We start from the raw sequence: 57,671 nt of genomic DNA, 5'->3' as shown, positions 1-57,671 counted from the left end.
GAAGCCGGCGGAAGCCTTCATGATCTACGTGAAGATCGCCCTTTGGAGCGGGGCCATCCTGGCTTCTCCTCTTTTGGCCTGGGAATTCTGGGCCTTCCTGGTGCCTGCTTTTACGGAACGGGAAAAACGGGCTCTCTTGCTGTTCATCCCTTCTTCCGTTCTTCTGTTCCTGGCCGGGTTGGCTTTTTCCTATGGACTGATCCTACCCCAGGGGCTGTTTTTCCTCCGCAGTTTCAGCTCCGGCGCGGTGCAGTCCCTGTGGTCCCTGGAGGCCTATCTGGATTTTGTGGTGCTGATGGTGCTGCCGGTGGGGCTTTTCTTCAATCTGCCCCTGGTGCTGCTGCTTTTGGCCAAAATGGGCCTGGTGACTTCGGAACGGCTGAAAAAGGCCCGGCGGTATGTAATCGTGCTGGCCTTTGTGGTAGCGGCCATCATCACCCCCACCACGGACATGGTATCTCAGACCCTTTTGGCCATTCCCCTGATTCTATTATATGAAATCAGCCTGGTGCTGATCAGGGTGCTGCTGAAACGGTAGGAAGCCTGTCCCATTCCAGCCATCCATGGTATAATACAGGTTAAGGATGGAGCACAGGCTCCTAAGAAAATTTAATAAGATGTCTAAGAAATAGAGTCTTCCTTTCAAGACTCTATTTCTGTAAGATGAAAGAAATGATATAAGAAAGGAAACCATTCCATGGAAGAATCTGCAAATAGAAACAAACTGGAAAAACTCCAGAGCGTGCTCCGGGACCTGGGCAGTGTGGCGGTGGCTTTTTCCGGAGGGGTGGATTCCACCTTTCTCCTGAAGGTGGCGCATGATACACTGGGAGACAAGGTACTGGCCGTAACGGCCCGTTCCTGTTCTTTCCCGGAACGGGAACTGAAGGAAGCCAAAGCTTTTTGTGAGAAAGAAGGGATCCGCCATCTGGTAGTGGATTCGGAAGAACTGTCCATTCCGGGCTTTTCCCACAATCCCACCAACCGGTGCTATCTGTGCAAACATGAACTGTTCGAAAAGATCCTGGAAGTGGCCAAAGAGAACCACCTGGCGGCTGTGGTGGAAGGTTCCAACCTGGATGACGAGGGCGATTACCGTCCCGGGCTCCAGGCCATTGCGGAACTGAAGATCGCCAGCCCCCTGCGCCGGGCGGGCCTGTACAAAAAGGAAATCCGGGCGCTTTCCAAAAAGCTGGGGCTCCCCACCTGGAACAAGCAGTCCTTTGCCTGCCTGTCCTCCCGGTTCGTCTATGGGGAAGAAATCACGCCCCGGCGGCTGGGTATGGTGGACAAGGCAGAACAGCTGCTGCTGGATATGGGCTTCCATCAGCTGCGGGTGCGGATCCACGGGGGGAACCTGGCCCGGATCGAAGTGATGCCGGAAGAACTCCGGAAAGTGCTGGATCACCGGCTGGAGATCACGGAAAAACTGAAGGGATACGGTTTTGCCTATGTGACACTGGACCTTCTGGGCTACCGGACCGGCAGCATGAATGAAACCCTGTCCCCGGAAAAGAAGGCCTGACCATGGAAGCGAAAGAGATCCTGGAAAAAGTCCGGAACGGAGAGATTTCCGTGGAAGCCGCGGAAAAATTCTTCCGGCAGAAGCCTTTTGACGACCTGGGCTTTGCCAAACTGGATACCCACCGGAAGATCCGTACGGGCTTCGGGGAAGTGGTGTTCTGCAGCGGAAAAAAGGATGAGCACCTGCAGCAGATTTTCCGGAAACTGGCGGAAGAGGAAGGCAATGTGCTGGGGACCCGGGCCAGCCGGGAACAATATGAACTGATCCGCGCCCTGTGTCCGGATGCGGTATATGACTCCCTGTCCCGCCTGGTGAAAATCATCCGGAAACCGGTGGAACTCCGGGGCTCCGTAGCAGTGTGCACGGCCGGTACGGCGGATATCCCGGTGGCGGAAGAGGCGGCCCAGACGGCGGAATTCTTCGGTAGTAAAGTGAACCGGGTCTATGATGTGGGAGTCAGCGGACTCCACCGGCTCCTGGCCAGCCTGGACCCCATTCAGGAAGCCAACTGCGTCATTGCGGTGGCGGGCATGGAAGGGGCCCTGCCCAGTGTGCTGGGAGGCCTGGTGAGCAATCCGGTGATCGCCGTCCCCACCTCCATCGGCTACGGGGCCAGCCTCCAGGGGATTTCGGCTCTTCTCACCATGCTCAACAGCTGTGCCAACGGCATTGCGGTGGTGAACATCGACAACGGCTACGGAGCCGGATACATGGCCACCCAGATCAACCGGCTGGCCTGCGGAAAGGAACGGTGACGGTATGGAAAAAATGCTCTATCTGGAATGCAAAAGCGGCATCAGCGGGGATATGACCGTAGGGGCCCTGCTGGATCTGGGTGCGGATGAACAGGTGCTCCGGAAGGCCCTGGCCTCCCTGCCCCTGACCGGATATACGGTGGAAATCAGCCGGGTAAAGAAGGCCGGCCTGGACTGCTGTGACTTCCTGGTGCGGCTGGATGCAGAACACGAGAACCACGACCACGACATGGACTATCTCTACGGTTTTGCCCAAAACCGGGAAGAAGCCCCGGAAAGGGAGGAGCATCATGGCCACCATCATCATCACCATGACCATGAGCACCAGATGGCAGGGACGGAACCCCATCATGCCCATCATCATGAACACCGGGGCCTCCGGGACGTCCTGGATATCCTGTCTCAGGGAGACCTGACGGAAGGGGCCCACAACCTGGCAGTGAAGATCTTCACCATCCTGGGGGAAGCGGAAGCAAAAGCCCATGGCACCACCCTGGACCAGGTCCATTTCCACGAAGTGGGGGCTGTGGATTCCATTGTGGACATTGCCGCTGCGGCGGTGTGCCTGGACAATCTGGGAATCCATGAAGCGGTGATCCCGGTGCTCAATGAGGGGACCGGCAGCGTCCGCTGTGCCCACGGCATCCTGCCCATTCCGGTGCCGGCGGTGGCCAGCATCGCCGCAGCCCATCATCTGCCCCTCCACATCATGCCTTTTGCCGGGGAATACGTAACACCCACCGGGGCGGCCATTGCAGCGGCCATCCGCACCCGGGACCATCTGCCGGAAACCTTTACCCTTGCCAAAGTGGGCCTGGGCGCGGGAAAACGGGAACAGGCCATGCCCAGCATCCTCCGGGCCATGGTGCTGGAGGTGCAGCCAGAAGAGGAACAATCTCCCTGGGAGGAGGATTCCATCTGGAAGCTGGAAACCAACCTGGACGACTGTACCGGGGAAGCCCTGGGCCGGGTAATGGACCGGCTTTTTGCCGCCGGAGCCCGGGATGTGCAATATGCTCCTGTGCAGATGAAGAAAAACCGTCCGGGCTGGCTGATCACCGTCCTGTGCAAAGAGGAACAGAGGAAGACCATGGAGGCCCTGCTGTTCCGGGAAACCACCACCATCGGGATCCGCCGGAGCCGGATGGAACGGAGCATTCTCCGACGCCGGGAAAAGACCGTGGAGACGGCTCTGGGACCGGTGGCCGCAAAGGAAGTGCAGGTGCCGGTGCTTTCTCCGGAAGGGGCCCTCACCGGAGAAACGGAAACCCGGCTGTATCCGGAAGCGGAATCCATGAGGGAATTGTGTACCCGTACCGGCCGCAGCTGGCAGGCAGTGTGGCAGCAGGTGCTGGGAGACCTGGCCCGGGCTGCCCAAAAGGAGGGCTGACCCATGCATATGGCGGATGCACTCCTTTCTCCCGGAATAGCCGGGGTGATGTACGTACTTTCAGGGACCGCGGCCTGTCTGGCGGCCCGGAAAGTAAAAAACAGTGAGGACCCGGCTCTGGTGCCGGAAATGGGGGTACTGGGGGCCTTTGTATTTGCCGCCCAGATGCTGAATTTTGCCATCCCGGGCACCGGCTCTTCCGGCCATCTGTGCGGGGGCATGCTCCTTGCAGCTGTAGTAGGCCCCTGGGGGGGCTTTCTGACCCTGATCGGGGTGCTGGTGCTCCAGTGCCTGGCTTTTGGGGACGGGGGCCTGCTGGCGCTGGGAGCCAATGTGTGGAACATGGCTTTTTACGGCTGCTTTGTGGGAGGCGGACTGGTATGGCCGTTTCTGGTCCGCCGGGGAATGACCCGAAAACGCATCATCCTGGCCAGTATCCTGGGCAGTGTGGTGACCCTCCAGATGGGGGCTTTTTCCGTGGCGGCGGAAACCACCCTGTCCGGGATCACCCAGCTGCCTTTTGCCGCCTTTCTCCTGCTGATGCAGCCCATCCATCTGGCCATCGGCTTGGTGGAAGGGCTGATCACCACAGCGGTGCTGGTATTCCTCTATGAAAACCGTCCGGAGCTGCTCCGGCAGCCTTTTGGAGAAGGGAGGGCAGGGAAGAGTGCCTGGAGCCGGAAGAAGACCCTGGGGGTACTTACCGGCCTGGCCCTGGTGCTGGGGGGTGCCGTCTCTCATTTTGCGTCGGAAGATCCTGACGGACTGGAATGGTCCCTGGCCCGGCTCACCGGTTCCCCTGAACTGGATGGACCGGCAGGGGGAATCTACGGACTGGCGGCCAGGATCCAGGAAGTCACAGCGCTCTTCCCGGATTACCAGATTCCCGGACTGGAGGCCGGTTGGGGGACAGCTTTTTCCGGGATCATCGGGACGGTCCTGGTGCTGGGGCTGATCCATCTGGCCGGCCGGAAACTGACCGGACGGCAGTCATGAAGTCCCTGGACGGGGCCATCGGGACCCTCCATCTGCTGGATGACCTGGCTGCCCGGGACACCCTGCTGACCCGGCTGTTCCCTCTGGCCAAGCTGGCCGCCCTGTTCCTGTATCTGGGATTTTTGACCAGCCTGGAGAGAGGGGCGCTGCTTTCCGGGCTGCTGATGCTTTTGCCCCTGCCTGTGCTGTACCGGGCGGGGAAGATTCCCTTCCGGAGCGCTTTCCGGCAGGCATTGCCGGCGGTGCTGCTCCTTGCCGGGCTGGGACTGGTGAACCTGCTCTATGTCCAGGCTCCGCCGGTTCCGGTGGGACCGTTCCGGATCGGCGCCGGAACCGCCGCCTTCCTGGTCCTGGTACTGAAGGGACTGGGCTGCGTGCTGGCCGGGTATCTGCTCTTGGCCACCACCGGCATGGAACGGCTGGCCTGCGCCCTCCAGAAACTGCCCCTGCCCCAGGTACTGATCATTTCCACCCTGCTTACCTGGCGGTACCTGGTGCTGCTGCTCCAGGAAGGCCGCCGGATGCAGCAGGCCTATGCTCTCCGGGCACCCCGGACCAGAGGGATCCCCTGGAAGATCAGCGGCAGTTTACTGGGACTGCTGTTTCTCCGGAGCCTGGACCGGGCCCGGACTGTCTACGAAAGTATGGAACTCCGGGGATTCCAGGGCCGCTTTCCGGAAACCGGAGCCGAAAGTTCTGTTTGCGCCAGCCTGCTGCTGGTGATCCTGACCCTGGTCTGGTGCCTGGTGTGCCGGAACCTGGGATAACTTGTCTTGCCATTTCATCCATTCTGCTGCTGAAGGAGTCCTGCCCATGTCTGCCATCCTCAAACTGTCCCATATCCGCTTCCAGTATGCCCTGCCGGGCCCGAAAAAAGCCGCTGTCCCGGTATTCCACGACCTGTCCTTTACTCTGGAACCAGGGGAAAAGGTGGGGCTCATCGGCAGCAATGGGGTGGGAAAGTCCACCCTGCTGAAACTGCTGGTGGGTCTTCTGCCCTTGCAGGCAGGGAACCTGGAGGTCTGCGGCCTGCCCCTGGACCGGGACCATCTTCCGGCCATCCGGGAAAAGACCGGGTACGTGTTCCAGGATTCGGACAGCCAGCTGTTCCTGCCAACGGTGGAAAGCGACGTGTCCTTTGCTCTGCGGAACCGGGGCGTGCCCCGGGAGGAAGCGGAACGGCGGACAGCAGAAGTCCTGGCCCAGGTGGGGATGGCGGACATGGCCCGGCGGCAGATTTACCGGCTGTCCGGAGGCCAGAAGAAGCTCACGGCCATTGCGGGCCTTCTGACCCAGAAACCGGACCTGCTGCTGATGGATGAACCCTCCGCTGCCCTGGACCCCAGGAATCGGCGCCGGCTGGCGGAAATCCTTCGGCAGCTGCCCTGTGCCCAGCTGATTGCCTCCCATGATCTGGATTTCATCTGGGATACCTGCAGCCGGGTGGTGCTGCTGTACCAGGGAAAGGTGCAAAAAGAGGGCCCGGCCAGGGAAATCCTCGCCGATCAGTCCCTGCTGGAAGCCTGCGGTCTGGAACTGCCCCTGCGTCTGCAGAAGGAAATTTGAAAAAAGGATGGCTGCCCAATCTGTGCAGCGGTCCCTTGGGATGTGCAAACCGGACCCATAGGGACTGCACGCCGGGCCGCCGCCAAATTGAGTGATTTGATTGAACAGGCTGTTCTAAAACAGGAGGAATTAAATGAAACTTGCAGTAACCTATGATCCGAAAAACGGCGAGATTTTCCAGCATTTTGGCCGGACTGAATATTTCAAGGTCTATGACCTGGCTGACGGAAAAGTGCAGAAGGCGGAAGTCTGCAGCACTCAGGGACAGGGCCATGGAGCGCTGGTTGGGGTGCTCCGGCAGCTTGGAGCAGAAGCCGTGATCTGCGGTGGCATCGGCGGAGGAGCCCAGGAAGGGCTGAAAAAGGCCGGAATCGCCTTTTACGGTGGCTGCAGCGGCCAGGCGGATCAGGCGGTAGAAGATTTCCTGGCGGACAAACTCCAATACCAGGAAGACATCCAGTGCGACCATCATGGGGAACATCATCATGGAGAATGTCATCATTGATGGATGATCCTGCTTCTAAGGGACCTGTTGCGTGCAGCAGGTCCCTTATGGTATTATAAAGAAAAATTCCTGATTACAATTTATTCTACAGGAGGACCATTATGAAGACAAAGATGATCGTTTCTGCTCTTTTGACGGCGGCCGTCCTGCTGGCATCCGGGTGCGGAGGCTTTTCCGGCAGTTCCCAGAGCAATGCCCCGGCTTCTTCCCAGGCTTCCGCCCAAAAAGCCCAGGCACCGGGATTCACCCTGAAGGATACAGCCGGGACTTCCCATTCCGTCCAGCCGGGAGACGGGAAGGTGTATGTGATCAATTTCTGGGCCACCTGGTGCCCGCCCTGCCGGAGTGAAATGCCGGAAATGAACGCTTTTGCCCGGAAGCACAAGGAGAAAGTCCGGTTCTACGCTGTCAACCTCCAGGAAGAAGGCGCCCAGGTCCAGGATTTCCTGAAGAACAACGGATACACCATGCCGGTGCTCCTGGACCGGGACGGGAAAGCCGCCACCCTGTACAAGGTCCGGGTGATCCCCACCACGGTGATCCTGGATGAAAAGGGCAATATCCTCCAACGCCATGAAGGGGTGGCCACCGCCCAGCAGCTGGAAGACGTGCTGAAAGGGAAGCTGTAATGGGTTCCCTGACCCTGGGAGCGGCCTTCGGGGCCGGCTTCCTTTCCTTCGTCTCCCCCTGCGTCCTGCCCCTGCTGCCCACTTTCCTGCTGCTGCTCACCGGTTCCGGCATGGGAGAGGCCCAGTGGAGGGGACGGCTCCTGGCCAATACCCTGGCCTTCCTGGCCGGATTCACGGCGGTGTTCCTGGCCATGGGGGCCACCGCGACGGTTTTGGGCCAGCTGGTGCTGGACAATTGGAAAGTACTGGAAAAAGCCGCCGGGGTGATCCTGATCCTTCTGGGACTCTTTATGAGCGGTTTATGGACTCCGCTGTTCCTGCTGAAGGACCGGCGTCCTTTCCTTCAGCAGAAAAAACAGGGGGTATTGGGTTCCTTCCTGCTGGGAGGTTCCTTTACCCTGGGGTGGACCCCCTGTACCGGCCCCATCCTCACCGCCATCCTGATGGCCGCCGGCAGCCGGCAGACCGCCCGGGAAGGGCTGTTCCTGCTGCTGGCCTATGCCCTGGGGTTCTGTGTACCCTTTCTTCTGGCGGCCCTGTCCTGGGAGAAAATCGGACCCCACCTTCGCCGGCACTACGCTTGGCTGCCCCGGATTCAGAAAGCCCTGGGCCTGTTCCTGATTCTTTTCGGCATCCTGATGCTCAGCGGTATGACCCTGCGGATCATGGCCTTCCTGGCAGGGTAGGGAGGCCATGGATTTTCCTTCGTAATATTCTCTATTTTCAGATTTCTTCTCCATATAGAGTATGCTATAATGATTTTACAGTATACTGTAGAAGAATACGATACAATTTTTTACCAAAAGTTCTGTAAAGGAGGCTGGTTTGTATGGATGGAGAAGGAAAGAAGAAAAAAATCCCTCTGGCGGGGCAGATTTTCATTGCCCTGATCCTGGGTATCATTGCCGGGCTGGCCCTGCAGGGGAACGTGGCTTTTGCCGTCACCTACATTAAACCTTTTGGCACAATCTTTCTGAATCTTGTGAAATTCATCGTAGGTCCCATTGTGCTGTTTTCCATTATGGCAGGGGTGGTCTCTCTCAGTGATATCCGGAAACTGGGTTCCATCGGCGGCATTACCCTGGTCTATTACTTTATTACCACCGCCATTGCCACCACCATCGGCCTAATCATCGCCAACAGCTTCAAGCCCATGTTCCCGGTACTGTCCACAGCGGATCTGGCCTTTAAGGTGAAAAACACCAGCACCGGCCCCATGAAGATGCTGGTTGACCTGTTTCCCTCCAACTTCCTGGCGCCGCTGACCAGTGCCAACATGCTCCAGGTAATCGTTATGGCTCTATTAATCGGCATCGCCATTATCGCTCTGGGCCAGAAAGGGGAGAAGGCTGCTGATTTCATCAACACCTGGAACGATGTGTTCATGAAGGTCATGGAAATGATCCTGGCCCTGTCTCCCATCGGTGTATTCTGTCTGCTGTGCCCGGTGATTGCCCAGAACGGCACCGCTGTCATCGGTTCCCTGGCCAAAGTCATCCTCTGTGCCTACATCGCCTATGCCCTCCATGCCATCCTGGTGTATTCCATGGCAGTACGGGCCATCGGGGGCATGAGTCCCCTGAAATTTTTCAAGGGCATGATGCCTGCCATGCTGTTTGCCTTTTCCAGTGCCTCTTCTGTAGGGACCCTGCCCATCAACATGGAATGTGCCAACAAGCTGGGGGCCTCCAAAGAAGTCACCAGTTTCGCCCTGCCCCTGGGAGCCACCATCAACATGGATGGGACGGCCATTTACCAGGGCGTGTGCGCCGTGTTCATTGCGTCCTGCTACGGCATCGACCTGACCCTGCCCCAGATGCTCACCATTGTGGTAACCGCCACCCTGGCCTCTGTAGGGACGGCCGGAGTGCCCGGTGCCGGGATGATCATGCTGGCCATGGTGCTGGCGTCTGTGAACCTGCCGGTGGACGGCATTGCCCTGGTAGCCGGTGTGGACCGGATCTTCGACATGGGCCGGACCACCCTGAACATTACCGGAGACGCCTCCTGTGCCATTATCGTGACCCATTTGCTGAAAAAAAGAAATAGATAGAAAAAGAAGGGTGCTGCACGTTCCATGCAACACCCTTTTTCATGTAAAATGCCGTACCCGCAGCTTGATTCCACAGCTCTCTGCCACTTTCCGGCTGGCTTCGATCTGGTCCGGGGGCAGCACGTCCACCACGGTCATCCGGGTATCCGGGATCATTTTTTTGCATTCCCGGGCAAAATCCAGCATGGCCTGGTAGGCTCCCGGCAGGGTGGGGCGGGTCACCTTGTTATAGTCCGCCTCATCCGGGGCGTTCAGGCTGATGGAAACCGCATCCAGCACCTGGGCCAGTTCCGGTACGATATCCCGGCCGTTTTCCAGGTTCCCCAGCCCGTTGGTGTTCACCCGCAGCTTCAGTTCCGGATGGATCTGCCGCACATACCGGGCCGTTTTCAGCATCAGATCCAGGGCACAGGTGGGCTCCCCGTATCCGCAGAACACCAGCTCTTTGAACCCGGTGAAATCAAAAGCATCCACCGCTGCCTTTACCTGTTCCCAATTGGGGTTCACCTTGTGCCACAGGGTGGGCGCATCCCCGATGCCCTCATGCTGGAACCGGACGCAGAACGTACACCGGCAGTTGCACAGATTGGTCAAATTGGCATAGACGCCATCTTTATAAGTATAAAGAATCTGAGCCATGATCATTCATCATCCTTTCTCCATGAAACAGTCTGGCTTTTACATCCTGTCTGTCCAGGACTCCGGCCACCAGATAATAGAACAGCAGACTGCCTCCGGACTGGAGAGCACTGCCCATAATGGAAGTCACCAGAGCTGCATAGGTCCCAAAAATCAGTCCTTCTGCCAGGTAATACCCGATGGTGGAAATGATCCAGGACAGGAACGGGGCGATCCGGTTCCGGGTGCACAGCAGCTTCTGGGCTTTCCAGGTAAAAGGCAGCGTAATCAGCGCCTTGATCACAATGGTGGCCGGTGCCCACATGGGTGCCATCAGCAGATCCGCCAGTCCGCCTCCAATGGTTGCCGCCACCAAAGCATAGGGCTGAGGCAGCAGGGACGCAGCCACGTAAATCAGGGTATCACCGAAATGGAGATATCCTCCATTGGATCCCATAGGGATATGACAGATATAGGCGGTGAACAGGCAGATTAGCCCGGCGAACACACCAGTCAGTACCAACAAATGGAGTTTTTCCTGTTCTGTTCGTTGTTGTTTCATCAGGTATTCTTCCTTTCAGCTTGGGAACCATGGGGCAGGGGAGGGGCCAGGAGCCCCAGATAGGGTTCATAATTGATGCCGTCATTGCAAGGGGTGTTTTCCCGCCGGGCATCCCCAATGCCCCTGGCAATGAACCCCACAGCCAGCCGGACTGCTTCTTCCAAAGACCTTTTCTGGAGCAGGGCCCCCAGGACCACCGCGGCAAACAGGTCCCCGGTGCCGGAATAACTGCCTCCCAGATGAGGACTGGAAACCACGGAGGATTTTCCTCCAGCCATTTTTACAATGAAATTCGAAAGAATCGGCGTTTCCCGGTTCTTATCCAGTACAGGGATCCCGGTGATCACCAGGGAACGGCCCTGGAAGCAGCCTGCTTTTTCTTCCAATATAGGGAACAGCGCTTCCGGATCTGTTTGTCCCAGTTTCTGGATGGGCCTCATATCCGTACCGGTGAGGATACAGAATTCCGTGAGATTGGGAGTCAAAAGATCCGCCTGGAAAGCCAGCTGCCGGACGGCCTCAATGGAAGCCTCGGTAAAGCCCCGGTAGGCCCTGCCATTGTCTCCCAGCACCGGGTCGCACAGGTACAGCACCCCGGGTCTGTGGAACCGGTCCAAAAAGGCCCGGACCTTTTCCGCTGCATCAGGCGTGGCAAGATACCCGGAAAGGATCCCGGCAAAGGAAACCTGGAGTTCCTGCCAGTGCTCCGTATAGTCATCCATACGATCGGCAAAGGACAGGCACCGGTATCCCGGGTAGCCGGTCTGGGATGTAAGCACTGCCGTAGGCATAGGACAGGCTTCGATGCCCATGGCTGCCAGCACGGCTATATCGGCTGTAAGCGAACATCTTCCTAGGCCGGAAAGATCATTGATGGCTGCAACACGCAGATGCATAACAAAAGCTCCTTTTGGTTAATATTGTAACGTTTTGACAAACTCTGTTATAACATAGAAACAATTGAAAGAAAAGGAACGGTTTGGGAAATTCTTGAGCCAAACCGTGTCTGAACGGCCGGAAGCACCGGTTCTCCAAGGCGCTTTATCCACACTATTTTACATAATATATATTATTGGACGTAAATTTTCTGGAAAACCAGAGATCTCGATTTGTCCAGAAACTGAGATTTTTCCCGGTATTTCCTTTGGGATCCTTCTTTCAGGACCGGGTTCCCGATCCGGCCGGGTCATTTTTCTGCTGATGCACCGGCCCTGGATTTTATTTTCATACTTCGGGATTTGGCCATACTCTTTAGGATTTATCCATACGGATTCACGGCTTGCACCTGGCTGGATTCCTGATTTTCTTCCAGGTTCCTGTTTCCTTTCTAAACACTCGTTTGACACACAATTGTTTTCCTGTTATACTTATTCTAATTAGATTGGACTCTTGTACCACAAATCCATCCTGTTCAAAGGAGATTTATACCATGACTGATACAGAAATGACGACGGATACGGAACAAAAGAAACCCTCCCGCTCCCATGGGATCAATGCCCGGCAGAGCCAGATCCTCGATTTTATCCGGCAGTACATCTTCACCAACGGCTATCCCCCTTCTGTGCGGGAAATCGGCAGTGCTGTGGGTCTGTCTTCCAGTGCTTCCGTCCACAACAACCTGAAAAAGCTGGCGGAAGCCGGTTTTGTCAGCTGGGATCCGGAAAAGCCCCGTACCTACGGGCTCCGGGAAGAAATCAGCTGGCGGAAGAAAAGCATGGTTCCGGTGCCTCTGGTGGGCGCTGTCCACGCAGGTGATCCCATGCTGGCTGTGGAAAACATCGAAGACACCTACCCCATCCCCCTGGATCTCATCGGCTGCAAGGAAGATGTGTTCATGATGGTGGTGGAAGGAGACAGCATGAAGAATGCCGGGATCCTGGACCATGATTATGTATTTGTCCGGAAACAGAATTATGCCACCAACGGGGATATTGTAGTGGCCCTCCTCAACGGGGAAGAAACCACCATCAAACGGTATTTCCGGGAACTGAAACAGATCCGTCTCCAGCCGGAAAATGATGCCTACCCTCCCATTGTGGGCACCGACAACATCGAAATCAAGGGAAAAGTCATTGCGGTATTCCGTACTTTATAAAGGTTGATGCCTTCCATAGGGCAAATTCCTTTCAGACGCTCAAATCTTTGATTTGAGCGTTTTTCTTTGGCTTTGCCATCCCAGTATAGCACGCATATGAAAAACAGCCTCTGAAGCGAAATTCAGAGGCTGTTTTTTGCTTTCTTATTTTTGCTTTTCCATAATCTGCCGGGCAGCGGCCATCACGGCGATCCGGCCGTGTTCAAAGGTCAGGCCCCCCTGCATGAACACCTTGTAGGGTGCCCGCATGGGTCCGTCGGCGCTCAGTTCGATGGAAGCCCCCTGGACGAAGGTACCGGCGGCCATGATGATGTCATCCTGATAGCCGGGCAGCGGAGAGGGGACCGGCGTCACATGGGCATCGATGGGCGAATGGGCCTGGATGGCTTCACAGAAGGCACAGAGATTTTCCGGAGTCTTCAGGGTGATGGTCTGGATAATGTCACTGCGTACATCATCGGGCAGCGGGGACACTTCAAAGCCCAGGGACTGGAAAACGGAAGCGGCGAACATGGATGTCTTCACCGCCTGGAGAGCTACATGGGGAGCCATAAAGAGCCCCTGATAGAATTCCCGGGCCGTATCCCCCAGGGTGCAGCCCATTTCACCGCCCAGGCCGGGAGCAGTGAGCCTGTAGGAAGCCTGTTCCACCAGATCCTTTTTGCCTACAATGTAGCCGCCGGTGGGAGCAAAGCCGCCCCCCAGGTTCTTGATCAGGGACCCGGCCATCAGATCGGCCCCCACTTCCGTAGGTTCCTTGTCCTCAATGAATTCCCCGTAGCAGTTGTCCACGAAGCAGATGATGTCTGGACGGACCTTCTTCACCGCCTGGCAGATCTCTCCGATTTCCCCTACAGTCAGGGTCTTCCGTTTGCTGCTGTAGCCGCAGGACCGCTGGATGTGGACCAGACGGGTCTTGGGGGTGATGGCAGCCAGGAGGGCAGGGATGTCCGGATGGTCCCCTTCCATGGGGATTTCCTTGTAGGTGACTCCCAGGTCCACCAGAGAGCCGGGAGTCTTCACCGGATGGCCGATAATGGTCTGCATGGTGTCGTAGGGTTCCCCGGTGGCTCCGATCATTTCATCCCCGGGATGAAGATTCCCCAGAAGGGCCACAGCCAGAGCGTGGGTGCCGGATACGAACTGGGAACGGACCAGGGCGGATTCCGTCTTGAAGATATCCGCATAAATCAGGTCCAGCTGGTCCCGGCCCATGTCAGAATAGCCATAGCCGGTGGTGGGCTTCAGGTAAAAATCGGCCACCTGGAACTTGGCAAAGGCGTCCAGCACCTTTTTGGTGTTCACCAGGGCCGCGGCTTCATGGCTTTTGGTATGCTGGGCAACGGTGTCCAGTGCTTTCCGTTCGATTTCATCCCATTGTATATCCATTGGAATTGATTTCCTCCTTAATTGCTTGATTAATTGATGCTTTTATTTCCGGACATAGGGGGCCAATTTCTCTCCCAGGCCCTTGTCCATCCGGGCCCGGATCAGGATCCCGGTTTCCCCGTAGGTTTCCGAAAGGACCTGGGCCTCTTCATGGAGCCGGGCGGCCAGCCTGCTTTCCCCATAGGGAATGGACAGTTCCAGTTCCACCCGGTCCTGCCCTAAAAGCCGGGCCAGGTTTTCCAGCAGTTCCGGTACCCCTTCTCCCGTACGGGCGGACAGGCACAGGGCGTCCTCTTCCTGTTCCAGCCGGTGCCGGAGGCCTTCGTGCTGGGTCAGCCGGTCCACCTTGTTGTACACGGTGAGAATGGGCTTTTCAGTGACTTCCAGTTCCTGGAGCACCTGGTACACCGCCTCTGACTGTTCCCGGTACAGCTCGTGGGAGCAGTCGATTACATGGAGCAGCAGGTCCGCATCCTTCACCACTTCCAAGGTGGATTTGAAAGCGGCCACCAGCTGATGGGGCAGCCGTTGGATAAACCCTACGGTATCCGTCAGGGTGCAGTGGCTCCCATCCGGAAGTTCCAGTTGCCGGGTGGTAGGGTCCAGGGTGGCGAACAGCTGATCCTGGGCATAGATGTCCGAATGGGTCAGGGTGTTCAGCAGGGTGCTTTTACCGGCGTTGGTGTACCCCACCAGACACACCTGCTTCACTTCATTCTTGCTCCGGGCCCGCTGCTGCTGCCGGCGGTTGCCCTTCATCCGACGGATCTGATCTTCCAGGAAAGCGATCCGGTCCCGGATCCGCCGCCGGTCCACTTCCAGCTTGGTTTCCCCGGGCCCCCGGGTACCGATGCCGCCCCCCAGACGGGACAGGCTGGTGCCCTGGCCCATGATCCGGGGCAGCATGTACTGGAGTTGGGCCAGTTCCACCTGGAGCTTCCCTTCACTGGTCCGGGCCCGTTTGGCGAAAATGTCCAAAATCAGCCCGGTCCGGTCGATGATCCGGACCCCCAGGGCCCGTTCCAGGTTCCGCTGCTGGGCCGGAGACAGTTCGTCATCAAAGATGCACAGGTCGATGTCTTCCTGCTGGGCAAACAGGGACAGCTCCTGAACCTTCCCTTTCCCGATGAAGAACACCGGGTCCGGTTTGGGCCGGGACTGGACGAATTTGCCGATGACTTCCGCACCGGCGGTTTCCGCCAGCTGGGCCAGTTCCTCCACGGAATCCTGGGCGGTCCACCGGGAGGCCGTATCCCCCCAGGCCAGGGAGATCAGCATGGCCCGTTCCGGTCCTTCCGCCAGGTTGTGGCCCCGGGACCGTTTGGCCAGGATCTTTTCCACTGTGTGGAGCACATTCCCAAAGGGCATGGCCGCCACATCCTTCACCTTGAAGGGGCCGAATTCCTGGAGCACCGGCTGCTGATCCTCATCCAGATCCGTAATCATCCCGAAGCTGAGGAGAGGCTGGCTGGAGGGATTTTCCCAGGCCATGGCGGCCATGGCATCGAACCGCAGGTCCCGGAGGGCGGACAGATCCACCCGGCTGAGCCGGGGTGCCCCGGAGGGATGGGTGTGGATACAGGCCACCCCGCAGAGCCGGTTCTGGCTTCGGCGGGAATCGGTGCCCGGCAGCTCCACATGGCTGTCGCTGCCTACGGCCACCGCCGTCACCTGGCCCTTCCGGTCCACATAAATGGAGATTTCCCGGTTGATGGCTTCCGTCAAATCCCGCAAAACAAGGGCCAACTCCTCACTGATCAGTTGGCCCTCGTCCGCTCTCAGCTCATAGATCCCTTCCAACTGGGTGAGGACCTGTTTTTTCAGGCCCTCCGTCTTTCCGTAGATCGTTTGAGTCATAGGAGAACTCCTTTTGGTATTATACCCGTGCTTTGGCAGGCTCCATGTTCACCCGGCAGCCCCGGATGGTGTTCCGGTGCATCACTGCCAGGACTTTTTCCGCATGTTCCATGGGCACTTCCACAAAGCTGAATTTGTCATAGATGCTGATCCGGCCAATGCTCCGAGCAGGGATTTCCGCCTCGATGGCAATGCTCTGGACAATATCCCGGACCGTGACCCGGCTGGAACGGCCGATATTCACGAACAGCCGCACCATCCCCGGTTTGGCACCGGTGTTGGCCAGGGCATCCGGCAGGGAACCTTCCTCTTCCGGTTCTTCCAGGGCTTTGGCCCCTTCCTGCATGAACTTCAGGGCAGCAGCGGCGATATCCTGGACATCATAGTCCTTTTCCAGGGTTTCCACAATAGGCAGATAGTCCTGATACCGGTCCTGTTCCAGGATGGTCTGCATCTTGGATACAATCTGTTCCCGCTGCCGTTCCAGCACGCTGGCGTCGGTGGGCAGGGTGCCCCGGATGATTTTGGTCTTGATGCTCCGTTCAATCAGCTTCAGCTGACGGAATTCCCGGGGAGTGATGAAGGTAAGAGCCACACCGGTGTTCCCGGCACGGCCGGTACGGCCGATCCGGTGCACGTAGCTTTCGCTGTCACTGGGCACGTCGAAGTTCACCACATGGGTGATGTTGTCGATATCCAGCCCTCTGGCCGCCACGTCGGTGGCTACCAGGATGTCCACCTGGCCGCTGCGGAACTTTTTCATGACCCGGTCCCGCTGGTTCTGGCTCAGGTCCCCGTGGAGGCCCTCCGCTTCGTAGCCCCGGGTGGCCAGGGCGATGACCAGTTCATCCACGCCTTTTTTGGTCCGGCAGAAGATGATCATCTTGCAGTCGTCGGTGGTGTCCAGGATCCGGCACAGGCCGTCCACCTTGTCCCGGGTTTCATAGTAGTACTGGTCGATGGTGGGCGCAGTGACCACTTCTTTGTGGATGGCCACCATCTTGGGGGTACGCATGTATTTCTTGCTGATGCTCAGGATGGGCCGGGGCATGGTGGCGGAAAACAGCATGGTCTGCCGTTCCGGGGGAACGTTTTTGATGATGTTTTCCATATCGTCCACAAAGCCCATGTCCAGCATTTCGTCGGCTTCATCCAGCACCAGGAAGTTCACGTATTCCAGGTCGATGGTGCCCCGGCGGATATGGTCCAGGAGACGGCCAGGGGTCCCAATGACCACCTGGATGCCCCGTTTCAGGCTGCGGATCTGCCGTTCGATGGGCTGGCCCCCGTATACCGGCAGTACCCGGATCCGTTTGGTCCGGCCAATCTTGCTGATTTCGTCCGCCACCTGGATGCACAGTTCCCGGGTGGGGCTCATGACAAGGGCCTGGATGTGCCGGTCCTTTTCGTTGATCTTCTGGATGATGGGGATCCCGAAGGCGGCGGTCTTGCCGGTACCGGTCTGGGCCTGGCCGATCAGGTCGTCTCCTTCCAGAGCCAGGGGGATAGCCCCCTTTTGGATGGGAGAGGGTTCTTCAAAACCCATTTCCTTCAGGGCTGCCAGGATCTTCCGGTCCAGGTTCAGATCTTCGAAGGAAGTGATTTCCGGTTTGGCAGTTTCCGTTGTTTCCACCGGTTTCTTTTCCATTTCTGTGGTTTCAGTCATAATTTCTCCTTATCTTGTACAGGAGCGTTACAGCTCCTTCACCCGGTCCATGGCCAGAGACAGTGCATTCATGGCCGCCCGGAGTTTGATGGTGGTCCGGGCCGCCTTGAACCGGCATTCCAGGACTTTGGTTCCGTTTTTATCCGCTGCACCGATGTACACCAGGCCCACCGGCTGGGTGGGGGTCCCCCCTCCCGGTCCGGCGATCCCGGTAATGCTGATGCCCAGATCCGTTCCGATTCTTTCCCGGATCCCCTGGGCCATTTCCCGGGCAGTCTGTTCGCTGACGGCGGTGTATTTGTCCAGGGTTTCCTGTTTCACCCCCAGCAGCCGGTGCTTTACGTCATTGGTATAGGAGACCACCGACCCCATGAGATATTCCGAGCTTCCGGGAATATCCGTCACCAGACTGGAGGCCAGGCCTCCGGTGCAGGATTCGGCAAAGGCGATGGTCAGATGTTTTTCTTTCAGCCGTTTGCCCAGGGCTTCCGGCAGGGTTTCGTAATCCACTCCGTAGATGTACTCACCCAGCACTTCCCGGATCTTTTCCTCGATGGCCTGGTTCATGGCTTCCGCCTTTTCCAGGGTATCGCTTTTGGCGGTGATCCGGATGATGATTTCTCCCTTCCGGGCATAGAGGGCAATGGTGGGGTTGGTCTGGGCCATGATGATGGCATCCAGCTTTTCCGCCACCATGGATTCCGTCAGTCCCCGGAGATGCAGCACCCGGGAATGGATGATTCCCTGGGCCGCATAGCTTTTCCGGAGATAGGGCATCACCTGCTGACCGAACACGTGGGTGGTTTCCGCCGGAGGCCCCGGCAGCATGATGATCAGTTTGTGGTCCGGAGTCCAGACCCCGATTCCCGGTGCCGTGCCCACTTCGTTGTTGAATACCACGGCCCCTTCCGGGATCATGGCCTGCTTTTTGTTGTTGTCCGTCATGACCACATGCCGGGCAGCAAAATACCGGGTCAGCTTGTCCAGCCAGAAGGCACTGGGCACCAGAGGCAGATCCAGGTACCGGGCCACCATTTCCTTGGTGATGTCCCCCCGGGTGGGCCCCAGGCCCCCGGTGGTGATGATGATGTCCGCCCGCTTCAGGGCAATGGCCAGCACTTCCAGCAGCCGGTCCCCGTTATCCCCGATGGTGGTCTGGTACAGCACGTTGAACCCGGCATCATTGAGCATCCGGGACAGATACTGGAAGTTGGTATTCACAATATCGCCCAGGAGCAGCTCCGTGCCCGTATTGATGACTTCAACATTCACAGGAAATCACTCCTTTTCCAACTGCCCCACCGCTTCGTAGGTGAAGCCCTGGCTGATCCGGACTTTCACAAAATCCCCGGGGTTCAGGGAAGCCGCCTCTTCCACGTAAATCTTCCCGTCGATGTCCGGGGCTTCTGCATAGCTGCGGCCCACGGCCAGGTTGGGATCTTCCTCATCCTTGCCTTCGATGAGCACTTCCAGCACTTTCCCTTCCCGTTCCTGCTGGATCTCTTCGGAGATCTCCGCCTGGAGGCTCATCAGGGCATGGTACCGGTCCTGCTTTACTTCTTCCGGGATCTGGTTGGGCATAGCCCCGGCTTCCGTACCTTCTTCCTGGCTGTAGGTGAACACCCCGGCACACTGGAACCGTTCTTTTTTCACGAAATCCAGCAGTTCCTGGAACTGTTCATCGGTTTCTCCCGGGAAGCCCACAATGAAAGTGGTCCGCAGGCAGATGTCCGGCATCCGTTTCCGGAGTTTGGCCAGGAGCTCTTCCACCTGTTCCCGGGTATCTCTCCGGTGCATGGTGTGGAGCAGGCTGTTGCTGGCATGCTGCAGGGGCAGGTCCACATAATTGCACACCTTGTCACACTGAGCCATGGTTTCGATCAGTTCGTCGGTGAAGGAATCAGGATAGCAGTACAACACCCGGATCCATTTCAGGTCAGGGATGGTGTTCAGATCCCGGAGCAGTTCCGACAGACGCAGTTTGTGGTACAGGTCGATGCCGTACTGGGTGGTGTCCTGGGCCACCAGGATCAGTTCCCGGACGCCCTGGCTCACCAGATCCCGGGCTTCCTGGAGGACTTCCTCATAGGGACGGCTCCGGTAAGGGCCCCGGATCTTGGGGATGGCACAGTAGGAACACCGGTTGTTGCAGCCTTCGGCAATCTTCAGATAGGCCGTATACTGAGGGGTGGTCAGCACCCGTTTGGCCTTCTGGGTGTATTTTTGCGGAGGCTTCAGCAGGGTGAACCGTTCTCCCGCTTCCACCCGGTCGATGACGCTGCCGATCTGGTCGTAACATTCGGTTCCGATGATGGCATCCACCTCCGGCAGGTCTGCGAACAGTTCATCCGCATACCGCTGGCCCAGGCACCCGGTGACGATCAGCTTCCGATGGGGCTCATCCTTTTTGTATTCCGCCATCTGGAGGATGGTGTTGATGGATTCTGTTTTGGCACTTTCAATGAAGCCGCAGGTGTTGACGATGATCACATCCGCATGGGTGGGGTCATTGGTAATGGTCCACTGGCGCTCTTTGATGAGCCCCATCATCACTTCCGAATCCACCAGGTTCTTGGGACACCCCAGGCTGACTACTCCGATTTCCAATCTGTTCTCCTTCCTTATTTCGCCTTGAACGTACGGGTCACTACGCCCCATTCCTTGGAGCCGTAGGGTACTTCTTTTCCGTTGACAGTGATCACTACATCCCGGATGCTGCCCACATTGACGGAAATGCTCTTGCTCCCTTTGTAGGTACGGGTGGATCCTTTGGGCACCGTAGCCGCTTCCACCTGTTTCCCGTCAATGGTGGTCTGGGTCCAGACCGGTTTCTTGTAGGTGACCACCACCGTGACCCCGTTGCCCTTGCCCAGGGTCTTTTCATCCCCTTTGGACTCTTCTTCTTCCTTCTTGGGCTGGGCCTCGGCGGCTGCTTGTTTTTCTTTCTCGCTCTTTTCCGAAGAGTGGTCGGATTTCACTCCATCGGTGATGTTGGTGGTAGCCTTCAGGTCCGGAGTGGTTTTCCCGCCGAACACGAAATAGGCCATGACCACGGTGAATACGGCCAGGCAGGCCACAAACACCCCGGTGAACACCTTGAAGCTGAAGGCGGGAGTCTTGCTGTCTGCCCCGCCGGCGGCTCCGTATTCTTCCCCGGCTTCGTCTTCCGGAACGGTTTCATAGAGATTTTCGTCGATGAAATCCCGGATCCGGTCCAGGACACCTCCCACTTTGGCTTTGCTGGCGTCCAGGGCTTCTTCCATGTTTTCCCGGTTCAGCGCCGTTTCCACCTTTTTCAGGGCTTCCTTGGGGCTTTCATGGGATTTTTTGGGTTCCGTCCCCTTTCCTGCCGGTTTTTTCCCAACCGCAGCAGCCTGGGCCCCTTTGGCAGCCGGCTTCTCCGGCTGGGGAGCTTTCTTTTCTCCGGTTTTGTCCAACCGTTTGGCAGTCTCTTCCCCCTTGGGAGCTTCCGGCTTCCCGGTTCCAGCTACTGGCTGGGCAGCCTTGGGTCCGGGGGCCGTTTGGGGTTCCGGACCTGCCGCCTCCTTCGCTGCTTCCGGCTTTGTCGGTGCGGCCTGGGCCGACGGTTTCACCGGTTTCATCACCTGGGTGGCTTCCATGGCTTCCTTTTTCCGCTTCTGGGGAGCCTGGGCTTCCTGAGCGGTCCGACGGCTGTTTCCATAGCCCACCGGCTCCATATCCTTCAGGGCCTGGACCTTGTCAAAAGGTTCCGGAGCCTGAGAGGATTCCGTTTTGGGAGATGCCGGCTGAGGCACCGGGGGCTCCGTTTTTGCCTGCTTCTTTCCGGCAAAGGTTTCCGGACGCAGGATAATGGTATCGGAACTTTTCGGCAGCTCCGGCTGGGGTACCAACGGTTCCGGCGACTTCAGGATCTTTTCCGGTTCGCTGCCGGTCCGGTAGGCCTCCACAAGGCCGTTGCCGTCCAGGCCCAGATAGTTCCCGTAGTTCCGGAGAAAGCCCCGGATGAACACATCCCCCGGAATCTTGTGGAAATCTCCCTCTTCCAGGGCTGCCAGATAGGGTTCCCGGATGCCGGTATGTTCGGCAACCTGTTCCAGGGTCAGATGTTTGGCTTCCCGGTGCTGCTGTAAATAGGTTCCAATTTTGTTTTTCATGGTACAACCTCACTTTTAGACGGGGTAGAGCGGCGCAGGCAGGAGAATCACGGTTCTTCCTGCTTCAGCCCTTTGGTGAAGAACTTTTCTTTGATGGTGGCGGGGCTCATAATGAGCGGCCTTGGCTTGCTGCCGTCCGCCGGTCCTATGATGCCCTTTTCTTCCATGGCGTCCACCAGCCGTGCCGCCCGGGTGTACCCGATCCGGAACTTCCGCTGGAGCATGGACGAGGATGCCTGCTGGGTGGCCATGACCAGCTCCACCGCATCCTGGAAAAGTTCGTCTTCCTCGCTGTCTTCCCCTTTCTTTTCCTCTTCCGCCCCATTGAGCTTCTGAGTGGTCACTTCACTGGAATAGGAGGTGGGTATGGCTTCCGCCTTGATGAAATCCACCACCCGGTTCAGTTCGTCGTCGGCAATAAAGGCCCCCTGGACACGGATGGGTTTGTTGGCTCCCGTAGGGAAGAACAGCATGTCCCCCCGTCCCAGGAGTTTTTCCGCACCGCTGGCGTCCAGGATGGTCCGGCTGTCGATCTGGCTGGAAACCGCAAAGGCAATCCGGGAAGGGATATTGGCCTTGATGGTCCCTGTGAGCACGTCCACCGACGGCCGCTGGGTGGCCAGGATCAGATGGATCCCGGCAGCACGGGCCTTCTGGGCCAGCCGCAGGATAGCATCTTCCACGTCCACTGCAGCCACCATCATCAGGTCGGACAACTCGTCGATGATCACCACTATGAAGGGCAGCTTTTCTCCCGGCTGCACATGGGCATTGTAGTCGTCGATCTTCCGGACCTGGGTCTTGGCGAACAGACTGTACCGCCGTTCCATTTCCACCACCGCCCAGTGGAGGGCGGAAGCGGCCTGCTTGGGCCCGGTGACCACCGGTGTGAGCAGGTGGGGGATCCCGTTGTAGTTGGTCAGTTCCACCACTTTCGGGTCCACCAGGATCAGCTTCACCTCATCAGGAGCCGCCTTGTACAGCAGGCTGCAGATGATGGTGTTGATGCACACACTCTTCCCGGACCCGGTGGATCCGGCAATGAGCAGATGGGGCATCTTGGTCAGGTCCGCCACCACCACATGGCCGGAAATATCCTTCCCCAGGCCGATGCACAGCTTGCCTTTGGCATTCTTCACTTCCGGACAATCCACAATGGACCGGAAAGAAACCGGCTCCGAAGTCTTGGAAGGCACTTCGATGCCGATGGCCGCCTTTCCGGGAATGGGTTCGATCCGGACGCTGGACACCGCCAGTTTCAGGGCAATGTCTTCCGACAGGTTCTGGATCTTGTTCACCTTCACCCCGGGAGCCGGTTCCAGTTCATACCGGGTCACGGAAGGTCCCTTGGTCACGTTCACCAGGGTGGCGTTCACCCCGAAATCGTGGAGGGTCTGCTCGATGGTGCTCCCCTGGGTTTCGATTTCCGCCTGGAAGTTCTTCTTGTTCACCGGTTTGTCCCGGTTCAGCAGATCCAGAGGCGGGAATTCGTAGGGGATCACTTCCCCGGTTTCCGCGTTTTCCAGACGGGTGGTCTGGGCTTCCGGTGCCGGAGCTTCCCACTGGGGTTCCTCCTGGTCACGGGCATCGTCAGAGGTAGTAATGGTAAACTTCCGGGGCGGTTCTCCCGTCCCCATCTGTTCCTTCTGGAACTTCAGGATGGGAGCCGTACCGGCAGCATTTACCTTCTCTTTCAGCCGCTCCGCCAGAGAAGGTTTCTTTTCCGGTTCCGGCTTTTTCCGGGGATTCCCGTCATCCTTTTCCTGGTCGTAGAAGGAATCATGGTTCCGTTTCCGCCGTTCCTGGTAGTCCTCCCATTTCTGGGCCACCGTCTCGGCCCCTTCCTTTACCCCGTCCTGGGCGGTCTGGAGAGGACTCCGCAGGGAAAATTTCCCGGACAGCACCAGGGAAATCAGCGTGGTGGCGGTAAGGACAATGAGTGCCCCCACCCGGCCGGCCACCTTTGTTAAAACAAACACGATGGTGCCTCCCAGGAGGCCACCACCGGTCATCAGATACTCAGGAATCAGTTCATGGCCTTCCGGCACCTTGTGCATGTGCCACAGGCTCAGGACAGAAACAAGGAACAGCAGGAGTGTAAAGAACTTTTTGGAATACCGCAGATGTTCGTGATTCAGGATGTACCCCATCCCCAGCACCATTAAGTACAGAGGGAAGAGAAAAGCTCCCACCCCCAGGGCGTAGGTCAGGACCTTCTTGAGGAAAGCCCCGGCGCTGCCCATGGGGATTCCCCCCAGGGCACAAAGCACAATGAGGCCGAAGGCGCCCAACAGGATGCCCAGTACTTCCCGGTTGAAGGTGAATTCGATTTTCTTGTTGTTTCTGCGAGTCCGTTCTCTTTTTTCCACGCTGTTCCCTTCCTGAAGATTTTTGGTTTATTGGAATCAGATTTCCATGATCAGAGGGAGGATCATGGGACGCCGTCTGGTCTTTTCGAACAGATACCGGCCCAGGCTGTCCCGGACGGCACTCTTCAGTGCGGACCATTCGGTGATGTTGTTTTCATGGCATTTGTCCAGAGTGCTCAGCACCCGGTCCCGGGCGCCTTCCATCAGCTCTTCGGATTCCCGGACGTACACAAAGCCCCGGGATACGATATCCGGGCCGGCGGCGATCCGGTAATTGCTGTGGTCGATGGTCACCACCACGATCAGGATCCCGTCCTGGGACAATTGCCGGCGGTCCCGGAGCACCACATTGCCCACGTCGCCCACTCCCAGGCCGTCAATGAGCACCCGGCCGGCGGTGACTTTGCCGGAAATCCCGATGGAATCCCGGGTCAGGTCAACTACAGAGCCGTTTTCCGCAATGACGATGTTTTCCTTGGGCATACCCAGCTGCATGGCCAGTTTCTTGTGTTTTACCAGGTGACGGTATTCCCCGTGGACCGGCATGAAGAACTTGGGATGGACCAGCCGGTGCATCAGTTTGATTTCTTCCTGGCTGGCGTGGCCGGAAACATGGATCCCCTGTTCCCGTCCGTAGATCACTTCAGCTCCCTGTTTGTACAGGTTGTCGATGGTCCGGGCCACACCTTTCTCGTTGCCGGGAATGGGGGTGGCGGAAATGATCACCGTGTCACCGGGCATAATGGACACCTTCCGGTGGTCACTGTTGCTCATCCGGGTCAGGGCACTCATGGGTTCTCCCTGGCTGCCGGTGGTGATGATGGCAATCTGCCGGGGTGCATAGTTCCGGCATTCGTCAATGTCGATGAGCACACCCTGGGGCACCTTCAGGTAACCCATTTCAATGGAAATGTTCACCACGTTCACCATGCTCCGGCCGATCACCGCCACTTTCCGGCGGGTCATTACCGCCGCGTCGATCACCTGCTGGATCCGGTGCACGTTTGAAGAGAAGGTGGCCACGATCACCCGGTTCCTGGCCATCCGGAACTGTTCGTCCAGGGTCTTGCCCACGCTCTTTTCGCTGGGGGTATACCCGGTCCGTTCAATGTTGGTGGAATCGCTCATCAGGAGCAGCACGCCTTTGCGGCCCACTTCAGACAGCTTAGCATAGTCGGTCACCTGTCCGTCCACCGGAGTCTGGTCGAACTTGTAGTCACCGGTGTGGACAATCACCCCAACCGGAGTGTGGATGGCCAGGGCAACCGCATCGGGAATACTGTGGTTGACCCGGATGAATTCCACCCGGAAGGCGCCGGCCCGGACCGTAGCCCCAGGCTTCACCATTTTGCATTTGCTGTCAGAGACGCCGTTTTCCTTCAGACGGCCGGACAGGATCCCCAGAGTCAGGGGAGTGCCGTACACCGGCACGTCAAAATCCTTCATCACATAAGGCAGAGCGCCAATGTGGTCTTCGTGGCCGTGGGTCAGGAAAATAGCCTTGAACTTCTCCTTGTTTTCCATCAGGAACGTAGTATCCGGGATCACCAGGTCAATGCCCAGCATGTCATCATCGGGGAATGCCAGACCGGCATCCACCAGGATCATGTCGTTGCCATACACAAAGGCCGTCATGTTCTTGCCGATTTCTCCCAGACCGCCCAGCGGAATGATGGATAATTTTTTCTGTTGTCCTTTATTGTTATTCAAAGGGACACCTCCTTCGTATTTTTGCATATCAAAAGACTGGAGTATCTTCGCGTTCCATACTCCCTTTTCGAAACTATGTTTTCAATTCCCGTATCCCCTACGAATCCGAACGATAACCATCGCTTCTGGTTCTATAGGACTAGTCTCTTGTTCAACATTATACAGGTTTGACGCCTGTTTTGCAAATCAAGTTTTGGCTGACCCCTCAGGAACCGATTTTTTGTTCCTTTATGAATTGTTCGGCACCGGGGGCCAACGGAAGCAGCGGATCCAGGAAGAACCGTTTCTCCACATCCCGGTACAGGGCAGGTTGTTTGGTCTGGAGTTCCTTCCAGTGAGGCCACAGACGGTCCAGGAAATTCTTTACCGTGTCCTTGTGCACCGTCTTCCGGGTCACCAGGAGACACTGAAGAGCCACACTGGCACAGGGCCGGGTCTGGTTGGGATAGGTCCCTACCGGGATCACCACCGGCTGATACAGGGAATAGGCGGCCACCAGGTCTTCCAGGTCCTGGCCTTCGATAGGGACCAGCACCAGCCGCCGCTGCCGGGCCAGATCCCGGAGAGCCGGATGGGGCAGGGCGGAAGTGAGGATGGCCGCATCCACGGTGCCTTCCTTCAGAGCCCGGACCGTGTCATCCACCGAAAGATACTGGACCCGCACATCGTCTTCCGCAAGGCCCGCTGCTTCCAGTACCTGTCTGGCGTTGAGAGAGGAACCGGAACCGGCAGCCCCCAGGGATACGGTCTTTCCTTTCAGGTCCTGGAGTTTCCGGATCCCGGTCAGGTCGTAGGTAATGATCTGGACCGTTTCCCCTTGAAGGGTCCCCACCTGTTCCAGATCCTTCAGAGGCCGGTCTTCATAGGGCCCGGTGCCTGTATAGGCATACCAGGCCACGTCGCTCTGGACCAGGGCCAGGTCCGCTTTCTGCTGGCGCAGCAGTTCGATATTGGCCAAAGAGCCCGCTCCGTCCTGGAGCTTCAGCAGCGGCTGCCGGCCGTCCTGGTTCAAAGCGTTCACCAGGTCGTTCCCCAGACTGCCGTAAGCCCCCACCAGCTGGCCTCCTGCCAGCACCGTTTCTTTGGGAGGTGTTTTCCCCCGTTCCAGGTTTCCTGTCTTTGCCCCGCAGCCTGCGGTGCAGAAAAAGAGCAGGGCCAGAACGGAAAAGATCAGTTTCTTCATAGGTCTCTCCTTGTTCTCCCTGCTCCTGTTATTTCTGGAAATACGCCAGGGTCCCGGTGAGCCCCTTTTCCAGGTCCGTGTAGTCTTTCATGCCCAGGGTTTCCACCAGGGCCTTGTGGCTCAGTACGGAAGCGTAAATGTCTCCCGGCCGCACCGGTCCGTAATGGACATCCATTTTATGGCCCAGGATCTTTTCCATCACCCCGATCAGCTGGTTCAGGGACACTTCCTCATTGGTGGACACATTCAGGGTGGCACAGCCGTTATATCCCACCCCCAGGCTCATGGCCCGGGCAATATCCCCGGCATAGACGAAATCCCGGGTCTGGTTCCCGTCCCCAAAGACAGTCACCGGCTCGTGCTGGGCGATTTTCCGGGCAAAGACGGAGATCACGCCCCCTTCTCCCGTTTCTCCCTGCCGTTCCCCATATACATTGGCGAACCGGAAAATAATGTGCTTCAGACCGAAGCACCGGCTGTACAGACGGATGTAGTCCTCTCCCACCGCCTTGGACAGACCGTAGAAAGAAGTGGGAGCCGGCACTTCTGTTTCCTGAAGGGGCAGGTTCTGGTTGTCCCCGTAAATGGCCGCACTGGAAGAGAAGATGATCTGTTCCACGCCGCTTTTCCGGCAGCCTTCCAGTACATGGACCAGACCGGCCACGTTCAGGTCTTCGTCTGCTTCCGGGTATTCCATGGAATAGGGCACCAGGGTCTGGGCCGCCAGATGGATCACTGTCTGGAACTTTTCCGCCATCAAGAAATCCGTCAGCTCCCGGGACCGGATATCCAGCAGCTGGAACCGGGCTCCTGACGGCACATACGCCCGTTTCCCGGTGGACAGGTTGTCCAGCACCGTTACCTCACAATCACCCCGGCTGATGAGCGCCGGCACCACATGGGACCCGATGAACCCGGCTCCCCCTGTTACTAAGATTTTTCTCATGAATCCATTTCCCTCCGATCGCGAATCTTGGTCAGAATATCCAAGCCAAAGCATTTGATGGTCACAATGGCGCCGATGGTGAACGGAATGTATTCACAGAAGAAACGCCAGAGGATGGCCAGTACCCCGGCCACACCGGGAGGCAGCAGAGAATTGAACAGCACCAGGAAGCCGCCCTCCGCCACCCCGCTGCCACCGGGGGTGGGAGTAAAGTACAGTACCAGGTTGATCAGGCACATGCGTCCCATGACAATGTGCAGGGGCAGGCTGATGCCGAAGGCCTTGATGAACACCGGCACCACCGAATAGATGAACAGCAGGCTGATCCCCGATTCCATAAAGGCCCGGAACACCTGCCGGGGATTGTCCTTCAGCATGAACATGGCCTGCTGGAAATCCCGATACCCCAGGAAAATGGCTTCCTGGACCCGGGGAGAGAACCGGCGGCTGAACCGGGCCAGCCATTTTTCCAGCCGTCCCCCCATTACCAGGTGCCACAGGAGCCAGGGAGCCCCGATGAAAAAGGCGCACACCAGGGCAATGACACTGGTGGGCATCCAGCTTACCAGCACCGGATCCCACCAGAATACCAGGGGCATCACCAAAAACAGGAACAGGATGGAAAATACCGTCCGGACAATGACGATCAGGGTGGATTTGGCCACCGGTACCCCCGCCCGTTTCATGAACATGAGCATGGCAATACCTCCGCCCCCCTGACCGGGAGTCAGAAGTGCCAGGAAATAGTTGCTGAACACCGCGTAGAAAATATGGGCATAATCCATCTTCTCCCCGGAAAGCCTTGTCAGGGTGATCAGCCGGGTGGCATCGAAAAACAGCCCCACCGACAGCACCCCCAGGGCCAGCAGCGCATAATACCATTTAAAAGTGGTCAGATAGACCAGGGCCCGTACATCAAAAGTAAAATAAAGAACGCCTGCTGATACGATGATGACTACAAAGAACAACACGCACAGCATGCGGAATAGGGTTTTGTTCATAGAGTATGACCTGCCAGTATCGTTGTATTTTGAAAAGCTCTGAATCTGTCAATGCTGATACAATCTTTTATTATTATAGCATAGTACAGGAGCAAAAACATAAAACAAATCGTAAATCAGAGCCTGAGCTTTCCTGTGTTGGCAAAATGGAGCTTGACGTATTGGGAAAGAGCCTCTTCCCCCTGGGCTTTGGCCAGCTTCCGGGCCGCTGCCGTAGCCTGGCTGCCGCCCCCTTTGGGCAGTTCGAAGCCTGCTTTTTGGGACAGCTCCCCCATCACTTCCACAAAGGCGTCCCGGGCCAGGATGGACGCCGCCGCCACTGCCATATCCGCTTCCCCTTTGGGCTGCTGGTACACTTTCAGCCCGGGATAAGCTGCTTCCAGGGTGGAGGAAATGGCATTGTGCCGGGTAAACTGGTCCACCAGGGCAAAATGGCATTCCGGCACCTGCTGGAGCACCCGTCCCAGAGCATGGATGTGGCCGCTGGCCAAAAGATGGTTCAGGTTCTGCTTCTGGCTTTTCAGCTGGATATACCGCTGGTTGTAGAACTGGGGCTTCAGTACCAGCACCGTATGGGCTTTGGCGGTCTGCCGGATCTTTTCCGCCAGCTGATGGATTTTTCCGTCGGTCAGGGCCTTGCTGTCGCAGATCCCCCAGCTTTGGTACTGCCGGGCGGTTTCCAGGTCCAGGCACACCGCTGCCACCGCCAGGGGACCGAAATAGTCTCCCTTGCCGCTTTCGTCACTGCCGCACCAGAGCCCGTCGAATCCGGGTTTCCCGTCCAGCAGGGTCACTTTTCCCCCGCCGGCGGAAAGATCACCGGCAAGGGCTGAAGGTTCCGTCTCTCCGTCCAGCGCCTTCTGGCAGCAGTCCCGGAAGGAAGAAACTTTCCCGCTCCATACCTGTTTCAGGCCCTTTTTCCCATTGTAAAGGGCCAGGTTCACCGTGTCCGGGCCCTTCCGGACCTTCAGCTGCCGGCCGTAATTGATTTCCTTCTGCTCCACCGGTTCTTCCGTGAGCAGCTGGAGTTTTTCCCGCACCAGGGTTACATACTGGTCAAAATCATAAGGGGTCATGCCCCGCCTTCCTCCTTTTGTCCTTCCGGCAGGGTCGGGTCCGGCTCCTGGAGATTTTTCGGCAGATCAGGAGGCCGCACCGTCAGGCTGCGGATGGAGACATCGATATTTTTTACCGGCATGCTGGTCATGCCTTCCACTTTCAGTTTGATCTTGGTCTGAAGGCTCTTCACCACTTCGTAAATGGGCGCCCCGAAGAACAGGATGATCTCCAGGAAGATGGTCATCCCCTTGCTGGTGTCCGAAGGCCGGCGCACCTTAATGGAAGTAATCCGGTCCACTTCCTTGTTCTTCTTCACCACGATCCGTACAATGTCGCTGACCACGTAATCGGATACCGTGATCTTCCCGTAGTAGCTGAAAGCCGGCCGGACAATGGATTTTTCCGGCATGGCATGGGGCTTCCGGTTCCGGGAAAACAGCCGGTGAGGCAGATCCACCAGCACCCCGGACAGATGGGGCTTCAGTTCGATGGTGGGCACCGGCACCACGTGTTTTCCTTCCTTGATCCGGGTCTCCCGGGCCTTTTTCATTTCCCGGACGGTGGAAATGTCCTGGATGTACACCGTTTCCGAAGGCGCCGGGATCTGGAGCCGCTTGCAGATGGTCCGGACCATCTTGTCCGAAGTGCCGATCACCAGAAGAGTCCGGATGTCGCTTTTCAGCAGGGCTTCCCGGACTTCCTGGCAGTGGTCCTTTTCCATAAAGATGGCTCGTTTCACCGCCTGGACCTTGTTCTGTTCCGTTTTGGCACTGGTTCCGGCCAGGATCTTGGTCCCTTCGATCAGGAGCCCGTCATCGATGATGCCGTCGCAGTGATGGTCATGGGCGACCCCGATGGCCCGGAAGCTTTTCCCGGTGCCGCTGGGGCCTACAAATGCTACAGTTTTCATGGTATGCACCTGCTTTTCGGATCAGATTTTCTTTCCTTCGATGACACCCTTCACATTTTCGTAGGAAATGGGGAATTCTCCCAGGTGGAGGGGGAACCGTCCCGGATTCCCGTGGAGATCGCTGCCCCCGCTGGTCAGGAGACCATGGTTTTTGGCCACCTGGAGCCAGTCGTGGGGAGGTTTTTCCTTTAAAATAGAAGGATGCCACACTTCCATGCCGTCAAACGGCACCCTGTCCAGCAGTTCTTCCACCAGATCCGGGTTCCCGATTTCCGCCGGATGGGCCAAAACAGCAATGCCTCCCGCCCTGTGGAGCAGGTCCACAGCCTCTTTGGGCTGCATCTTCACCTGCCGGCAGTAAGCGGGCCTGCCGCTGGCAATCAGGGCATCGAACACCGCCTGGGTATGGGAGAACAGGCCTTTTTTCACCAGCACCCGGGCAATGTGGGGCCGCCCCAGGCTTTTGGACCCGTGGGCTTCTTCCCGGACTTCCTCCAGGGTTATGGGATATCCCAGCTGGTTGATTTTCTGGATGATCTTCCGAATCCGGGTGATCCGCCCCACCCGGGTCCAGGCCATGGCCTGGAGAAGAGGCTGGTTCTCCGGGTCGAAATGGTACCCCAGCACATGGACATCCTTCCCTTTGTAGTCCGTGTCGATCTCCACCCCCCGGATCAGCTGGATCCCCAGATGCCGGAAGTGAATGGTCCGGGCCGCCCGGTCGTAGGCCTGGATGTTGTCGTGGTCGGTGATGGCAATGGCGGCAATGCCGGACACCCGGGCCTGGGCAATGATTTTTTCCGGAGTGTAGACGCCGTCAGAAAAGGTGGTATGGATATGCAAGTCAGCCAGCATGACAATTCTCCTTCGTCATTTCTTATGACTTGATTATACCATAGTGGGCGGAAAAAGGAAAAAGGGCGCTGCCGCACAGGCAGCAGCCCCCGTCAATGGTCAATGGCCAAAGGAAGCCAGCCAAGCTGGCCCTGAACACAAAAACCGTAGGGGCCGCACGCCGGGCGGCCCGCCGACTGCACCAGCAGCCGTTGAACGGGCGGGCTCCCCGGCGTGGAGCCCCTACGGATTCGATTCTGTATGCAAAATATTTTCTGCCGTTTTATTCGGCTTCCGATTCCAGACTTTCCACAGAATCTTCCTGGAGATCTGCAGTCTTCCGTCTCCGGGCATACAGCAGCCAGTAGAGAACGGCACAGCCGATGGCACCCAGGCCCACGGCGGAATAGATGCCCTGGAATCCCAGCGGTTCCTTGAAGGCACCCAGGAGGTAAGGTCCTACCCCCAGCCCCAGGTCCAGCATGACGAAATAGGTGGAAACCGCCACCCCGATCCGGACTTCTTCCACCAGCTTCACGCAGATGGCCTGTCCGTTGGACATGAAGGTTCCGTACCCCAGGCCCACGAACACCCCAGCGGCCAGCATTTCCCAGTTCTGGGTGGTAATGGACAGCAGCAGGAGGCCGATGGCCAGGCAGGCATAGGTGGGATACATGACGAAGTCTTCCCCTTTCCGGTCGAACATCACCCCTGCAACAGGACGGGCCAGGGTGATGGACAGGGCATAGACCACGAAGAACAGGGTCCCGGCAGTCATCAGCTGCAGTTCCGCCGCATAGGTGGCCAAAAAGCTCAGCACGCTGGAATAGCACACCGCCACAAAGAAGCCCACAATGGAAATCCCCATGACCCGGGGTTCCAGGAAGTTGGACAGGGACAGCTGTTTCAGAGCCGCCCGGTGTTCTTCCGTCAGCTGGATCTCATCCACCTTCATTACAAAGGCGGCCCCCAGGCAGATCAGTACCATCACAATGGAAAACAGGATGATCACCCGGAAGGGGAACATCTGCTGCATCACCATGCCGATGAAGGGCCCGATGGCCGCAGCCAGGCTCATGCTGAGGGCATAGTAGTTGATGCCCTCCCCCCGCCGTTCCGCCGGGATCATGGCGGATACGATGGTGCTGGTGGCCGTGGAGGCAATGCCGTAGCCCACCCCGCTCAGGAACCGGACGATGTACATGATGGCCAGAGAATCGATGAGGAAGTACATACAGGTGGTCACCAGGAAGAACAGGATCCCGGCATAGAGCATTTTCTTCCGGCCGTACAGTTCCACGGACCGGCCCGCAAACAGCCGGGCCACCAGGGTCCCCAGCACGAAGATCCCGGCCGCCAGACCGGCTTCACTGACGGTGGCATGGAGGGAATGGATGGCTTCCGAAGCAATGATCACCATTAGCATGTAATAGATGATGTAAATCAGGAAATTGACCAGGGTATCCAGGACGAATCCTCTGGTCCACAGACGGGGTTTTGCAGACATGGACAAATCAGCGACCTTTCTTATTGGAATCACGGAATTTTTCTATGGTTCCGATTATACGAGGCTGCCGGTGATTTGTGTAGCGGATAAAAAAGATGGATGTAATCGGAAAAAGCGATTACATCCAGTCTGTTCGTTTCAAACGATGGGTTCCCCGGGCTTCTGGGCAAAACTGGCCAGCACCTGTTCCACATAAGGGCGGATCAGAGGAAGTTTGGGATTGTTCTTCCGGTAGATCAGGTACCCTTCCGCCTTCAGGGGCAGCTGGAGTTCATGCCAGCCGTTGTGATGGCCCAGGGTCCTCAGCAGCCGTTCCGGCAGCAGGGCCCCTGCCCCGTTTTCCTGGCAGTAGTGGATCATGGCATAGGGAGTGGACAGCCGGGCGGAAATCATGGGTTCCCGGTTTGTGCCGGCAAAATAGTCCTGGTAGATCTGGTTCATGAAATAGCTGGTAGGATACAGCACCAGAGGCCGGCTGAGCAGCTGGCTCCGGGTAAGGGGAAAGTCTCCCACCGGCAGGAGGGGTGCATAATACACCAGATTGTCCGTACAGAAGTGGATCACTTCATAGGCATTCGCCGGTTCCCGGTCCGGCAGGGATTCTTTCACAAAATAGGTGGAAACCACGTCCAGCCGGCCCTCGGTAAGAGCCTGGTGGATCTGGTAGGTGGGCAGATCAAACACGTTGAACCGAAGGCTGGGGTTGGTCTGGCGGAAATGGGCAATGTGCCGGTTCATGTGGATGTCCCCCAGGGACCGGAGGATCCCCACATTCAGCTCCACCGGCTGGGATTCTGCCACTGACCGGGTGTCATAGACGATTTTCCGCAGCCCGTCCATCCATTCCGTCACCCGGGCCAGGAAGACCTTTCCTTCCTCCGTCAGCTGGCTCCCCCGTTTGGACCGGTGGATCAGGGGGATCCCCAGGGCAGTCTCCAGGTTCTTGATCTGGGCGCTGAAGGCGGATTGGGTAATATGGGCCTCCCGGGCCGCCCGGGCAAAGTTCCCCACCCGTCCGTATATAATGAAGCATTCCATTTGGGCAATGGTCGGTAAATCTCCAGGCATGGCAATCTCTCCGTTGTGGTATAAGTTGTTCTTATTATAACAGATTGAGGAGAGGTGGTTAAGAGGGTAATGGGTAAGGGCGTGCCCAGTCTCTCCTTATTCTACAACCGCCTGATAAATCTTCTCCGACAGATCTGCCATGGTTTCGTAGGGGGTGTAGTTCCGGGTGAAGATCACCAGTACATAATCCCCGTTGGGGGTATACACGATGCCCCCGTCGTGGCGAAGGTCGTTGACTTCTCCCGTCTTGTGGGCCACCACCGTTCCCCGGGGCAGATCCCCGGGGATGCTGTCGTTGTCGGTCTGACGTTTGTAAATTGCCAGCATTTCCCGGTCCTGGGCCGGGCTCACGCATTTCCCCTGATACAGCCGTTTGAACAGCAGAGCGATGTCCCTGGTGCTGGTCAGGTTCTCCCTGCCGGCCGCCATGGCTTCTGTATCCATCATCTTCCGGCGGAGGACACTGTGGGTGTACCCATGGCGCTGCATATAGGCGTTGATCCGGTCCATGCCCAGCCGGTCGATGAGCAGGTTGGCGGCAGTGTTGTCACTTTCGGTGATCATCAGTTCCAGGGCCTCCTGGAGGGACACTTTGCTGCCGTACCCCCGTCCCTGGAGGACCCCTGCCCCGCCCACTACATTGTCCGAGGTAAGGGTGAAGGTTTCATTCCGGCTCAGGCTGCCGTTCTGGATGTCTTCATAGGCTTTGGCCAGGATGAAGACTTTGATCATGCTGGCAGCGGTCATGGTTTCACTGCCCCGGTACAGGCTCTGGTTGGTGGACAGATTGGTGAAGTACACCTGGGCCGGGCCGGCCGCCTGGATGATCTTGCCGATTTTCTGCATCCGGGGGCTGAGAGCAGCCCTGGCGGAAGCCGCCGGTGCACTGGCCTGGGCGGTACGGGGCATTCCCACCCCGGGCAGCAGAAGAAGGCCTGCCAGTACCAGGCCCATTCCCTTGTTCAATGGTTTCAAAAAAACTTCACTCCTTCTCCAGCCAGCCGCGCCTTCAGGCCCCCCATGAAACGGGGTCCCGGGTCGGTTTTGCCGTGATAATAGCCAGATATGTTTTCTTTCCATAAAGAGGTATGCCGGGCCAGGTCCTGCTGATAATGGCCCAGTACCCACTGGATAGTGGGGTATTTGCCCCGGAGATACCGGATCAGCCGTACATTGGCTTCCATCTGGGCCTGGGTCAGGTCTTCCCGGCCCTCCACACCGCCTACGTTCTCAATACCGATGGAGCACCAGTTCAGGCCGATGGCATGGCGGTTCAGAGCGGTTTCCGGGGTCAGCTGCCAGATGGTGCCGTCCCGGTCCACCAGATAGTGGGAGGCCACATTCAAAGTGCCGTTTTTCAGCCGGGGATTTTCCTCGTTGTAAAAATAGCGGTACACCCCGTCCCGGGAATTGGACGCCGTCCAGTGGACCACCACCGCCTGAGGCACAATGGTTTCCATTTCCCGGCCGTAATGGATCCGGGCATAGTCCCTCATCAGCCGGCGGCGCAGGTCCGTAAAGGCAAGGGGACGGACCACAATGGCCGGTCTGGCGGGCGTGATGGTTTCCTGTACCTTGGCGGCCCGGGCTGACGGTTCCGCCCCGGCGTATTTTCCCTGGACCGGGCTCCCAGGGCAGCTGGCCAGGACCAGTACCCCCGCCAGCGCAAGGGCCTGCCCGGCCCGTTTTTTCTTGTTCATGGGCTCTCCTCCTTTCCGTCCATTGTACTCCTCAATTGTTTTTTCTTCCAGTCCGTTCAAAAAGAAAAGGACATTGCTCCCGCAACATCCCTTTGCCAAACGGAATTTTTCACTGTCCGACAGGACCGATTTCGATTTCGTCGATTTTTCCTTTTTCGATTTCAAAGATCAGACCCATCCCGGGCATTCCGGCCGCCTGGTAGATGATTTTATCCCCACGGACCTTGTCCGGTTTTCCGTAGGTCTCCTCCAGGACGGAAGCCTCCATGCCCACACGGATTCCTTCCGGGGTTGCCCAGCCGTTGTTGGCGGACACTTCTATATGATAGACGGCTCCTTCCGCCAGATGGATGGATACCCCATCCCCATATTCGTATTCCACCACCGATCCGGCTGGATGGGAAGAGGAATGTTCCTGTTCCGTTTCCGTGGGGGTGCCGTATATCTGCCGGACATAGGATTCCCCGGTCCCATAGCCAATGCCGCCCAGGTACAGGGATTTCTGGGGTACCGATGCCAATGCGGCCGAAGCAGCCAGTGTCAAAAGTGTCGTAAGACCTGCAATTGTCCATTTTTTCATCTGATCCATCCTCCTTGTTTTTGAGAATTGTTATTTATAAATATTTTATCATAATTATATGGCAATTTACAACCGTTTTTTAGAAAAGAGCAGAAGCAAGGCCCCCTGGGAGGCCGGGACGGGCTCCCCTCCGGGCAGCCCCTACGCCGTTGGGGGCGAACCCTCTCGTTCGATCTGTTGGACGTGATTGGCTGACTGTTGACAAAAAAAGTACTGCACATGTCCGATTTTCCCATGTGCAGTACTCTTTTTTCACTTTTTCCCCCCAAACAGACACCGCATGGAATTCAGCACGCAGAGGATCAGCACCCCGGTATCGGCGAAGATGGCGAACCACATGTTGATGAAGCCCAGAGCCCCCAGAACCAGGCTGATGACCTTGATGCCGATGGCGAACACGATGTTCTGGTACACGATACCCACGCATTTCCGGGCGATCCGGATGGCTTTGCTGATTTTCAGCGGGTCGTCGTCCATCAGCACCACATCTGCCGCCTCGATGGCCGCATCGCTGCCCAGGGCCCCCATGGCAATCCCCACATCCGCCAGGGACAGCACCGGGGCGTCGTTGATCCCGTCCCCTACAAAGGCCACTTTCTCCTTGGGCTCTTTCCGGCGGATCAGCTCTTCCACCTGTTCCACCTTTCCCTGGGGCAGCAGCTCGCTGCGGACTTCGTCGATGCCCAGCTCTTTGGCCACCGCTTCCGCCGTCCGTTTCTCATCCCCGGTGAGCATGATCACCTTTTTCACCCCGTTGGCTTTCAGGGTCCGGACGGCTTCCACGGCATGGTCCTTGATCCGGTCGGCGATCAGGATGTGTCCATGGTATGCCCCGTCGATGGCCACATGGACCAGGGTCCCCACCATGTGACAGTTCACATAGGGGATGTGGAGCATTTCCATGAGTTTGGCGTTCCCGGCGGCCACGGTATGGCCGTCCACCCGGGCCACCACCCCTTTACCCCCGTATTCCTGGATATCCGTCACCCGGCTCCTGTCGATGGGTTTGCCGTAGGCCTGCTGGAGGCTTTTGCTGATGGGATGGCTGGAGGCACATTCCGCCAGGGCCGCCATTTCCAGCACTTTTTTTTCTTCCAGTTTGTTGTGATGGACGGCGGAAACTTCAAACACCCCCTGGGTCAGGGTCCCGGTCTTGTCCATCACCACATAGGCCGTATGGGCCAGGGTTTCCATATAGTTGGATCCCTTGATCAGGATCCCCTGCCGGCTGGCGCCCCCGATCCCCGCAAAGAAGCTGAGAGGAATGGACAGCACCAGGGCGCAGGGACAGCTGACCACCAAAAACAGTAGGCTCCGGTACAGCCACATGTGCCACAGAGGCGCCATGCCCAGGGCCATCCGCACCAGAGGAGGCAGTAGGAACAGGGCCAGTGCCGCGCTGCATACCGCCGGGGTATAGACCCGGGCGAATTTGGTGATGAACACTTCAGATTTTGCTTTCCGGGAGCTGGCGTCTTCCACCAGGTCCAAAATCCTGGATACGGTGGATTCCCCGAACTCTTTGGTGGTCTCTATGGTCAGCACCCCGCTGAGGTTGATGCAGCCGCTGATCACTTCATCCCCAGGGGCCGCTTCCCGGGGAAGGCTTTCCCCGGTGAGAGCCGCCGTATCCAGACTGGACCGGCCTTCCACCACCCGGCCGTCAATGGGGACTTTTTCCCCGGGCTGGACGATGATCCGGGTGCCGATGGCCACATCATCCGGGTCCACCCGGACCAGTTTCCCGTCCCGCTCCACATTGGCATAGTCGGGACGGATATCCATCAGTTCGCTGATGTTCCGGCGGCTTTTGTCCACGGCATAGTCTTCGAACAGTTCCCCCACCTGGTAGAACAGCATGACCGCCACCGCTTCTGCATAGTCCCCGTTCTGGTAGATGCCCAGACCGAAGGCCCCCAGGCTGGCCACCGCCATCAGAAAGTTCTCATCCAGCACCTGGCCCTTCCGGATATTTTTCGCCGCCTTCAGCAGGATGTCCCAGGCCACAGTCAGATAGGCCGCCAGATAGGGCAGCAGGTGGAGAAAGCGGTATTCCAGGTCCACCCCTTCCCCGCTCCAGGCATCCGGCAGAAAGGCCCCGGCCACCGTCAGCACAAAGGCGGCGGCGATCCGGCCGATCATGATCTTGTTTTCCTGTTCCATATTCCCATCCTCTCCGGTATCCATTCAGCCATTCTTTAACAGTAAATCTTGCAATCGTCATCCAGTTTGGCCACAGCCGCCTGGCAGCGGCCCATGACTTCCGCCGGATCCGCCCCCTCTGCAAAGGTCACCTTCAGCTTCAGCAACATAAAGTTCAGCACCGCATCCTGGACTCCCGGAGTGGCCTTCACCGCTTCTTCCATCTTGGCCGCACAATTGGCACAGTCCACTTCCACTTTATAACTCTTTTTCATGATTCTTCCTCCTTGCTCTTGTCTAACGATTAAACAATCGTTTAATCGTTTTTCTGACTTATTTATACCACAAACCAAAAAAATAAGCAAGAGAAAGGGGAATTTTTCTTCTTTCTCTTGCTTATAATTCAATAACTGTTTATTTGTTTACAAAATGCTCAGCAGATGGTAGGCCACAAAGGTAACGATCCAGGCCGTTGCCAGCTGGAAGAAGGCTTCAAAAGCCGTCCATTTCCAGCTGCCGCTTTCCTTGTGGATGGTAGCCAGCGCCGCCGCACAGGGCACGTACAGCAGGCAGAAGATCATCAGGCACAGGGCGTTGAGGCTGGTGAACCCAATGGATTCCAGGTCAGCGGCAAATTCCGCCATGCCCGCTCCAGAGCTTGCGTTGGTAATGCCAAAGAGCACGGCACAGCTGGAAACCACCACTTCCTTGGCGGAAATCCCGGCCAGAAGAGCCAGACAGATCTGCCAGAAGCCCAGGCCGATGGGCCGGAAAACCGGCACCAGCACATGGCCCATAATGGCGCCGAAGCTTTCTCCTGCATCGGTGGTGTAGCCGCTGGGGCCGAAGTTCAGCAGGAACCAGATCAGGATGGTGGCCACGAAAATGGTGGTCCCGGCCTTTTCCAGGTAACTCTTCACCTTTTCCCACATGTAAATGCCCACAGTATGCATATCCGGCAGCTTGTATTCCGGCAGCTCGATGAGCAGGAAGTCTTCCGTCTGGCGGTGCTGGGCCTTTTCAATGCCATGGAGCACCAGAGCCACCAGGATGGCCACCGCCAGCCCGATCAGGTACATGGAATAGGCCACTACCATGGCATGGCTGCCGAAGAACATCTCTGCAAACAGGATATAGATGGTGAGCCGGGCGTTGCAGCTCATAAAAGGCGTCACCAGCATCACCTTGTACCGGTCCCGCTTATGTTCCAGGGCCCGAGATGCCATCACAGCCGGCACCGTGCACCCAAAGCCCAGGAGCATGGGGATGAAGGCCTTCCCCGACAGCCCCAGACGGCTCATCACGTCTTCCATTACATAGGCCACCCGGGCCATATACCCGGAATCTTCCAGGAAACCCAGTGTCAAAAACAGGATCAGGATATTGGGCAGGAAGGTGACAATGGTCCCCACGCCCCCCAGGACCCCGTCGATGATCAGGGATTTCAGGGCATCGCTGACGGACCAGGCGGTGAGCAGCCCTTCCAGTCCGTCTCCGAACCAGCCGATGAAGTCTTCCATATACCCCTTCAGCCAGTCCCCTACGGTAAAGGTCAGGAAGAACACCACCGCCATGATCAGCAGGAACACGGGGATCCCCCAGAACCGGTCCGTCAGCACCTTGTCCAGCCGGTCCGTCAGCTTGTCGCTTTCTTCCTTGTGGAGCAGCACTTCGTGGATGATTTCTTCAATGAAATCATATTTTTCCCGGATGATCCGGGTTTCGTAGTTCTGGTCCAGGATATCCGGCCGGTCCACCGGGTGTTTTTTCAGCACTTCCTGGTCCTGTTCCAGCAGCTTGATGGCATGCCACCGGGGATTGATGATGTCCGGATATTTCACTTCCAGTTCCGCGATCAATTGGTCGATCCGGTCCTCAATGGGATCGGAATAGACCATGGCGTACATTTTGTGGTCCAGCCGGTGGGCCCCCACGGCCTTGTGGTCGTGGATCAGCGGGTCCGTGTGTTTGGCGTCCCGGTGATGGATGGCCGCATGGAGCAGCACGTCCAGACCCCGGCGCTTCCGGGCGGAAACAGGGATCACCGGGATTCCCAGCATTTCCGGCAGCCGGTGCAGGTCGATTTCCATCCCCCGTTTTTCCACAATGTCCATCATATTGAGGGCCATAACCACCGGCTTCCCCAGTTCCAAAAGCTGGAGGGTCAGATACAGGCTCCGTTCCAGGGCGGACGCATCCACCACGTTGATGATCACATCCACTTCGTCACTGAGGATGAAGTCCCGGGAAACGATTTCTTCCATGGTATAGGAGGTGAGGCTGTAGGTGCCGGGCAGATCCACCAGGTGGATGTTCATGTTGTGGCGCCGTATGGCCCCTTCCACCTTTTCCACGGTGACCCCGGGCCAGTTGGCCACCTTCAGGTTAGCCCCGGTAAAGGCATTGAACAGGGTGGTCTTCCCGCAGTTGGGGTTCCCGATGAATCCGATGGTCAGGTTCTGGGCATCGTGGAGATGCTTTTCAGGCTGCTGCATATCAGTCATGGTCCACCTCCACCTTGTCCACGGTAATGTTCCGGGTCATGTTGTAGCCCAGGGCAAACCGGGTGCCCCGGAGCAGGATCACCATAATGCCCTTTCCCTTCCGGGTAATGCAATGGATCCGAGTCCCCAGGGTCATCCCCAGGGCCTGGAGCCGCCGTTCAATCTGGAACGGCAGATCGATCTGAGTAACGACTGCAGACTCCCCTGTCTGCAAATCCTTTAAAAGCATGTACTGTTTTCCCCCTGTAAGTAAATTCAGCGGTAAAGGAAACTGCCCAGTAACTGAAGGCCCGTATCCCTTTATGCATAACTAACCGCATTTGTAATTATAATCAATTACCCGGGTATTGTCCACAGGAGGGAGGGGCGGCCGGGACGGGCTCCCCTGCGGGGAGCCCCTACACCGTTGGGGTCAAGGGTTTTCGTGCTATTGATTGGACGGGGTCGGCACAGGGACGATGAAAACCGTTTTCCCCGCATCCCTGCCGAATCTCCGACCGTGACGGCGTAGGGGCGAGCCGCAGGCACGCCCTTCCCTGGCCTCCTACTGCATCACATTGACATTTTGATTGATTCCCTCCAACACCTTCCTGATCTGCAGCCAAACATCCATATCGTTGCCAAACAGTACATTGACTGTCCCACGATCGGTAAACGGGCTTTTCAGCAAAATGGAATTATCCTTCAGAAAGCCATTCACAGACAAATAATCAATGAGTTGCTTAACAAAATAAATCTGGTTGTCATTCAGGTTTTCCTGATTGATGTACTTGGCAAATGCCTGATTCAGTGCTTCTTTATCCATTCCTACCACTGAACGTACAAATTCTCCCAGCGGTTGGTTCTGATATTCGTTATGGTACTGTTCCTCTGTTCCCAGACGGTTCCACAACAAATCTTCCAAATCATCCATATCAACCTTTTGCATTGGCTCATTGTTCCGTAATTTTCGGATGGCCGGTATGTCTTCGTGTTGTTTCAAATAGAATTCCACTTTTTTCCTGTAATTGTCCAGGACTGGCGGTGCAACAGGTTGTTCATCCGGTCCTGTTTCCTTAATCTGTAACAGTGTATCCGTAAAATCCGTCTCATAGATTACTGCTTTGCCTTTTGGAATCAGTTTCATCAGATTCCGCAGTTCTTTGCGGATTTTTTCCCATTGGCTGATGCCTGCTTTCTGAAGATAATCTGTATGGAGAAGGCTAGTGATGAACTCTTTCTTCTGCTGTACAGCCGGGATAGTTCCCAAATGGGTCAAAGCCTCCAGCTTCTTTCTCAGATCCGTCAATCCACGGGGATAGGCTTTTCCTTCTGCACTGGCAAGTTCCAGCTGATACAACAGGGCATCAAACCGCACTGCATTAAAATCTTTATCCTCATTTTGCATCAGCGGCCCCAGATGTTTCTGGAGGTTCTCCACATCCTGATAGGCCAAAGCTGTAAACCGGTCTTTTTCCTGGAACCCATCCACATACTGGAGCTGCATCTGTACGGCAAAATTGTCCCTGGGCAGCGTCTGAATCTTAGTAATGACCTTTTCCACCAGTTCGTTCCTAACATTCTGCAATTCTGCCGTTTGCTGCTCCAGTTTCTGCAGCCGGAAGATCAGTTCCACTTCCAAAGAAAACACTCCCTGGGCCAGGGACACAACACCGCTGGCTTCGATTCCATTTGGGTTTTCCTGGAAAAAGTCGAAGTTCCCGCACAGATCAAAGATATAAAATTCCTTTTTATCTTCTCCATCCAGTAATTTTGGACAGGTCCGGGTTCCCCGGCCAATCATCTGCCAGAATTTGGCACGGCTCAGCACCGGTTTAAAAAATACAAGATTTAAAATAGAAGGGACATCCACCCCTGTATCCAGCATATCCACCGAAATCGCCACCTGGGGCAGTTTCTTTTCATCAGAAAAATCATCCAGTGCCTGCTGGGCGTATTCGATATAGTTGTCAATGACCGTACAGTAATCATCGCTCAGTTCGGGATACATTTCCTTCCAGACCTTCAGGATGGCTTCTGCATGAGCGTGGCTCCGGGCAAAAATAATGGTTTTGCCAATGGTGCTGTTGTACCGGATACGGATACCATCTGTCATCAAGACGGACAAAGCCTTTTTGATGGTATCCTTGTTGAAGATTTTCTGATTCAGCGCCGATCCATCGATGGACTGGGGCAGGTTTCCCTCTTCATCGGTGAACGTGTCCTCATAGGCCTTTTTTTCTTCGTCCGTCAGGTCTTCATAACGGATGCCTTCCTGCATCAGTTTCAGTTTGCAGTCCACCACATGATAGGGCACAAGGAACTTGTCCTTTACCGCCTGCTGCAGGTCATAGTTATAGGTGGGCACCCCATCCTCAAGATCAAATACACTGTAGGTATTCCGGTCGATTTCATCCCGGGGCGTCGCTGTCAGTCCAACCAAAAGTCCATCAAAGTAATCAAAAATAGCCCGATATTTGTTGTAGAGACTGCGGTGGGCCTCATCCACAATAATCAGGTCAAAATGGCCGCAGGTAAACATCCGGTGTCCCGTTTCGTCACGGATTCCATCAATGCAGTGGATCATGGTCTGGTAGGTGGAAAACACGCCCCGTGCACTGGGATTGGCATTTTTTTCGGTCAGGTTGGTGATGGTCAGATTGGGCAGATTGTTCCCAAAGGCTTTCTTGGCTTGGAGTACAAGACTGTTCCGGTCTGCCAGAAACAGGAAATTTCGAATCCATCCATGACGGAGCAGCACATCCACTAGAGAAATGACGGTACGAGTCTTGCCGCTGCCGGTAGCCATTACCAGCAGTGCTTTTCTCCGGTTCCGCTGATCAAAAGCTTCACAGACTGCTTTCGCAGCCGCCAGCTGATAATACCGTCCGGCAATATGGCTGTCCAGCTGAGCATTGATCAGAGGCTGTTTCGTTCCCATCTTGTAAAATTCTTTTTCCAGATCGCTGCGGGAATAAATCCCACTGACCGTCCGTTCCGGGTATCCGCCTTTCTGATCCGCCACGATCCTGGTTTCAAATCCATTGGTCAAAAAAATGATAGGACGCTGGCCAAACCGTTTTTCCAGACTGTCTGCATACAGCTTCCCCTGTTTCCGCCCGGCAGCCACATCCCGGCTGGTCTTTTTGGCCTCCACAACTGCCAGGGGTTTCCCATCCTGGCCAAACAGCACATAATCCGCTGCTCCATACCCGGTTGGGCTGGGCATCTGATCAACAGGATATTCATCCACCCAGTTTTGGCCCCGCACCCAGCCGGCTTCTGCAAGCATGACATCAATATAGGCCTTGCGGGTATCGGCTTCAGACATGGTTTCCGGAGGCAGATGGAAGCCCTGTGCTTTTTCTTTCCGGAGAGCCGTTGCTTCAGCCTCTGCCGCAGCATATTTTGCCTGGAAGGCCTTTAGTTCATTTTCTTTTTTCTCCAGAGCCGCCTTTGCTTTTGCCAGCTCTGCGGCCTGTTTTTCCAGGGTTCCTGTATCTGCCTTTAGAGGCTGAGAAATCCGTGCAGCAGAAAAAGCCTCTTCAGGCAGTTCGATCTGGCTGTAGCTGTATGCAATAAAACGCAGAAACATATACAAAGATTCCAGTGCCAGTACCGCCTGTTCCTGAGATACATTTTTACGGCTCTGGGGGCCTGCATGAGCTGCCGTATTCCCGATTCTGCGGATGTACTCCAGCCGAAGCTGGAGCTTGGCATCCACAATGGCTTTGAATTCATCGGTATTCAGCAAAGTGATGAGATTATCCTGATAAGGGATATGGAGATCCCGGTCGATGGAATACATCCATTTTACAGCAGTTTCCATGGCCTTCCGGCAGGTCATGGCACAGATGGCCGGATCGATGGCCAGGACTTTTTCTGCATTGCTGGCAACGTCATAAAGCGGTTTGAATTTGGGGTCCTGCTGTAAAAAATCAAAGTTTCCCATCATACCAGACTCCTTATCAGGAAAGGTTTCACTTCTCCCTATACTTTATCACATTTTGTATCATTTTTCTGCTGTTCTCTGTGGACAATTTTGATTTGTCGATGTGATTTTTTAATCGTGCAAATTTTCTCTGTTCCAATATTTTAGGTATTGGAACTACTAGTTGCTTTATAGCAGAAAGATTTAATGTTTTCTGTGCTATTCCTTTTACTTGCCTATCAATCTGCTGTTGAACATTGCTTGATAAAAGAGCACTATGCAAAAAATCACTATCTACAATCTCATGTTTAGGTTTTAGATAAGCGATATGCCGTTGAAAAAGAAACTTTTTATTATTTTTGACTACGGCCGGATGTCCATATGAACCAACCGTTGATAAAATAATATCTCCCATTTCAATTGGGGTCCGTACTATAAGACTGTTATAAGTTTCTTGAGTAATGTATTTTTCTGTATTGTAGGAAATCTCATTATTGACAATATTAGAAACAAAGATAAACGGAATACCACATGATACAAATTCAGGAGGCTGATGCGTGCCATCGGTGATTATTTTACAAACTTCATTCAGTCTATAGTGTTGCCTTTCATTACTAAACATCTCCACAAATCGGGATTGGCTCCTAGGCAATGAATTTCTGATGGGCATTCTTGACGTTTTTCTGGTTGATCATGGCGTACTGCATGGTGGTATCGATCTGGGTATGGCCCAGAAGCCGCTGGACCTGTTCTATGGGCATCCCCTTGTCGATGGCCCGGGTGGCCAGGGTCCTTCTGAATTTGTGAGGATGGACCTTGGGGATGTGGAGTTCTCTCCCCAGAGCCCGGAGCCTGCTTTCCACTCCGCTGATCTGCAGCCGGTTATAGGGCTGGAGCAGAGAAACAAAGAGAGCCGGATTATCATCCTTCCGGCTGTCCAGATAATTTTTCAGATGGATCTTGGTCCGTGCATCAAAATACACAGGCCGTTCTTTCTGACCTTTACCGAATACCACACATTCCCGGTTTTCAAAGTCAATGTCTTCCCGGTTCAGACGGACCAGTTCTCCCACCCGGATGCCTGAAGAAGCCAAAAGGTCGATGATGGCCAGGTCCCGCAGCGAATGGCAGCTGTCCCGGAGCTGTTCCAGCATTTCTTCTGAATAAGTCTCCTTGACCCGCTGGTCCACCCGGATTTTATGGATCCGGCGGACAGGGTTCTTCAGGATATAGTTTTCTTCCTCCAGCCAGTTGAAAAAGCTGGAAAGGATCCGGCGGATATTGTCCAGGTTGGCCTTGCTGCAGCCGGTCCGGTCTGCATATTGAGCCAGGTAGTTCCGGATATGTTCCGTCTCCATCTGAAGTACTGAAAGGGGGTGGAGTTCAAACAGTTTTTGGAGAACGGACTGATAATATTTCACAGTCCGCGGGCTGCAGCCTTCCACCCGCTTGGCATCCAGAAACTTCAGCAGCAGTTCCTGATTGGAGGGTCCCTGGCGTAAAGCCGTTTCTGGGATTGGTACCTCTTGGAGGCACTCCTCCAAGGTTTCTTTCAATCGGTTCAACTGGCTGTTGTCCAGGTAAGGCAGCATTCTCTGCAAAATAATGTCCATCAGATGATTTTTCATGGAATCCTCCGTTTTTGGAACAAGGATACCATAAAAATCAGTCGAAGTACTGCTGCATCAGGGAATTTTTCAGTGTTTCCAGTTCTTCCAGGCTTTTTTGCACCGCCAATTTTGATTTTTCGATGTGGTGAGTAAAAATAGAAAACCTTATCTGCTCACCTATTGGTGGTAATGCTACTGGTAATCCACGCAATTGCTTCATATTGATACTTGCGATTCCTGTTGTCTGTTTTGCAGCTTTCAAAAAATATTTTCTTGCAGATTTACATTGAAGATATTCTTCAAAATATTCCGGTGTTAATAAATTACAATTTAGTCTCACCCTAAAAATATGATTTTGGTGAATACAATTTTTGGGTGGATTTATTATAACAGCACCTCTTCCTACCTTATCTGGATCACCACCTTCAGTAATTAAAACATCATTAGATTTTAATCTGTATTGTTCTACCTCTGCTTTAGTTGCTAAGATTGTTTTAATGGTCGACCAGTCAATAAATCCTCTTTTAACGTTAGAAACAGCCATATAAGGGACTTCCAACAAATTATTATCTTTTGTCTTTCTACCCTTTGTTATTCCAGAGACAATATTTGAAACTTGATATAAATTACAAATGCTGTAATTGCCATCCCCAAACATCTCCACAAATCGGGATTTGACTAAATTATCAAGTTCGACTATTTCTTTTTTCCGTGCATCTATGATATTTTCAACCAAGCCTAAAACATTAATTATTCGTTGTTGTTCATCTCTCGATACTAAATTAAATGGCTCATTCTTGTAGTCCTTAAAATAAATATGAGGAATTGTTGCACCAGTAAAGTATTTTTCCAGATGCATATGGCAAATGACATAGTAAAGATATTGAGGAAGAACATTATCCCTTGGCAGCAAATATTGCAATGTCCCAATAACGGATGATTTCTCTGGACATAAAATAGCTCTTCCGATACCAGCTCCATCTTTGATTACAGCAATATATGGTTTTTCTTGATGAAAGAAATTTACCTTGCCAAGAAGACCTGAGGCTCCATAAATTGGATATACCCCTTTATTACTTGGTATATCAGATTGTTTGATATTTGACGATGCTTTTTCGCAAACATCTCCTAGTTTTACTTTCATGATTATCTTATATCTCCAAATCTAAAAAATCACTTTAACATTTTTTCCAAGGTAAGCATATCCTGATTAATTTGTTCTTCTAAAGTCTTTAGATTTGCCATAATCTCACTGGTCGGTGGGTATTCCACCGGCACATACTCGATTTCTTTGTACTTGTTGATGGACAGGTCATAGTCGTTATCCACGATTTCCTGTTTGGGTACAAAGAAACTCTGTTCCGTCCGTTTCCGACTTTTTTCTGCTTCCCGGTTATGGTAGCGCTGGATGATATCCGGAATGTCGTTCTCCTGTACAGGGGACCGTTTGTCATCCAGAGAAAATCCATCGGCTTTCATGTCGTAGAACCATACATCATCGGTGCCGCCGGCTCCGGTTTTGGTGAAGATCAGGATGGCCGTGGACACCCCGGCATAGGGCTTGAAGACCCCGCTGGGCATGGAAATGACGGCTTCCAGGCGCTGGCTCTCGATGATTTCTTTCCGGATGGCCTTATGGGCCTTGGAGGAACCAAACAGTACCCCATCCGGGACGATGCAGGCGCACCGTCCGCCGTTCTGGAGCATCCGCACGAAAAGAGCCAGGAAAAGGAGTTCTGTTTTCTTGGTTTTCACCACTTTCAGCAGGTCATCGGCCACCACATCATAATTCAGGCTGCCCTTAAAAGGGGGATTGGCCAGAATCAGGGAATACCGTTCTGTATCAGCATTCTGTTCTGACAAGCTGTCTTTGTACTGAATATCCGGATTTTCCACCCCGTGGGTCATCATATTCATAGCCCCAATCCGCAGCATGGTCCGGTCCATATCGTACCCATGGAACATCTCATCGTTGTAATGTTTCTTGCTCTTTGGTTCAAACAGCACCTGGTCCCGGTAATGTTCCCTGAGGTATTCCCCGGCAGCTACCAAAAATCCACTGGTCCCGCAGGCAGGGTCGGTTGCCTTACAACATTTGATACAATTACACGATTATTCCCTTAAATTCTTGAACGATGCACCCTGGGGTGCAAAGTGAAGTGCACCCCAGAAGCTCCCTGCAATTGCTGTTAAAATTGGCATGCCTGGTGTTTTGGACAAAGAAAAAACCGCTCTGCATTTCTGCAAAGCGGTTTCTATTTATGCCTTGATTTCCGTCCCGTCTTGAAAGACCACGGTTACATTCTCTTTATCTTTTACTATCATTTTATCGACCAGGGCACACCAGAGTGAATGGTCAAATTCGGTGAGCAGGCTATCCCGACCTTTCAGTTCCTGAATGAACCGTCCAAGCTGCTCATTCCGATCCTGGCGGTTTTCAATCTTCTCACACAGTTGTTCGTACTCAATTTTCATTACATCATAGCGGCCGATGATGTCATCATACTGTTTTTGGTACTCTTCCTGGTTCTGCGCCACCCGTGCATTCTGTTCCACAGCATTCTGGGCCATTTCCACCAGGATGCCGATTTCCTTCTGCATGGCATCTCGTTTGGCTAGAAGGTCTCCGTTGTCACAGATCACCTGCCTAGCATCCTCGATGGTTTGGATGATCTCATCCTTCTCTGTAATCATCTTGTTCATTGCCCGGACGAAGTACATCTTGATTTCCTCTTCTGTCAGATGCGGCGTTCTGCACCCTGTATTGTTTCGGAACTTATTATTGCACTGGTAGATGATCCTGCGGTACTTGTCATTGGAGTGCCAGACCTTCGCACCGTACCATCCTCCGCATTCAGCACACTGGATTTTGGTGGAAAAGATGCTGGTACCACTGAAGTACTTCCGTGCTTTATTTCTACGTTTCAGTTCCGCTTGCACCATTTCAAAGGTCTGAGGTTCAATAATGGCTTCATGGTCATGCTCTACATAGTATTGGGGGACTTCCCCTTCGTTGATTTTCGTTTTCTTTGTAAGAAAATCAACCGTATAGCTTTTTTGTAGAAGTGCATCTCCCTTGTACTTTTCGTTTTGAAGGATACTGTAAACCGTACGTGCACTCCATTTGGATTTTCCTCCTGGGGTTTTAAGTCCTCGTTTTGTTAGTTGCTTGGCAATAGTTGTTGTTCCCAAGCCTTCTAGGAATAGCTTGTAGATGAGCTTGATCGTTGTTGCTTCTTCTGGTACAACTACTAGCCCACCGTTCGGGCCTTTCTTGTATCCCAGGAAACGGCTGTAAGCGACGCTGACTTTGCCATCGGCAAACCGCTTCCGATGACCCCAGGTGACATTTTCTGAAATACTCCGGCTTTCTTCCTGGGCCAGGGAACTCATGATCGTCAGGAGCAATTCTCCCTTGCTGTCGAAAGTCCAGATATTTTCCTTTTCAAAGTAGCACTCTATTTTGTGTTCTTTTAATTTCCGAATAGTGGAAAGGCTATCGACGGTATTTCTAGCAAACCGACTGACCGACTTTGTGATGATCAGGTCGATTTTCCCGTCCAGGGCATCTTTGACCATCCGTTTGAACCCATCCCGATGACGAGTGTTGGTGGCGGAGATGCCTTCGTCCGTGTACATACCCACGAAGTCCCAATCGTCCCGTCCTTTGATGTAGTTTGTGTAATAGTCCACCTGGGCTTCATAGCTGGTAATCTGATCATCGTGGTCTGTTGAAACCCGTGCGTACCCTGCTACTTTCCTTTTCTTCCGACTATTTATCGGAGATGATGTATAACGGCTGATTGTTGCCGGAATCGCTCTTACTGTTTTTGCCATCGATTATCCTCTCTCTTCCATTCTTCTTTCAGCGCAAGCATTATTTTTTTAGCCTCTGGGTCCTTGCGTTTTGCATATTGCATGATTTCATGCATATAAGCCCGATACGCTTCGCTATGACGGGTTCCCCGTTTTCTTTCTCTATATTGCCTGGTTTCCGTATGGCCATCTTTAAAATGAAATGTTATTTCTCCATTCAGGACAACTGCTTTTTCAAGGGATTCATCCATTTTTTCCTCATTGAAAGTGTCCAGTCCCAGCACAGAAGCAGTTAGCTTTTTCATAGTGCTGTCTTTGATGGCTTCATTGCCACATATACCAGCACACCGCCAGTACCGTTCCTTTTTTCCATCAGAATATGTAGTTTGTTGGCTCCTGTAATTTTCCCCACATTTCCCGCATTTGATAAACCCCGTGAACTCATTGAATATCTTTCGATTGGGATTTGTGCTTTTTAGCTTATGTCTTTCTCCCCATTCCTTCCGGCGTTCACTAGTCCATGCGTCCTTCCGGGCAGTAGAAACCCATTGCCGTGTAATCTGCTCTCCATTTTTCATATGAAACACCATCACATGATGTTCCGGAACCACAATTATATCAACCTGATTCAGAAAGACTTTTTCATCGAATTCGGAAAGCCCCAGGACTTCTGTGCATTCCTTGACTAGGACTTTCTGTGGGATAGCTCCCTTAGAACGGCAGGTTCTTCCTCTCTCTTTATGGGAAATACAGGTCCAGCAATCCTTATTTTTCCGTTTACTGCGAATATGCACAAAACTCTTCCCGCAGATTCCACACCTGATTTTGGTGGTAAAACAGCAGGTATCGATGGACCAGTTTGCCAAAGCCCCCAGTTCCCGCCGTCTTTCCCTTTCTTCCTGTACCTTTTTATAGGTTTCCATGGGGATAATGGCCTCATGTGTATTTTCCACAAAATATTGTGGGAGTTCTCCATGATTGATTTTGGTTTTTCCGGTGATGGGGTCTGCCGAATAGGCTTTCTGGAACAATAGATTACCGGTGTAAGTAATATTCTCTAAAATTCTCCGGACGGCCGAATTCCCGAAATGTTTCCCATTAAAGGATTTCATTCCCATTTCTTCCAGCTGCTTTTCCGTGGTCTCAGCGGACAGGCCTTTTAAGAAGTTGTCATAAATGAGCTTTACAACAGACGCTTCCTTGGGCTCAGGGACAAGCTGATCTCCCTGCCAACGGTATCCATAGATTCGAAACCGTCCATTAGGAATCCCTTGTGCAAAACGTTTTCGGGTTCCCCATTTGACATTTGTACTAATGGAACGGCTCTCTTCCTGGGCAAAGGATGCCAGGATGGAAAGCATCAGTTCGCCGTCACCCGTAAGGGAGCGGATATGCTCTTTCTCGAATCGCACTTCTATACCCAGGTCTTTCAAATGCCGCACTGTCGTTAAAAGGTCTACCGTGTTCCTGGCAAAGCGCTGGATGGACTTTGTAAGGATAATGTCAATCTTTCCTGCTTCACAGTCCGCCAGCATCTGCTTGAACCCTTTTCGCTTGTCGATAGTGGTTCCGCTGATACCGTCGTCTGCATAGACACCGGCAAATTCCCATTCCGGGTTTCTCTGGATCAGGCCGTTATAGTAGCTGATCTGAGCCGATAGGGAATGGTTCATCCGTTCCGACTCCACGGAGACCCGGGCATAGGCTGCCACTTTTTTTCTCCGCACGATGGCCGGCATGGGCCGACTGACCCGCGTGATTTTTTTCATTGTATCAACTCCTTTTACTACTATTACTCACTCTGAGCCGGATTTATAGCAAGTCGATATCTGCTAATAATGGGCCGATCACAGGAGAATATTTATTCCGGAGCTGCCGTTCGGCTTTTCCGTATTCAGCTTTTGTAATCAAACCCTTCTGGAGCATTCCCCTGATGAAATGCATGGCGGCCAGGTACATCTTCTCCTGTTTCAACTGCTTAGCGTCCATCCTGGCCACCTCCGAACCTGTCTTTTACATAGCAAGTGTGGGAGCAGTATTTGCGCTGCCCGTTCCCGTAGACAATGAATGTCTCATGACAGCAAGGGCATTCCATCTTTCGTACAATCCTATGGTTCACCTTGTCACGATGGCTGTTCCACCAGGCCATCCGACAGGCATCGGAGCAGAACTTTTTCTCCTTCCGTTTGTCGTTCTGCTCAATAGGCTGACCGCATTGCAGGCAGTGATGGGCTTGTTCCGTTTCCGGCTCCTTGAGGGATAATGGGTGTCTGCGGCAGTAGGATTTGACGGTATTCTCCGACATGCCTGTTTCTTTGGCGATTTTCCGATACCCGACTCCTTGGAGCCGCAGTTCCCGAATCTGTGCTTTCTGTATATCGTTCATGAATAAACACCTCCTGCTTACTAGCCACGGCAGGAGGTGTTTTCTGACGGTTTCGTTCAATCTTTCTGATAAAATTCACATTCATACCCATCCGCCCGGAGGATCAGCCCTTCCGCCCAGGGAGGGGTCCGGCCCATCTGCTGGCAGATGGCATCCACGCTCACATCCTTGCTGCACTCGATAATCAGTTCGTCATGGACGTGGCCCACAATGGCACAGCACCGGAGGGTCTGCATGGCATAGCAAAGAATATCCCTGGCCGTTCCCTGGACGATATTTTCCACGAACTTGGGCCCATAACTTTCCAGCCGCTCCCACTTCTTGGTGGCTCCGATGCCTTCATAGGTCACGGATTCCCCACCGAATTTATTCTCCCCGATCCGAGGCTTCACGTAGGAAAGCTGCCGGCCACTGGGGAGCTCTATGAATAGCATGCCGCTCTGGCAGAGGAACCGGATGTTATTCACCCAGACGGGGATCCGCTGCTTGATGGCAGTTTTCACGGCCCCATCCACCTGCCACCAGAAATCCACAATGTGAGGATTGGCCGAGCGCCAGGACTGGACCAGGGAACTCAGCTCCTCTTCCGGTATTCCCATGTCCAGGGCTCCCATAGCCTTTAGTGCCCCAACGGAGCCGCCATAGCCACAGGCCAATTCTGCGATTTTCCCCTTTTGACGGAGTTCCCCGTTGATTCCATGTTTTACCACCGGGACCCCAAACATCTGGCTGGCCGTTGAGCAATAGATATCCTTCCCGGCTGCAAAGGCTGCGGATTTCCACTTCTCTCCGGCCATCCAGGAAATGACCCTTGCCTCAATGGCCGAGAAGTCCGAGACCACAAACTTCATCCCCTCACGGGGCACAAAGGCGGTCCGAATCAGCTGGGACAGCACATCCGGCACAGAATCGTAGAGCAGCTCCAGAGCCTCGTAGTTTCCCTGGCGCACCAGCTCCCGGGCTTCTGAAAGGTCCGGCAGATGGTTCTGAGGAAGATTTTGCAATTGTATGTGCCGCCCCGCAAACCGTCCAGTACGGTTCGCCCCATAGAACTGGAACATGCCCCGGGCCCTGCCGTCCTGACAGGCGGTCATTTCCATGGCCTGGTACTTCTTCACAGAAGACTTGGCCAGCTTTTGCCGGAGCTGCAACACACTGCGGAGAGGCTCCTGGGCCGTTTTCAATAGTTCCTTCACCTGCTTCTTCCCCAGGGAGTCCGACTTTAGGCCACGGGCTTCGAGCCATCTCAGCATCTGGAGGACTGAATTGGGATTCTCCAGGCCGGTCTTTTCCTTCAGAGCTCCCATCAGGCTCTCCCGGCTTTTGGCATCCATGGCCACTGCCTGCCGGGCCAGCTCCAGGTCAATGGCGATCCCCCGGTCGTTGATTTCCTGGTCCTGGTGGTATTCTTCCCACACCGTGTCCGGCACCGGATATTTCTGCAGCCTCTCCTGGATGGCCATTTCCACTTCCACATCCCGCTTGTTATAGCTCTTGAAGAGATTCCACTTGTCGGGAGCATGCTGGGGCAAGTTCCGGGTCCGTCCCCCGTTGGTCTTGGTCTCCTTGCAGGGAACGCAGAAATAACGGATCAGGTCCCGGCCTTCTTTCATCTTCTGATTGTCCAGATTCAGCACGGCCCCCACTCCTTCCAGGGAAAGGGGCAACCCCATATAGGCGGACCACACCATGGAGCACTTCCAGCCGGCCGGGTTCAGGAACATGGCACAGTCCTGAGAAAGCGGATGATGGTCATGGAAGGGATCCAGGCTCCTCCCCAGATCCGTCAGATACCGGGACAAGCACACCCGTTCGAAATTGGCATTGAAGGCCCATTTGATGATGGAGTCATCGGTGAGTGCCTCCAGAATCTCTTCCGGGAGGGTTTCCCCCTGGGCCAGATCGACTACTGTCACCTCTCTTCCATCCACCGCATAGCCAAAAAGGAGGATTTCAAAATCCGGGGACTCGGCATATTTATAGACCCCGCATTTGGCTAAGTTCACATCGCTGTAGGTTTCAATATCGATACTGATGGTTTTCATACGTTTCACCTCGAGAAAAGCGGCGAAGCACAAGGCCCCGCCGCCACCATTTACCACGTCTTATTTCCGAAAGGATTCCATCTGTTTGCGATGATATTCTGCTTCCCGTTCCTCCCGGTTCCGGGCCGCAATTTCATCCCGCTGGTCCTTTTTGATATCCGTGTAGATCATGGCCACAAAGAAGCCGCCAACACACAGGGCAACCAGACAGTACAGACAATCCAGAATCAATTTCAAAACATTTTCCATTATGGTTCCTCCTTAGTCCAGGAAATCATCATCGTCTGCCGTAGCAAAGTCGTCTTCTGCCCGGGGTTTTCCGCCCAGAGGTTCCCCATCACGAATCTTCTGCAGGTTGTTCAGGCCGCAGGCAATGCCCTTGTTGCCGTTGGAGTTGAAGGCGTAGAAGTTGATGGAGGCTCTTCCATAGACCCCGCTGTACACTTCAGACCGTTCCAGAATCTGCTGGCAGGAAGAATCTACGATGCCGGGCTTTGTGGCAGAATTGGCATTAATGAAGTAGCTGTCCTTGTAGGTATCATCCCCAGGCCGTTCCAGATCTCCGTCACGGAGCGGGTTCTTGATGGTTTCCAGCTTCGGCACGATGCGGCCATTTCCTTTGAGCTTGCCCTGCCCTTCCTCATAGGCAGCCTGGATTGCCGCTTTCACCTTTTCCACGGTCTTCGTATCAGACTTGGGGATGATGAGGCTCACGCTGTACTTGGGGGTTCCTCCGTTGATGGATTTGGGTTCCCAGACGTTGGCGTAGGACCAGCGGGTATTTGCTCCGGTAATGACTTTGCAAGGGTTTACATAATGTTTCATTGTTCGTTCCTCCTTAATTTTCACTGCTAAAATCTTCTGCCGCGGTATGCATAGCCGGGCGTTTGTCCGATTCCGGTACCAGGACCGGTTTGCCTTGGGGCTTTTCGATGAGGCCGGACAGAAGTTCATCAAACCTACGTTTCCCCAGAAGGTGGGTCAGGGCTGTGATGCCCATGAGTTTCTTTTCGTAGGGAGAGTATCCGGCTTCCTCCACTTTGGCGGCCACCGCATCGTCGTCTACATAACGGCGATTGGAGCGCCCTTCCACCAGTTTCCAGCCAGTCCATGCCTTGCCGGATAGAGCCTGCTGCAGGGCATAGTCCTTAATGTCACCCACCCAGGCTACAAGGTCATCGGCCTTTTCCAGCACTGCTTCTACTTCTGCGTCACAGAGAGTGGACGGCATGGCGAAGTCATACCTGGCAAGTTCCAGGTTATACTCTGCCCGTTTCCGGCAGGTGGCCCTGATCTTGCAGAACCGGCAGTGCTCACCGGCTTTGTACTCCCCTTCCCCTTTAGCCGCCAGAGCAGCCGTGGGTTTGAGGACTTTCTCCGCCCATTGGAGCAAGTCGCCTTTAGTCATTTCGTAGGTACTGACATTGTCCCGTCTTGGCTGGAAGATGGTCATGGAGACCCTTTGGATATCGTAAATCCCGTCGAAGAGGTCCAGTGCCCCCAGGGCATAGCACATCATCTGGGGATTCTTCTCCGCACTGACTTCCACACCAAGCCCGTGCTTGTAGTCGATGACGGTCAGGGTATCGTCCGCCACAATGACACAGTCTCCTGTACCGAATCCGTCCGGCACCCATTTCGAAAAGTCCAACCGCTGTTCTACAAGGACGATGGGATCCTTGCACTCTTTCTTTGCTTCCGCAAGCCGCTCCATGACGAATTGGGCATAGTCGTCCGTGCATTCAGCCATTTCCTCGCTGTAATAGTCGAGGGTCCCCGTAGGGTTCTGGGCCTTCCTGCCCAGGGCTTCCTTCACCTTGTATTCGCAGAGAGTATGAGCATCCGTACCCTCCCGGGCAAAGTCGCTTGTGGTGTCCGGCCGCTTAGCACACTCCAACGCGGAAGGCGGGCAGGCCAGCCAGCGGTAGCTGGACGAGGCGGAAAGAATCGCATGCTGCTTATCCGGCATGGCTGATCTCCTCCAGTTCCTTCATGAAGGCTTCATAGTCTTCCGGCTTTACGCTGGAGAGTTTTTCCGCCCCATATTTTTCAATAAGGGCTTTCACTTCTGCCGTGAATCCCTGACGGGACTTGTCAGCCGCCGCTTTCCGAACTTCTTCAAAAGAAAGGGCCTTCCGCTCCGGAACCACCTTTTCCGGTTCTGCTGTTCTATTGTTCATCTCGTTTTCCAGAGCTTCTACAATCCGCAGCAGGGTCTTTGTGCAATTGGCCATTTCGTTCGCCAGATTTTCAAGATTGTCCTTCGTCACCTTAGTTTCCTCCTTCGTTAATTTCCCTGATGGCCAGTTCCTCTACGGAGTCGCCTGGCACGATGATGGTTACTTTTTCCTTCCCACCCAGCAGGAACCGCAGAATCCGTTCCCGCACGGACACAGATCGTACGGCAGCGATATGCCCACCACCCTTTGCCGCAGAAACGCTGATGCTAACTCTTTGCTTCATGGCTTTTCCTCCTTTCTGAAGGTTAGTATCGTTTTCCCCTTCCACTCTTTAGCCTTGGGAGAGTGGATTTTCTGACGGTTTCTCCAAAAAAATTTAAATAATTTTTCTGGGCATGCAAAAAAACCGGTATGAGAAGCTGCCATGGCTCCTATACCGGCTAAGGTTTTTTGATCGATCTTGAGACAA

The 57,671-nt window shown here is 55.0% G+C and carries 52 protein-coding genes and 1 pseudogene (1 of these 53 cut by a window edge); 12 read left to right on the top strand and 41 right to left on the bottom strand.

Features of this window, described 5'->3' with window-relative positions; translation table 11 throughout:
- The 11 genes from tatC to FX155_RS06210 all read left to right on the top strand — a co-directional run.
- A protein-coding gene (tatC, locus tag FX155_RS06260; RefSeq protein ID WP_154488092.1) for a twin-arginine translocase subunit TatC crosses the window boundary here: on the top strand, nucleotides 1-538 show its 3' portion. It extends 146 nt beyond the left edge of the window; only the last 538 of its 684 coding nucleotides appear in the window; its start codon lies off the left edge, out of view; the stop codon is at nucleotides 536-538.
- Nucleotides 539-697: 159 nt separating this feature from the next.
- Entirely contained in the window at nucleotides 698-1,525 is an 828-nt protein-coding gene (gene larE / locus FX155_RS06255; RefSeq protein ID WP_154488091.1) for an ATP-dependent sacrificial sulfur transferase LarE, read from the top strand.
- Nucleotides 1,526-1,527: 2 nt separating this feature from the next.
- Nucleotides 1,528-2,280 (top strand): nickel pincer cofactor biosynthesis protein LarB, encoded by a 753-nt coding sequence (gene larB, locus FX155_RS06250; protein ID WP_074704312.1) that lies wholly within the window; start codon nucleotides 1,528-1,530, stop codon nucleotides 2,278-2,280.
- Nucleotides 2,281-2,284: 4 nt separating this feature from the next.
- On the top strand, nucleotides 2,285-3,670 hold the full coding sequence (larC, locus tag FX155_RS06245) for a nickel pincer cofactor biosynthesis protein LarC (RefSeq protein ID WP_154488090.1): 1,386 nt from the start codon (nucleotides 2,285-2,287) through the stop codon (nucleotides 3,668-3,670).
- Nucleotides 3,671-3,673: 3 nt separating this feature from the next.
- A complete protein-coding gene (locus FX155_RS06240) occupies nucleotides 3,674-4,666 on the top strand; it encodes an energy-coupling factor ABC transporter permease (protein WP_154488089.1) in 993 nt (330 codons plus the stop codon).
- The gene (locus tag FX155_RS06235) at nucleotides 4,663-5,433 is read left to right on the top strand and encodes an energy-coupling factor transporter transmembrane component T family protein (protein WP_154488088.1); all 771 of its coding nucleotides are present in this window, start codon (nucleotides 4,663-4,665) and stop codon (nucleotides 5,431-5,433) included. Before FX155_RS06240 ends, FX155_RS06235 begins: the two co-directional genes overlap by 4 nt.
- Before the next feature lie 46 nt (nucleotides 5,434-5,479).
- Complete coding sequence (locus tag FX155_RS06230) at nucleotides 5,480-6,232, top strand: energy-coupling factor ABC transporter ATP-binding protein (RefSeq protein WP_154488087.1); 753 nt, start codon at nucleotides 5,480-5,482, stop codon at nucleotides 6,230-6,232.
- Between the two features lie 133 nt (nucleotides 6,233-6,365).
- A complete protein-coding gene (locus FX155_RS06225) occupies nucleotides 6,366-6,737 on the top strand; it encodes a NifB/NifX family molybdenum-iron cluster-binding protein (RefSeq protein WP_154488086.1) in 372 nt (123 codons plus the stop codon).
- Nucleotides 6,738-6,838: 101 nt separating this feature from the next.
- A complete protein-coding gene (locus tag FX155_RS06220) occupies nucleotides 6,839-7,366 on the top strand; it encodes a TlpA family protein disulfide reductase (RefSeq protein WP_154488085.1) in 528 nt (175 codons plus the stop codon).
- Nucleotides 7,366-8,052 (top strand): cytochrome c biogenesis CcdA family protein, encoded by a 687-nt coding sequence (locus FX155_RS06215; protein ID WP_154488084.1) that lies wholly within the window; start codon nucleotides 7,366-7,368, stop codon nucleotides 8,050-8,052. Before FX155_RS06220 ends, FX155_RS06215 begins: the two co-directional genes overlap by 1 nt.
- A gap of 143 nt (nucleotides 8,053-8,195) precedes the next feature.
- Complete coding sequence (locus FX155_RS06210; protein ID WP_154488083.1) at nucleotides 8,196-9,419, top strand: dicarboxylate/amino acid:cation symporter; 1,224 nt, start codon at nucleotides 8,196-8,198, stop codon at nucleotides 9,417-9,419.
- 39 nt (nucleotides 9,420-9,458) lie between these two features.
- On the opposite strand, the gene FX155_RS06205 is transcribed toward FX155_RS06210, so the two are convergent.
- The 4 genes from FX155_RS06205 to FX155_RS06190 form a co-directional block, all read right to left on the bottom strand.
- On the bottom strand, nucleotides 9,459-10,058 hold the full coding sequence (locus tag FX155_RS06205; protein WP_154488082.1) for a TIGR04100 family radical SAM protein: 600 nt from the start codon (nucleotides 10,056-10,058) through the stop codon (nucleotides 9,459-9,461).
- Nucleotides 10,033-10,599, bottom strand: a complete 567-nt coding sequence (locus FX155_RS06200; RefSeq protein ID WP_154488081.1) for a TIGR04002 family protein — start codon at nucleotides 10,597-10,599, stop codon at nucleotides 10,033-10,035. The genes FX155_RS06205 and FX155_RS06200 overlap by 26 nt, the downstream gene beginning before the upstream one ends.
- On the bottom strand, nucleotides 10,599-11,495 hold the full coding sequence (locus FX155_RS06195) for a bifunctional hydroxymethylpyrimidine kinase/phosphomethylpyrimidine kinase (RefSeq protein ID WP_154488080.1): 897 nt from the start codon (nucleotides 11,493-11,495) through the stop codon (nucleotides 10,599-10,601). Before FX155_RS06195 ends, FX155_RS06200 begins: the two co-directional genes overlap by 1 nt.
- 159 nt (nucleotides 11,496-11,654) lie before the next feature.
- Nucleotides 11,655-11,945 (bottom strand): hypothetical protein, encoded by a 291-nt coding sequence (locus FX155_RS06190; protein ID WP_154488079.1) that lies wholly within the window; start codon nucleotides 11,943-11,945, stop codon nucleotides 11,655-11,657.
- A 98-nt stretch (nucleotides 11,946-12,043) separates the two neighbouring features.
- On the opposite strand from FX155_RS06190, the gene lexA reads away from it, so the two are divergent.
- Entirely contained in the window at nucleotides 12,044-12,694 is a 651-nt protein-coding gene (gene lexA / locus FX155_RS06185) for a transcriptional repressor LexA (RefSeq protein WP_154488113.1), read from the top strand.
- A 144-nt stretch (nucleotides 12,695-12,838) separates the two neighbouring features.
- Here lexA and FX155_RS06180 read toward each other — a convergent pair whose 3' ends face one another.
- The 37 genes and pseudogenes from FX155_RS06180 to FX155_RS05995 form a co-directional block, all read right to left on the bottom strand.
- Nucleotides 12,839-14,083, bottom strand: coding sequence for an aminotransferase class I/II-fold pyridoxal phosphate-dependent enzyme (locus tag FX155_RS06180; protein ID WP_022486983.1), 1,245 nt, complete (start codon nucleotides 14,081-14,083; stop codon nucleotides 12,839-12,841).
- Between the two features lie 42 nt (nucleotides 14,084-14,125).
- The gene (gene hflX / locus FX155_RS06175) at nucleotides 14,126-15,940 is read right to left on the bottom strand and encodes a GTPase HflX (protein WP_154488078.1); all 1,815 of its coding nucleotides are present in this window, start codon (nucleotides 15,938-15,940) and stop codon (nucleotides 14,126-14,128) included.
- Between the two features lie 19 nt (nucleotides 15,941-15,959).
- Nucleotides 15,960-17,588 (bottom strand): DEAD/DEAH box helicase, encoded by a 1,629-nt coding sequence (locus FX155_RS06170; RefSeq protein WP_370834571.1) that lies wholly within the window; start codon nucleotides 17,586-17,588, stop codon nucleotides 15,960-15,962.
- 45 nt (nucleotides 17,589-17,633) lie between these two features.
- A complete protein-coding gene (locus FX155_RS06165; RefSeq protein WP_022487818.1) occupies nucleotides 17,634-18,878 on the bottom strand; it encodes a competence/damage-inducible protein A in 1,245 nt (414 codons plus the stop codon).
- 6 nt (nucleotides 18,879-18,884) lie between these two features.
- Complete coding sequence (rimO, locus tag FX155_RS06160; protein WP_022487817.1) at nucleotides 18,885-20,213, bottom strand: 30S ribosomal protein S12 methylthiotransferase RimO; 1,329 nt, start codon at nucleotides 20,211-20,213, stop codon at nucleotides 18,885-18,887.
- 14 nt (nucleotides 20,214-20,227) lie between these two features.
- A complete protein-coding gene (locus FX155_RS06155; RefSeq protein WP_154488077.1) occupies nucleotides 20,228-21,742 on the bottom strand; it encodes a helix-turn-helix domain-containing protein in 1,515 nt (504 codons plus the stop codon).
- Between the two features lie 47 nt (nucleotides 21,743-21,789).
- Nucleotides 21,790-24,111 (bottom strand): FtsK/SpoIIIE family DNA translocase, encoded by a 2,322-nt coding sequence (locus FX155_RS06150; protein ID WP_326831113.1) that lies wholly within the window; start codon nucleotides 24,109-24,111, stop codon nucleotides 21,790-21,792.
- A gap of 36 nt (nucleotides 24,112-24,147) precedes the next feature.
- Nucleotides 24,148-25,821, bottom strand: coding sequence for a ribonuclease J (locus tag FX155_RS06145; RefSeq protein ID WP_022487813.1), 1,674 nt, complete (start codon nucleotides 25,819-25,821; stop codon nucleotides 24,148-24,150).
- 205 nt (nucleotides 25,822-26,026) lie between these two features.
- Entirely contained in the window at nucleotides 26,027-27,004 is a 978-nt protein-coding gene (locus FX155_RS06140) for a TAXI family TRAP transporter solute-binding subunit (RefSeq protein ID WP_154488075.1), read from the bottom strand.
- A 28-nt stretch (nucleotides 27,005-27,032) separates the two neighbouring features.
- Nucleotides 27,033-27,950: an NAD-dependent epimerase/dehydratase family protein gene (locus FX155_RS06135; protein ID WP_022487811.1), complete on the bottom strand. Its 918-nt coding sequence runs from the start codon at nucleotides 27,948-27,950 to the stop codon at nucleotides 27,033-27,035.
- Nucleotides 27,947-28,951 (bottom strand): lysylphosphatidylglycerol synthase transmembrane domain-containing protein, encoded by a 1,005-nt coding sequence (locus tag FX155_RS06130; protein ID WP_154488074.1) that lies wholly within the window; start codon nucleotides 28,949-28,951, stop codon nucleotides 27,947-27,949. Before FX155_RS06130 ends, FX155_RS06135 begins: the two co-directional genes overlap by 4 nt.
- A 116-nt stretch (nucleotides 28,952-29,067) precedes the next feature.
- Complete coding sequence (locus FX155_RS06125; protein ID WP_022487809.1) at nucleotides 29,068-30,027, bottom strand: ribonuclease HIII; 960 nt, start codon at nucleotides 30,025-30,027, stop codon at nucleotides 29,068-29,070.
- A complete protein-coding gene (locus FX155_RS06120; RefSeq protein ID WP_022487808.1) occupies nucleotides 30,024-30,920 on the bottom strand; it encodes an Asp23/Gls24 family envelope stress response protein in 897 nt (298 codons plus the stop codon). Before FX155_RS06120 ends, FX155_RS06125 begins: the two co-directional genes overlap by 4 nt.
- A 21-nt stretch (nucleotides 30,921-30,941) precedes the next feature.
- Nucleotides 30,942-31,775 (bottom strand): PHP domain-containing protein, encoded by an 834-nt coding sequence (locus tag FX155_RS06115; protein WP_022487807.1) that lies wholly within the window; start codon nucleotides 31,773-31,775, stop codon nucleotides 30,942-30,944.
- 262 nt (nucleotides 31,776-32,037) lie between these two features.
- Nucleotides 32,038-33,261, bottom strand: a complete 1,224-nt coding sequence (locus FX155_RS06110) for an MFS transporter (RefSeq protein ID WP_154488110.1) — start codon at nucleotides 33,259-33,261, stop codon at nucleotides 32,038-32,040.
- 138 nt (nucleotides 33,262-33,399) lie between these two features.
- Entirely contained in the window at nucleotides 33,400-34,329 is a 930-nt protein-coding gene (locus FX155_RS06105) for a LysR family transcriptional regulator (protein WP_022487805.1), read from the bottom strand.
- Nucleotides 34,330-34,425: 96 nt separating this feature from the next.
- Nucleotides 34,426-35,304, bottom strand: a complete 879-nt coding sequence (locus tag FX155_RS06100) for a serine hydrolase (protein ID WP_195839619.1) — start codon at nucleotides 35,302-35,304, stop codon at nucleotides 34,426-34,428.
- Entirely contained in the window at nucleotides 35,301-36,029 is a 729-nt protein-coding gene (locus FX155_RS06095; protein ID WP_154488073.1) for an N-acetylmuramoyl-L-alanine amidase, read from the bottom strand. The genes FX155_RS06100 and FX155_RS06095 overlap by 4 nt, the downstream gene beginning before the upstream one ends.
- Before the next feature lie 109 nt (nucleotides 36,030-36,138).
- The gene (locus FX155_RS06090) at nucleotides 36,139-36,609 is read right to left on the bottom strand and encodes a hypothetical protein (protein ID WP_154488072.1); all 471 of its coding nucleotides are present in this window, start codon (nucleotides 36,607-36,609) and stop codon (nucleotides 36,139-36,141) included.
- A 252-nt stretch (nucleotides 36,610-36,861) separates the two neighbouring features.
- Entirely contained in the window at nucleotides 36,862-38,772 is a 1,911-nt protein-coding gene (locus tag FX155_RS06085; protein WP_022487801.1) for a heavy metal translocating P-type ATPase, read from the bottom strand.
- Between the two features lie 35 nt (nucleotides 38,773-38,807).
- Nucleotides 38,808-39,026: a cation transporter gene (locus tag FX155_RS06080; protein WP_154488071.1), complete on the bottom strand. Its 219-nt coding sequence runs from the start codon at nucleotides 39,024-39,026 to the stop codon at nucleotides 38,808-38,810.
- 147 nt (nucleotides 39,027-39,173) lie between these two features.
- Nucleotides 39,174-41,255, bottom strand: coding sequence for a ferrous iron transport protein B (feoB, locus tag FX155_RS06075; RefSeq protein ID WP_022487799.1), 2,082 nt, complete (start codon nucleotides 41,253-41,255; stop codon nucleotides 39,174-39,176).
- Nucleotides 41,248-41,484: a FeoA family protein gene (locus tag FX155_RS06070; RefSeq protein ID WP_022487798.1), complete on the bottom strand. Its 237-nt coding sequence runs from the start codon at nucleotides 41,482-41,484 to the stop codon at nucleotides 41,248-41,250. Before FX155_RS06070 ends, feoB begins: the two co-directional genes overlap by 8 nt.
- A 315-nt stretch (nucleotides 41,485-41,799) precedes the next feature.
- Entirely contained in the window at nucleotides 41,800-45,189 is a 3,390-nt protein-coding gene (locus tag FX155_RS06065) for a DEAD/DEAH box helicase family protein (protein WP_154488070.1), read from the bottom strand.
- Nucleotides 45,190-45,214: 25 nt separating this feature from the next.
- Nucleotides 45,215-45,787: a restriction endonuclease subunit S gene (locus FX155_RS06060; RefSeq protein WP_229778462.1), complete on the bottom strand. Its 573-nt coding sequence runs from the start codon at nucleotides 45,785-45,787 to the stop codon at nucleotides 45,215-45,217.
- Between the two features lie 22 nt (nucleotides 45,788-45,809).
- Complete coding sequence (xerA, locus tag FX155_RS06055; protein WP_154488068.1) at nucleotides 45,810-46,793, bottom strand: site-specific tyrosine recombinase/integron integrase; 984 nt, start codon at nucleotides 46,791-46,793, stop codon at nucleotides 45,810-45,812.
- Nucleotides 46,794-46,830: 37 nt separating this feature from the next.
- Nucleotides 46,831-47,919: a restriction endonuclease subunit S gene (locus FX155_RS06050; RefSeq protein WP_154488067.1), complete on the bottom strand. Its 1,089-nt coding sequence runs from the start codon at nucleotides 47,917-47,919 to the stop codon at nucleotides 46,831-46,833.
- Between the two features lie 29 nt (nucleotides 47,920-47,948).
- Nucleotides 47,949-48,854: pseudogene (locus FX155_RS06045) on the bottom strand (HsdM family class I SAM-dependent methyltransferase); the annotation flags it as partial.
- Nucleotides 48,855-49,034: 180 nt separating this feature from the next.
- Complete coding sequence (locus FX155_RS06040; RefSeq protein WP_154488065.1) at nucleotides 49,035-50,612, bottom strand: recombinase family protein; 1,578 nt, start codon at nucleotides 50,610-50,612, stop codon at nucleotides 49,035-49,037.
- Entirely contained in the window at nucleotides 50,597-52,360 is a 1,764-nt protein-coding gene (locus tag FX155_RS06035) for a recombinase family protein (RefSeq protein WP_154488064.1), read from the bottom strand. The genes FX155_RS06040 and FX155_RS06035 overlap by 16 nt, the downstream gene beginning before the upstream one ends.
- A 43-nt stretch (nucleotides 52,361-52,403) precedes the next feature.
- Nucleotides 52,404-52,580, bottom strand: a complete 177-nt coding sequence (locus FX155_RS06030) for an SHOCT domain-containing protein (protein WP_154488063.1) — start codon at nucleotides 52,578-52,580, stop codon at nucleotides 52,404-52,406.
- 453 nt (nucleotides 52,581-53,033) lie between these two features.
- A complete protein-coding gene (locus FX155_RS06020; RefSeq protein ID WP_154488061.1) occupies nucleotides 53,034-55,022 on the bottom strand; it encodes a DNA polymerase in 1,989 nt (662 codons plus the stop codon).
- Nucleotides 55,023-55,082: 60 nt separating this feature from the next.
- On the bottom strand, nucleotides 55,083-55,271 hold the full coding sequence (locus tag FX155_RS06015; protein ID WP_014128884.1) for a hypothetical protein: 189 nt from the start codon (nucleotides 55,269-55,271) through the stop codon (nucleotides 55,083-55,085).
- 12 nt (nucleotides 55,272-55,283) lie between these two features.
- Nucleotides 55,284-55,847: a DUF2815 family protein gene (locus tag FX155_RS06010; RefSeq protein WP_105325846.1), complete on the bottom strand. Its 564-nt coding sequence runs from the start codon at nucleotides 55,845-55,847 to the stop codon at nucleotides 55,284-55,286.
- 13 nt (nucleotides 55,848-55,860) lie between these two features.
- Entirely contained in the window at nucleotides 55,861-56,991 is a 1,131-nt protein-coding gene (locus FX155_RS06005; protein ID WP_154488060.1) for a DUF2800 domain-containing protein, read from the bottom strand.
- Nucleotides 56,981-57,292: an rRNA biogenesis protein rrp5 gene (locus tag FX155_RS06000; protein WP_270441288.1), complete on the bottom strand. Its 312-nt coding sequence runs from the start codon at nucleotides 57,290-57,292 to the stop codon at nucleotides 56,981-56,983. The genes FX155_RS06005 and FX155_RS06000 overlap by 11 nt, the downstream gene beginning before the upstream one ends.
- Nucleotide 57,293: 1 nt before the next feature.
- A complete protein-coding gene (locus tag FX155_RS05995) occupies nucleotides 57,294-57,485 on the bottom strand; it encodes a hypothetical protein (RefSeq protein ID WP_105325849.1) in 192 nt (63 codons plus the stop codon).
- Between the last annotated feature and the right edge of the window lie 186 nt (nucleotides 57,486-57,671).

This window comes from Acidaminococcus fermentans (genome assembly GCF_009696675.1).
GTDB lineage: Bacteria > Bacillota > Negativicutes > Acidaminococcales > Acidaminococcaceae > Acidaminococcus.
The sequence above is the reverse complement of the archived record's forward strand: the minus strand, read 5'-3'. Positions and strand labels throughout refer to the sequence as shown.

Excerpts from the sequence above, each read along its gene's own strand:
- larE (WP_154488091.1), top strand. The coding sequence starts at position 698 with ATGGAAGAATCTGCAAATAGAAACAAACTGGAAAAACTCCAGAGCGTG.
- larB (WP_074704312.1), top strand. The coding sequence starts at position 1,528 with ATGGAAGCGAAAGAGATCCTGGAAAAAGTCCGGAACGGAGAGATTTCC.
- larC (WP_154488090.1), top strand. The coding sequence starts at position 2,285 with ATGGAAAAAATGCTCTATCTGGAATGCAAAAGCGGCATCAGCGGGGAT.
- FX155_RS06240 (WP_154488089.1), top strand. The coding sequence starts at position 3,674 with ATGCATATGGCGGATGCACTCCTTTCTCCCGGAATAGCCGGGGTGATG.
- FX155_RS06235 (WP_154488088.1), top strand. The coding sequence starts at position 4,663 with ATGAAGTCCCTGGACGGGGCCATCGGGACCCTCCATCTGCTGGATGAC.
- FX155_RS06230 (WP_154488087.1), top strand. The coding sequence starts at position 5,480 with ATGTCTGCCATCCTCAAACTGTCCCATATCCGCTTCCAGTATGCCCTG.
- FX155_RS06225 (WP_154488086.1), top strand. The coding sequence starts at position 6,366 with ATGAAACTTGCAGTAACCTATGATCCGAAAAACGGCGAGATTTTCCAG.
- FX155_RS06220 (WP_154488085.1), top strand. The coding sequence starts at position 6,839 with ATGAAGACAAAGATGATCGTTTCTGCTCTTTTGACGGCGGCCGTCCTG.
- FX155_RS06215 (WP_154488084.1), top strand. The coding sequence starts at position 7,366 with ATGGGTTCCCTGACCCTGGGAGCGGCCTTCGGGGCCGGCTTCCTTTCC.
- FX155_RS06210 (WP_154488083.1), top strand. The coding sequence starts at position 8,196 with ATGGATGGAGAAGGAAAGAAGAAAAAAATCCCTCTGGCGGGGCAGATT.
- FX155_RS06205 (WP_154488082.1), bottom strand. The coding sequence starts at position 10,058 with ATGGCTCAGATTCTTTATACTTATAAAGATGGCGTCTATGCCAATTTG.
- FX155_RS06200 (WP_154488081.1), bottom strand. The coding sequence starts at position 10,599 with ATGAAACAACAACGAACAGAACAGGAAAAACTCCATTTGTTGGTACTG.
- FX155_RS06195 (WP_154488080.1), bottom strand. The coding sequence starts at position 11,495 with ATGCATCTGCGTGTTGCAGCCATCAATGATCTTTCCGGCCTAGGAAGA.
- lexA (WP_154488113.1), top strand. The coding sequence starts at position 12,044 with ATGACGACGGATACGGAACAAAAGAAACCCTCCCGCTCCCATGGGATC.
- FX155_RS06180 (WP_022486983.1), bottom strand. The coding sequence starts at position 14,083 with ATGGATATACAATGGGATGAAATCGAACGGAAAGCACTGGACACCGTT.
- hflX (WP_154488078.1), bottom strand. The coding sequence starts at position 15,940 with ATGACTCAAACGATCTACGGAAAGACGGAGGGCCTGAAAAAACAGGTC.
- FX155_RS06170 (WP_370834571.1), bottom strand. The coding sequence starts at position 17,588 with ATGGAAAAGAAACCGGTGGAAACAACGGAAACTGCCAAACCGGAAATC.
- FX155_RS06155 (WP_154488077.1), bottom strand. The coding sequence starts at position 21,742 with ATGAAAAACAAAATTGGAACCTATTTACAGCAGCACCGGGAAGCCAAA.
- FX155_RS06140 (WP_154488075.1), bottom strand. The coding sequence starts at position 27,004 with ATGAAGAAACTGATCTTTTCCGTTCTGGCCCTGCTCTTTTTCTGCACC.
- FX155_RS06135 (WP_022487811.1), bottom strand. The coding sequence starts at position 27,950 with ATGAGAAAAATCTTAGTAACAGGGGGAGCCGGGTTCATCGGGTCCCAT.
- FX155_RS06130 (WP_154488074.1), bottom strand. The coding sequence starts at position 28,951 with ATGAACAAAACCCTATTCCGCATGCTGTGCGTGTTGTTCTTTGTAGTC.
- FX155_RS06125 (WP_022487809.1), bottom strand. The coding sequence starts at position 30,027 with ATGACCCCTTATGATTTTGACCAGTATGTAACCCTGGTGCGGGAAAAA.
- FX155_RS06120 (WP_022487808.1), bottom strand. The coding sequence starts at position 30,920 with ATGAAAACTGTAGCATTTGTAGGCCCCAGCGGCACCGGGAAAAGCTTC.
- FX155_RS06115 (WP_022487807.1), bottom strand. The coding sequence starts at position 31,775 with ATGCTGGCTGACTTGCATATCCATACCACCTTTTCTGACGGCGTCTAC.
- FX155_RS06110 (WP_154488110.1), bottom strand. The coding sequence starts at position 33,261 with ATGTCTGCAAAACCCCGTCTGTGGACCAGAGGATTCGTCCTGGATACC.
- FX155_RS06105 (WP_022487805.1), bottom strand. The coding sequence starts at position 34,329 with ATGCCTGGAGATTTACCGACCATTGCCCAAATGGAATGCTTCATTATA.
- FX155_RS06095 (WP_154488073.1), bottom strand. The coding sequence starts at position 36,029 with ATGAACAAGAAAAAACGGGCCGGGCAGGCCCTTGCGCTGGCGGGGGTA.
- FX155_RS06090 (WP_154488072.1), bottom strand. The coding sequence starts at position 36,609 with ATGAAAAAATGGACAATTGCAGGTCTTACGACACTTTTGACACTGGCT.
- FX155_RS06085 (WP_022487801.1), bottom strand. The coding sequence starts at position 38,772 with ATGGAACAGGAAAACAAGATCATGATCGGCCGGATCGCCGCCGCCTTT.
- FX155_RS06080 (WP_154488071.1), bottom strand. The coding sequence starts at position 39,026 with ATGAAAAAGAGTTATAAAGTGGAAGTGGACTGTGCCAATTGTGCGGCC.
- feoB (WP_022487799.1), bottom strand. The coding sequence starts at position 41,255 with ATGACTGATATGCAGCAGCCTGAAAAGCATCTCCACGATGCCCAGAAC.
- FX155_RS06070 (WP_022487798.1), bottom strand. The coding sequence starts at position 41,484 with ATGCTTTTAAAGGATTTGCAGACAGGGGAGTCTGCAGTCGTTACTCAG.
- FX155_RS06065 (WP_154488070.1), bottom strand. The coding sequence starts at position 45,189 with ATGATGGGAAACTTTGATTTTTTACAGCAGGACCCCAAATTCAAACCG.
- FX155_RS06060 (WP_229778462.1), bottom strand. The coding sequence starts at position 45,787 with ATGTTTAGTAATGAAAGGCAACACTATAGACTGAATGAAGTTTGTAAA.
- xerA (WP_154488068.1), bottom strand. The coding sequence starts at position 46,793 with ATGAAAAATCATCTGATGGACATTATTTTGCAGAGAATGCTGCCTTAC.
- FX155_RS06050 (WP_154488067.1), bottom strand. The coding sequence starts at position 47,919 with ATGAAAGTAAAACTAGGAGATGTTTGCGAAAAAGCATCGTCAAATATC.
- FX155_RS06040 (WP_154488065.1), bottom strand. The coding sequence starts at position 50,612 with ATGGCAAAAACAGTAAGAGCGATTCCGGCAACAATCAGCCGTTATACA.
- FX155_RS06035 (WP_154488064.1), bottom strand. The coding sequence starts at position 52,360 with ATGAAAAAAATCACGCGGGTCAGTCGGCCCATGCCGGCCATCGTGCGG.
- FX155_RS06030 (WP_154488063.1), bottom strand. The coding sequence starts at position 52,580 with ATGGACGCTAAGCAGTTGAAACAGGAGAAGATGTACCTGGCCGCCATG.
- FX155_RS06020 (WP_154488061.1), bottom strand. The coding sequence starts at position 55,022 with ATGAAAACCATCAGTATCGATATTGAAACCTACAGCGATGTGAACTTA.
- FX155_RS06015 (WP_014128884.1), bottom strand. The coding sequence starts at position 55,271 with ATGGAAAATGTTTTGAAATTGATTCTGGATTGTCTGTACTGTCTGGTT.
- FX155_RS06010 (WP_105325846.1), bottom strand. The coding sequence starts at position 55,847 with ATGAAACATTATGTAAACCCTTGCAAAGTCATTACCGGAGCAAATACC.
- FX155_RS06005 (WP_154488060.1), bottom strand. The coding sequence starts at position 56,991 with ATGCCGGATAAGCAGCATGCGATTCTTTCCGCCTCGTCCAGCTACCGC.
- FX155_RS05995 (WP_105325849.1), bottom strand. The coding sequence starts at position 57,485 with ATGAAGCAAAGAGTTAGCATCAGCGTTTCTGCGGCAAAGGGTGGTGGG.